This is a genomic window from Pseudomonas sp. DR208 (assembly GCF_019823005.1).
GTDB classification, from domain to species: Bacteria; Pseudomonadota; Gammaproteobacteria; order Pseudomonadales; family Pseudomonadaceae; genus Aquipseudomonas; species Aquipseudomonas extremorientalis.
In genome coordinates this window covers 2626517-2683093 of sequence record NZ_CP081944.1, presented here as the reverse complement: position 1 = coordinate 2683093, position 56577 = coordinate 2626517, and the positions used below count along the sequence as shown (strand labels likewise).

Below are 56577 nucleotides of genomic sequence, written 5' to 3'. Positions count from 1 at the left end.
TTCGACCGCATCGAAGCGCGGATCCGCGAAGTGATCCCCGCCGAAGAGTTGGACACCATCGTCGACAACATCGGCATTCCGCTCAGCGGCATCGACATGGCCTACAGCAGCAGCGGCACCATCGGTCCGCAGGATGGCGATATACAGGTCACCCTGAAAAAGGACCATGCGCCCACCGCCGATTACGTGAAAAAACTGCGTGAAGCCCTGCCGCAAAGTTTCCCCGGCAGCCACTTTGCGTTCCTGCCGGCGGACATCAGCAGCCAGATTCTCAACTTTGGCGCCCCGGCTCCGCTGGACGTGAAGATCTCCGGGCGCAGTGATGAAGAAAACCGCGCCTATGCAGTGGAGCTTGAGCGACGCCTGCGAAACGTACCGGGCATCGCCGACCTGCGTATCCAGCAATCCACCGGCTACCCGTCGCTGCAAGTGAACGTCGACCGCCTGCGCGCCAATGGCCTGGGTATCACCGAGCGCGACGTGACCAACAGCATGGTGGCGTCCCTCGCCGGCAGTTCCCAGGTGGCGCCGACCTTCTGGCTCAACCCGGCCAACGGTGTGTCCTACTCCATCGTCGCGGCCACCCCGCAATACCGCCTCGACAGCCTGCCCTCGCTGGAAGCCCTGCCGGTGACCGGTGCTAACGGCCAGTCGCAGATCCTCGGCGGTGTAGCCACCATCTCCCGCGTGCAGAGCCCGGCGGTGGTGACCCACTACAACATCGAGCCGACCCTGGACCTGTATGCCAACGTGCAAGGCCGCGACCTCGGCGGCGTGGCCCGTGACGTTCAGAAAGTGCTGGATGACACCGCCTCCATGCGCCCCAAAGGCGCGGTGATCAGCCTGCATGGGCAGATCGATGCACTGCATGAAGCGTTCAGCGGCTTGAGTTTTGGCCTGCTCGGTGCGGTGGTGCTGATCTACCTGCTGATCGTAGTCAACTTCCAATCATGGGTCGACCCGTTCGTGATCATCACCGCCTTGCCGGCGGCGCTGGCGGGGATCGTGTGGATGCTGTTCCTCAGCGGCACGTCCTTGTCGGTGCCGGCACTGACCGGCGCGATCCTGTGCATGGGCGTCGCCACCGCCAACTCGATCCTGGTGGTGAGTTTCTGCCGCGAACGCCTGGCCGAACATGGCGATGCATTGAAGGCGGCGCTGGAAGCCGGCTACACGCGTTTTCGCCCGGTGTGCATGACCGCCCTGGCGATGATCATCGGCATGTTGCCCCTGGCGATGTCCGAAGAACAGAACGCCCCGCTCGGCCGCGCGGTGATCGGTGGCCTGATCCTCGCCACCACCGCCACCCTGTTGTTTGTACCCGTGGTCTTCAGCCTGGTCCACGGTCGTCACCCTAATCGTGCTACAGCTGGAGAAACGTCTCATGTCGTCTGATCACAAACCCTCGCGCAAGCGTCTGATGCTCATGGGTGTCGGCGGCCTGACCCTGGCCGCCCTGTTGGTCGCCAACGGCCTGCACGCCCGTACCTTGCACGAACAGTCGGTCACGGCCTGGACCGAGACCGCCGCCATCCCGCAGGTGATGGTGTTCCAACCGCAGCAGAATGCGGCCGGCGATACCCTGCGCCTGCCCGCGCACCTGGAAGCCTGGAGCAAGGCACCGATCCATGCGCGGGTCAGCGGCTACCTCAAGGACTGGAAAGCCGACATCGGGACGCGGGTCGAAGCCGGGCAAATCCTTGCCGAGATCGACAGCCCCGACCTCGACCAACAACTGGCGCAGGCCCACGCACGCCTGGTGCAGGAACAGGCCAACGCACGCCTGGCCGCCACCACCGCCACGCGCTGGCAGAACTTGCTGGCGAGCCACTCGGTGTCGCGCCAGGAAGCCGATGAGAAAACTTCCAATGCCGCCGCCGCCAAAGCCAACGCCGAGGCCGCTGCTGCCGACTACGCCAGGCTGACCGCACTGGAAAGCTACAAGACTATCCGCGCGCCGTTCGCCGGCACCATCACCGCACGTAACACCGATATCGGCCAGTTGATCAAGGCCGACACCGACAGCGACCCGGAGCTGTTCAACATCGCCGACACCCACCAACTGCGCCTGTATGTACCGGTGCCGCAGAACTACGCCGCGGTCATCCACCCCGGCCTTGAAGCCGAGCTGACGGTACCCGAGCATCCTGGCGAGCACTTCAAGGCGCGCCTGATCGGCGACTCCACTGCCATCGACCGGCGCTCCGGCACCCTGCTCGCGCAGTTCGTGGCCGACAACCCCAACGGCGAGCTGCTGCCCGGCGATTACGCCGAAGCGACCCTGCCGATCCCGGCGGACACCCATGGCGTGAGCATCCCGGCCAGCGCGTTGATCTTCCGCGCCCAGGGCACGCAAGTGGCGGTGCTGGATGCGCAGAATCATGTGCACTTGCAAGACATCCATATCGGCCTCGACCTCGGTGAACGCCTGGTCATCGACCAGGGCCTGAAACCCGCCGACCGCGTGGTCGACAATCCGCCCGACGCCCTGCGCGAAGGCGACCCGGTGCAACTGGCCGACGCCGCTGGAGGTACGCATGCGCCCAAGGCTTAAGCCCCTCGTTGCACTGATGCTGCTGGCGTTACAGGGTTGCTCGATGGCGCCCACCTACAAGGTGCCGCCGATTGACCTGCCTGCGCACTACCGCGAACAGACCAGCGACGGTCCCTGGCACAGCGCGCAACCGTCCGACCAATTGGCGCCCGAATGGTGGAAGCTCTACCACGATCCGCGCCTGAACGACCTGCAACAGCAACTGCTCAAGGCCAACCCGGACCTGGCGGCGGCACTGGCGCACTTCGATGCGTCCCAGGCGTACGCCAGCCAACTGCATGCCGGGCTGTTCCCGCAGATCACCGCCAGCGCACAGCCGTTGCGCCAGCGCCAATCGGATTCACGGCCGCTACGCGGGACCACGCAGCCGTCGGTGTACAACAGCAATAGCGCAGGGTTTTCGTTGAGTTACGACCTGGACCTGTGGGGCAAAATCCGCAACCAGGTGGCGGCGGGTGACGCCCAGGCGCAAGCGTCGGGTGACGACCTGGCGGTGGCGCGCCTGAGCTTGCAGCATCAACTGGCGAGCCTGTATGTGCAGCTCAATGGGCTGGATGCACAGGCGCGGATTCTCAAGCGTTCGCTGGATGATTTCAGCCAGGCCCTGCAACTGACCCGCAGCCGGTATGAGGGCCAGATCGCCTCGGAGCTGGACCTGACGCGTGCACAGAACCAACTGGCCGAAGCCAAGGCGCAGCTGGATGAAGTCCGCGGGCAACGCAACCTGACCGAGCATGCCATCGGTGAACTGGTGGGCGTGGCGGCCAGCGAGTTCTCCGTGCCGCCGAGCCCGCAATTGATTGCACTGCCGGGCATTCCATCGCAGCTGCCAAGCCATCTCCTGCAACGTCGGCCGGATATTGCAGCGGCGGAACGGCGGGTGTTTGCCGCCAACGCCAACATCGGCGTAGCGAAGGCAGCGTGGTATCCGGATTTCAGCCTGACCGGGTTGATTGGCGGGCAGACGCAGGGCGTCGGCAACCTGCTGTCCGCCGGTAATCGCTACTGGGCGCTGGGGCCGCTGGTGAACCTGCCGATCTTTGACGGGGGCCGCCTGAGCGCCAACGAGCGCCAGGCCAAAGCCGAATTCGAAGAGGCATCGGCGCACTACCGCAGCCAGGTGTTGAAGGCCGTGCGCGAGGTGGAAGATAACCTGGGGCAATTGCGAGATCTGCAGCAGGAAGCCTTGGATGAGCAGGCAGCAGCGGATGCGGCGCAGCACACCCAGGCGCTGGCGATGAACAGCTACGAGGCGGGGGCCGTGAGTTATCTGGATGTGGTGACGGCGCAGACGGCAGCGTTACAGGCGCAGCGCACCTTGCAGGCGGTGCAGACGCGGCAGTTGCAGGCGAGTGTGGGGTTGGTGACAGCGCTTGGCGGTGGCTGGCAGCCGGGCGCCTGATACGGTGGGTCAGTCACATAACTGTCAACTGAACTACCGCAATCGGGGGCAAGCCCCCTCCCACACTTGTCCTGTGCCAGACACACAATGTATGAACGCCGCAGAACCAATGTGGGAGGGGGCTTACCCCTTCCACCCTGCTCCTGTGCCAGACACACAATGTATGAACGACGCAGAACCAATGTGGGAGGGGGCTTGTCCCCTTCCACCCTGCTCCTGTGCCAGACACACAATGTATGAACGCCGCAGAACCAATGTGGGAGGGGGCTTGCCCCCGATGGCGTTCTTCCAGACACATCCTGCCAAAGGCCGGCCAATCAGCCTTTTACACACCGATCTAGCCTCTCTGAACACACCTTGAGAGGGCCAGGGAATGGCAGATTTACCCGCTTCACATCGGCTGCGCATCGGACGCTTCAGCGAACCCAACCGCATCTACCTGATCACCACCAACACCCACGAACGCCTACCGATATTCAGAGACTTCCACCTCGGTCGACTGGTGGTCTGGCAGTTTCGCCTGGCTCAGTACCGAGGGCTCGCAAACTCGCTGGCGTGGGTGATCATGCCTGACCACTTTCATTGGCTTATTGAGTTGAAAAAAGGCTCGTTGGCGGACCTGATGCGGCAGGTAAAATCCAAGAGCACGCGGTCCGTCAACGGCCTAAGCGGACGCAAGGGAAGACTCTGGCAGGAAAGCTTCCACGACCGGGCACTGCGCAAGGAAGATGACCTGGTGAAAATGGCCAGGTATGTGGTGGCTAACCCATTGAGGGCAGGGTTGGTAGAGAAGATTGGCGACTACCCGCTGTGGGATGCAATCTGGATATAAAGCTGAACACACACTCATTGTGGGAGGGGGCTTGCTGAACTGGCCTAATGATTTTGGACACTTCAATCGGGCGCTATGATAGCGCCCAAATCTGAGGTGTTTGGATATGCGTAAATCTTATTCGAGTGAGTTCAAGCTCAAGGCTGCCAGCATGGTGCTGGATGAAGGTCAGCCGGTTACCGAGGTCTGTGCCAGCCTGGATATTGGTCCTACTGCTCTGCGCCGTTGGGTCGATCAAGTGCAAAAAGAACGCTTGGGCTCGACTCCGGTGGGAGCCAAGGCAATTACCGCTGATCAACGAGAGATCCAGAGACTCAAAGCCCTGCTCAGGGAGAAAGACCTGGACATTGAAATCTTAAAAAAGGCCAGTGCTCTCCTGCTTTTGGACGCCAAAGATCATTCACGCTGATCGATGAGCTGGACGAGCAGTACGGCGTTAAAAGGTGTTGCCGGGCGTTCGGGGTTAACCGCAGCAGCTTCTATGCCTGGCGCCAGCGCCAGGGCAGAGCAAATCCTGAGCGGGAAAAGCTCAAAGCCGCGCTGGTCAGGCACCACAAGGCGTCGAGAGAGTCGGCGGGCGCACGTACCTTGTCCAAGGAGCTGCAAGCCAAAGGACATCGTGTCGGACGTTACATGGCTCGCAATTTGATGCGCGAGGCTGGCATCGCTAGTCGTCAGCGCAGGCGCCATAAGTACAAGTCGCCGGGCGTGGAGGCCTTGGTGGCGCCGCATGTGCTCAAGCGGAAATTTGATGTGACGGCGGTTAATCAGGTGTGGTGTGGCGACGTAACGTACATCAAGGTCGGCAAGCGTTGGATGTACTTCGCCGCCGTTCTGGATCTGTACGCTCGCAGGATCGTAGGCTGGTCGTTCTCGATGATTTCGGATGCCAACCTGACCTGCGAGGCACTACGCATGGCAGTTGAGCTACGCGGCCATCCCGAGGATGTGTTGTTTCACTCTGACCAAGGTTGCCAGTACACCAGCCATAAATTCCGAAACGCGCTTGTGAAGCATGGGTTTAGGCAAAGTATGAGCCGTAAAGGCGAGTGCTGGGACAACGCCCCGATGGAGCGTTTCTTTGGTAGTTTGAAATCCGAGTGGGTTCCTGAAACGGGCTACAAACTGGAGCATGAGGCCCGGGCAGATGTGCAGCGCTATGTCTCGCGCTACAACATCAGCAGGCCTCACAGCTACAACGACTACCGGTCGCCGGTCGCGAAGGAAAGGTTGGCGGCATGAACCTTAATCGGTGTCCAAGATTACTTGACCAGTTCAGCTTGCCCCCGATAACGGCGGGTCAGTCAATGATGCGGTGACTGCCCGACTGCTATCGGGGGCAAGCCCCCTCCCACAAGGGTTCTACAGCGGTTCAGGGAGTGCGTTTCACGCCGCTTGGCTTTCCTTTTTCAAGCTGTCCATATCGATCACGAACCGATACTTCACATCGCCCTTGAGCATCCGCTCATACGCCTCGTTGATACCCTGGATGTCGATCATCTCGATGTCCGAGACAATCCCGTGCCTGGCGCAGAAGTCGAGCATGTCCTGGGTCTCCTGGATGCCGCCGATCAACGAACCGGCCAGGCTGCGGCGCTTGAAGATCAGGTTGAATACCGTGGGCGACGGATGCGGGCTGTCGGGCGCGCCGACCAGGGTCATGGTGCCGTCACGCTTGAGCAAGTTAAGGAACGCATCGAGATTGTGCGGCGCGGCAACCGTGTTGAGGATGAAGTCCAGGCTGTTGGCAACCTTGGCCATTTCGTCCGGGTTCTTCGACACCACCACCTGGTCGGCGCCCAGGCGCAGGCCGTCTTCGCGCTTGTTCGGTGAGGTGGTGAACAGCGTCACATGGGCGCCCATGGCATGGGCGATTTTCACTGCCATATGGCCCAGACCACCCAGGCCGACCACGCCGACTTTCTTGCCGGGGCCGACCTTCCAATGATGCAGCGGCGAATAGGTCGTGATGCCGGCGCACAGCAACGGCGCCACGGCAGCCAGGTTGGCGTCATCGTGGGAGATGCGCAGGACGAACTTTTCCTTGACCACGATACTGTCCGAGTAGCCGCCGAAGGTATTTTCACCGCCGAACACCGGGCCGTTGTAAGTGCCGGTAAAGCCGTTCTCGCAGTACTGCTCCTCGCCCTCGGTACAGGACGCGCAGTGCTGGCAACTGTCGACCATGCAGCCGACACCGGCCAGGTCACCCACCTTGAACTGCTGCACATTGGCGCCGACCGCCGTGACACGGCCGACGATTTCGTGGCCAGGCACGGAAGGGTAAAGGGTGTTGTTCCACTCGTTGCGCACGGTGTGCAGGTCGGAGTGGCAGACCCCGCAATAGAGAATGTCGATCTGCACGTCATCCGCCCCCGGCGCACGGCGCTCAAAGGTGTAGGGCTTGAGGGAATCCTTGGCGTTCTGGGCGGCGTAGCTGTAAGTCTTGGCCATTTCGTTCACCTGTGTGATCGGATGCTGGGAGTCAGATGACCAGCATAGACGCTGAATCGTTCAACCGAGCACGTCCGTACAATCCGCCGGTCGGCCCCGTCCCTAAGATCGAGACTTTCTCAAAACGCGGGAGAGTGGGTATGTGTAGAAAAGTCAGGACGGTATCGCTGGCAGTCACCTTGCTGGCCGGGGCCATGATGAACAGCGCCTTCGCCGCTACACCGGCGGTCGCCGTGGCCCCGCAATACGACACCAGCCACGTCTATGTGGCACCGGCCGATGTGGAGCGTTTTACCCAGAGCTTCCTGGCCACATTCGGCGGCAAAAGCACGCCCCAAGTGGTGGTGAACGTGTTGCCGGTGCCCAGCAGCACCACGTCGCAACTGCTGCAGACCCCGGCAGGCACAGTGTCGCTGTTCGGTTTCACCACGCCGATCCCGCACCCGTTCGGCCAGGAGCGCAACGGTTACCTGGTCAAGGACATGGACGTCGCCCTCAAGGCCGCCCGGGAGAACGGCGCGGCGGTGATCGTCAGCGACTTTCCCGACCCGATCGGGCGTGACGCGGTGGTGCAGTGGCCGGGCGGTGTGAACATGCAGCTTTACTGGCACACCAAGACCCCGGATTACGCCGCGTTCCAGACCGTGCCGGAAAACCGCGTGTACCTCAGTGCCGAGCGTGCCGACACCTTTATCAAATCGTTTATCGGCTTCTCCCACGGCAAAGTCCTGGCCGATGACAAACACGCCCCTGGCGTGGATATCGGCCAAGCCAACGGCAACTACCGTCGCGTCGACATCGAATCGCCATTCGGGCGCATGGCGGTGCTGGTCACCAACGGCCAACTGCCCTACCCGTTCGGCCACGAGACCACCGGCTATCAAGTGGCTGACCTGACGGCCACCCTGGGCAAGGCCACCGGCTCCGGCGCGAAAGTGTTAGTGCCTGCGTTCGACAGCAAAGGCCGTCGCAGTGCGTTGGTGGAATTTCCGGGCGGCTACGTCGCGGAGATCCATCAACTCAACGCCGCAAAATGACGCGCCGCACAGGCTGGGGCCTGGCCGTGCTGTGGCCGCTGCTCGTTGGCAGCGTCCACGCCGACGAGCAAGCGACACGCCCGGCCATCAAGGCCAACCGCTGGCAGGAAGACTGGTCGGTTTTGCAGGACCCGGCGCTGCGCACGCAGCCGCTGGACAGCTTGAAGTACATCCCGCTGTCCAGCGCGAACCCCTACACCTACCTGTCCCTGGGCGCGACGTTGCGCGAGCGTTTCGAGATGAACGATGCCAGTGGCTTCGGCGTGCGGGATGTGAAGCGTGATCGCTACCTGATCCAACGCTTCCAGCTCCACGCCGACCTGCATCTGAACGAGCACTGGCGGGTGTTCACCCAATTGGAAGATGTGCGGGCGTACGACAAGACCACGATCGGCGGCGCCGACCAGAATCGCGTCGATCTGCGCTTGGCCTTCGCCGAGTACGTGAATACCTTCAGCAGTGGGACTCTCAAGGCCCGTGTCGGGCGCCAGGATTTTGCCTTCGACCTGCAGCGCTTCATCTCATCGCGGGACGGCCCGAATGTGCGGCAGTCCTTCGATGCGCTGTGGGCCGACTGGGAGACCTCCAACTGGCGTTTTATCGGGATCGCCAGCCAGCCGGTGCAGTATCAGGACGGGCGTCACTTCGACGACAAATCCAACAGCGATGCGCGCTTCCACATGGTCCGTGTGGAGCGACTGGTGGGCGGCAAGAACGAGTTGTCCGCCTACTACGGCGTGTATGAGCGCACCGCCGCCCACTACCTGGACGCCGACGGCGACGAGACCCGCCACCTGTTCGACGCACGCCTGGGCGGCGCGGCCATGGGCTTTGACTGGGACATCGAAGCGATGCTGCAAAGCGGCTCGGTCGGCAACAAGGACATTCGCGCCTGGGCCGGTGGCAGCCGTACCGGCTACACCTTCGACAGCCTGGCCTGGAAGCCGCGCATCGGCCTGCAACTGGACATCGCCTCGGGCGACCGCAAAACCGGGGATGGCAACGTCGGCACCTTCAACCCGCTGTTCCCCAACGGCTACTATTTTTCCCTGGCGGGCTACACCGGCTACAGCAACCTGATTCACGTCAAGCCGTCGATCACGCTCAAGCCGATCGACAGGCTCAGCGTGCAAACCGCCATCGGCCTGCTGTGGCGCCAAACCACCAGCGACGCGGTCTACACCCAGCCCAACCTGCCGGTGGCCGGCACCGCAGGCCAGGGCGATCGCTGGACCGGCGCCTATGCGCAAGTGCGCACCGATTATGTGTTCAGCCCCAACCTCACCGGCGCCGTCGAGGCCGTGCACTACGACGTGGGCCAGACCCTGCGCGATGCCGGCGGTGACGACAGCAATTACCTGGGGGTCGAGCTCAAGTTCAGCTGGTAACCCCAAGCAAGCACACCCGTACAAGCCCTCGAGCCGGTTAACGGCAATAGTGATCCTGCGTTTTATCCCCCCTCGATAAGGAGATGTTCATGAGCACATTCGTCGCCAAAGACGGTACCCAGATCTATTTCAAAGACTGGGGCAGCGGTAAACCCGTGCTGTTCAGCCACGGCTGGCCGCTGGACGCCGACATGTGGGAATACCAGATGGAATACCTGAGCAGCCGCGGCTTTCGCACCATCGCGTTTGACCGCCGTGGGTTCGGCCGCTCGGATCAACCCTGGACCGGCAACGACTACAACACCTTCGCCGACGATATCGCCCAGCTGATCGAACACCTTGACCTCAAGGACGTGACCCTGGTGGGCTTCTCCATGGGCGGTGGCGACGTCGCCCGCTACATCGCACGCCACGGCAGCGCACGCGTGGCCGGCCTGGTACTGCTGGGCGCGGTCACACCGCTGTTCGGCCAGAAACCGGACTACCCGCAGGGCGTGCCGACTGAAGTGTTCGATGGCATCAAGGCCGGCCTGTTGAAAGACCGTGCGCAATTTATCAGCGACTTCAACACGCCGTTCTTCGGCATCAACCAGGGCCAGAAGGTCTCTGAAGGCGTGCTGACCCAGACCCTGCAGGTGGCGATGCTGGCATCCCTCAAGTCGACGGTGGATTGCGTCACCGCGTTCTCCGAAACCGACTTCCGCCCGGACATGACCAAAATCGACGTGCCGACCCTGGTGATCCACGGCGATGGCGACCAGATCGTGCCGTTCGAAACCACCGGCAAAGTGGCGGCCGCCTCGATCAAGGGCGCCGAACTTAAAGTCTACAAGGACGCGCCACACGGCTTCGCCGTGACCCACGCGCAGCAGTTGAACGAAGACCTGCTGACGTTCCTGCAACGCTGAAACGCCTGCACCACCCTCTCCTTATTTTGGCCGGGCTTGCCCGGCCTTTTTTTGCTCAGGAGAAACGCTGGCTCAGGACCAGGCGACCAGGCCCGCTGATCAGCAAGGTGGTGAAGATGATCAACAGCAGCCAACCGAACTGCGCTTCGAACAACGTCCACTCCGGGTGCACCACCAACAAAGCGATCAACAGCACCGCCAGGATCGGCAGGCACGCCAGGCGCACCAGCACCCCGGCGATGATCAGCAGCGGGCACAGCACTTCAGCGAAAATCGCCAGCAACAACGTGATGTTCGCCCCCAGGTGAAACGGGTCTTCGATCAGCTGCAATTGCTCGCTGTAGTTGAGCAACTTGGGCAAGCCATGCACCCACAGCAGGAACAGCGCCCCGCTGATCCGCAGAAACAATAGTCCCAGGTCCTGACGCGTCGATTCGTTCATACGTGCTCTCGGTTGATTGCCACAAACATCGATTGTGTCGACCGAGCCAACTAAGCGCTTGCAAGCCTGTGCTGACCTCACTCCCCCGTGCCGGCAAACGCCGCGACGATCTCCTCGATTACCGCGCGCACCCGTGCGGTGTGGCGCAGATCGGCGTGGGTCACCAGCCACACGTCATACGGCAAGGGCCGCGTGCGCTCCGGCCACAGGCGCACCAGCCCGTCGCGTTCACCGGTGCACACCGGGATTTCACCGATGCCGATGCCGGCAGCGATCGAGCGGCGCACCAGCAGGCTGGAACTCAAGGCAGCAACGATGCGCCCGCGGCCGAGGGGCTCGGAGACCAGGGTCATGTCCTTCTGGCTTTGCAGGTGAGGTTGGTAGACCACCAGGTCATGGCCTTCGAACAGGCTGCCCGGCTCAGGTACGCCGTGACGCTCGAGGTAACCCTGGGACGCAAACAACCCCAGCGGCCAGCGCGCAATACGCCGGGCGATCAGGTCGGGGTTATCCGGGCGCTGGTTGCGCACGGCGATATCGGCTTCGCGCTTGGCCAGGCTGAGGATCTGCGTGGAGGCGTCCAGTTGCACGCGCACGTCGGGGTGTTTGTCGTGCAGGCAGGCGATGGCCGGGATCAGGAAGTCGATGGCCAGGGAGTCGGTGGTACTGACCCGCACAGTGCCGGTCAGGCGGTCATCCAGGCCCTGGATCTGGCGCTCCAGGTCGAGGGCCGAGCGCTCCATTTTCTCCACCGAAAGCAACGCCGCTTCGCCGACCGCCGTGAGCGCGTAGCCTTCGGAGGTGCGCAGGAACAAGGTTGCGTTCAAGGACTTTTCCAAGGCGTTGACGCGGCGCCCCACGGTGGCCTGGTCCACGCCCAGCACCCGTGCGGCGCCGCGCAATGTGGATTCGCGGCACACCGCCAGGAATACCCGTGCATCGTCCCAATTCATGCGGTCTCCCATTGATGCAGATATGCATCATCATTAAGCTAATTCGCTGCATTATTGCATCGAAAAATCCCGATATGCTGACCGCCGCAGAAAAAACTTCAGGACAGCCATCATGCTCGACTCCCACGCACCATCCCGCAGCGCGGTCTGGCTGCCGATCTTTGCCGGCCTGTGTGCCAGCCTGGTCAGTATCGGCCTGGCACGCTTTGCCTACACACCGCTGATCCCCAGCCTGATCCAGGCCCAGTGGTTTTCCGCCAATGACGTGGTCTACCTCGGCGCCGCCAACCTGGTGGGTTACCTGATCGGTGCGCTGATCGGCCGGCCCATCGCCCAGCGCACCTCCAATACGACCGCCCTGCGCATCATGATGGTGGCGGTAACCCTGGCCTTCTTCGCCTGTGCCTTCCCGCTGTCGGTGGTGTGGTTCTTCGCCTGGCGCCTGCTGTCGGGGATTGCCGGCGGCGCGATCATGGTGCTGGTGGCCGCGACCGTATTGCCCCACGTACCGGCCGCACGCCGGGGCCTGGCCAGTGGCGCGATCTTCCTCGGCGTCGGCCTGGGCATTGCCGGCTCCGGCACACTGGTGCCGCCGCTGTTGAGCCTGGGCTTGCAGCAGACGTGGCTGGGCCTGGGCCTGCTGGCGTCGCTGTTGACGGCGGCCAGCTGGTTCGCCTGGCCCGGCGTTACGCTGCATGAAGCAGCGGCCCCAATGGCCACTTCAGCGCGGATGCCGTCCGGCGTGTACCTGCTGTTCGCCCAGTACGCCTTCATGGCCGCAGGCCTGGTGCCGGCGATGGTGTTCCTGGTGGATTACGTGGCCCGTGGCCTGGGTGAGGGTGCGCACATCGGCGCGATGGTCTGGGTGATGTACGGCCTGGGCGCGATTGTGGGGCCGGTAAGCTACGGGTTTCTCGCCGATAAACTCGGAGCACGCCTGAGTATCCGTGTGGTGCTGGTGGTGCAGGCGATTGCCGTCGGTCTGTTGCCGCTGGCCAGTTCTTTCACTGCCCTTGCCGTACTGGCGGTGATCCTCGGTTCGTTCCCGCCAGGCATCGTGCCATTGGCCTTGGCGCGGGTGCATGAATTGCTGCCCAACCATCATCAGCAGCAGGTAGCGTGGAGCCGCGCCACCGTCTCCTTTGCTACCTTCCAGGCACTGTCCGGGTTTGCCTACTCGGCACTGTTCAACAGCAGCGGTGGCCAGCATGCGCTGTTGTTCGTGATTGCCGCTGGCGCCATCGTGGTCGCCCTGGCCCTGGAACTGGGCATGATTGTGCTGAACCGTCGACCGCTCGACACGGTCCCAACCCATACGCTCCCCCTTACAGGATTTGCCAAATGACCCTGCCTACCGACATGACCCTGATTGAAATCACCACGCCCGGCGGCCCCGAGGTGCTCAAGCCGCGCCAGGAACCGGTGCCCTCCCCGGCCCCCGGCGAAATCCTGATCCGCGTGCACGCCGCCGGTGTCAACCGCCCCGACGCCTTGCAACGTGCCGGCAAGTACCCGATGAAACCCGGCTTCAGCCCGATCCCCGGCCTGGAAGTGGCCGGCGAAGTGGTCGCGCTGGGCGAAGGGGTCAGCGAATACGCGATTGGCGACAGGGTCTGTGCCCTGACCAATGGCGGCGGCTACGCCCAATACTGCACGGTGCCCGCCAGCCAGGCGTTGCCGGTTCCCGAAGGCATGGAGTGGATTCAAGCCGCCGCCATCCCGGAAACCTTTTTCACCGTGTGGGCCAACCTGTTCGGCATCGGCGGCGCGCACAAGGGCCAGCGCGTGCTGATCCACGGCGGCACCAGCGGGATCGGCACCACCGCCCTGATGCTGTGCCGCGAGTTCGGTATCCAGGCGTTCGCCACCGCTGGCAGCGAAGAGAAATGTGCGGCCATCCGTGCCCTGGGCGCTGAAGCCATCAATTATCGCGAGCAGGATTTTGCCGAGGTGATCGGGGCTCGAGGTGTCGATGTGATCCTCGACATCATGGGCGGCTCCTACCTCAACAACAACCTCAAGGCCCTGGCCATGGACGGGCGCCTGGTGATGCTGGGCTTCCTCGGCGGCGCCAAGGCCAATGACGTGGACCTGCTGACCATCCTCGGCAAACGCGCCGTCGTCACCGGCTCCTTGCTGCGCGCCCGTACCAAGGACGAGAAAGCCGCCATCGCCGACCAACTGCGCGAGCACGTATGGCCGGTGCTGGCAGCCGGGCGCTGCCTGCCGATGATCGACCAGGTGTTCGATTACACCCAGGCCGATCAGGCGCATGCGCGGATGGAAGGTGGCGATCACATTGGCAAGATTGTGTTGCGGGTGGTTTGATTACCCGGCGAACACCGGGTAGTCGACATAACCCGCTTCGCCTCCCCCATACATCCCTTCCGCCCGCAGCGGGTTCAACGGCCAATCGTTGAAAATCCGCTGCGGCAAGTCCGGATTGGCGATAAACGGCCGCCCGAACGCGATCAGATCCGCCAGCCCCGCTTCAACCAGTGCTGCACCGCGTTCAGCGGTGTAGCGACCGGCATAGATGATCCGCCCGCTGAAGGTGTCGCGTACCGCTCGGCGGAATGATTCGGGCAATACCGGGGCGTTATCCCAGTCGGCTTCGGCAATGGACACATAGGCGATGCCCGACGCTTCCAATACCTTGATCGCTTCAATGTAGGTGTGGTGCGGGTCGTCTTCCACCAGGCCGATGTACACCCGGTCCTGGTCGGTGCCGCTGAACAATGGTGAGAAGCGCACGCCCAGGCGCTCGGGCCCGACCACGGCGGTCACTGCTTCGACGATCTCGCGCAGGAAGCGCAGGCGGTTGTGCAGCGAGCCACCGTACTCGTCGTCACGCTGGTTGGCGTGGGCCGAGATGAACTGGTTGACCAGGTAGCCATTGGCTGAATGGATTTCCACCCCATCAAACCCCGCATCCAGTGCATTGCGCGCTGCCTGGGCGTAGTGCCCGACCAGGTCCTTGACCTCCTGCGTGGTCAACCCACGCGGTACAGGCGGTTGCATCAATTGCCCCTCGCCCGGCGCCGTTTCGATAAAGGCCTTGGCCTGAATTGCCTGGATAGCAGAAGGTGCGACCGGTGCGGCACCCTCAGGCTGCAACGCGCTGTGGGACACCCGACCGACATGCCACAGCTGGGCGAAGATCACCCCGCCTTCGGCATGCACCGCCTCGGTGACCTTGCGCCAGCCGTCGATCTGCGCCGGCGTATAAATGCCCGGCGTCCACGCGTAACCCTGGCCACGCGGTTCAATCTGCGTGCCCTCACTGACCATGAAGCCGGCACTGGCGCGCTGGCGGTAATACTCGGCCATCAAGTCAGTGGCGATATCGCCCGGCTGGGCGCTGCGCTGGCGCGTCAACGGTGGCAGCACAATACGGTTGTTCAGTGTGTGGTGACCCAGTTTCACCGGGGTACTTAAAACGGTCATCTCATTCTTCCAGATTACGAGCGCGCGAAAGCATTGGCGACTTATTCAAGTCGCCAATGCATCAAGCGGTTTATTGAGTCAGGCAGTGAGTTTCAGCAGGGCCTTGGCGACATCGCTGGAACTGCCGGGGTTTTGCCCGGTGACGAGCAAGCCATCGGTAATGACAAAGGACTGCCAGTCAGCGCCTTTCTCATACAGGCCACCCAGCTTCTTGAACTCGTCTTCCACCAGGAACGGCACTACATCGGTCAATTCAACGGCGGCTTCTTCCGAGTTGGAGAAACCGGTGACACGCCGGCCCTTGACCAACGGCTCGCCGTTGACCGCCTTGACATGACGCAAGGCACCCGGTGCATGGCAGACAAAGCCGATCGGCTTGCCGGCACGCTCGAAGGACTCGATCAACGCGATGGAAACCGGCGATTCCGCCAGGTCCCACAGCGGGCCGTGGCCGCCTGGGTAGAACACGGTGTCGAAGGCATCGGCGTTGACCGAATCCAGCTTCAGCGTGGTCGCCAGGGCCTGTTGCGCGGCCGGGTCGGCGGCGAAGCGGCGGGTCTGGTCGGTCTGGAAGTCCGGCTGATCGCTCACCGGATCCAACGGCGGCTGGCCGCCGGCCGGGGATGCCAGCACCACCTCGGCGCCGGCGTCCTTGAACGCGTAATAAGGTGCGGCAAATTCTTCGAGCCAGAAGCCGGTCTTGCGGCCGGTGTTGCCCAACTGATCGTGAGAGGTCAATACCATCAATACTTTCATTGTCGAGTGCCTCGGGATGACTGTGGGTTGAAGCTTAGGAGCCTGGGCGTTGCCTCACAACGTCATATCCGCAAGGTTTTCGGACATTGCTCGACGGCAGTTGCCGTTTCTCGCCCAGCCGCCGACAATCGCGTCTCCCCTGCCCCCTGGAGAAACACGATGCACAGCGTTGCGCTGCTGGTCTACCCGAATTTCGAATGCCTGAGCCTCAGCGTGGGCTCGGTGTTCGAGTGCGCGAACCTGTTGCGCGGCGAGCCGGCCTATGCGTTTCACCTGGTCTCGGAGACCGGCGGCGCGGTGATGACATCCCAGGGCTTTTCGGTGAACACCACGCCCATTCGAGCCGAGGGCTATGACACCTTGATCGTCGGCGGCTACATGGAGTTTCGCCTGCCGGAAGCCAACCTGCTGGAACAGGTCAAGGCCGCCTCTGCCCAGTCGCGGCGCGTCGCCTCATTGTGCATGGGCATCTTCGTGCTGGCCGAAGCCGGCCTGCTGGAAGGCAAGCGCACCACCACCCACTGGATTCACGCGCCGGCCTTTCGCAAGCGCTACCCGCACATCCAGCTGGAAGAAGACAAGTTGTTCGTGGTGGACGGCCAAGTGTGGACCGGTGCCGGCATGAGCGCCGGGGTGGACCTGGCATTGGCCATGGTGGAAAACGACCTGGGCAGCGACCTCGCCCGGCGCATTGCGCGCAAACTGGTGATTGCCCAACGTCGCGGCAGTGAACAATCGCAACTGTCGGCGCTGTTGGAGCTGGACCCCAAGTCAGACCGCGTGCAACTGGCCCTGGCCTACGCCCGTGAGAACCTGACCCACGACCTCACGGTGGAGACCTTGGCCGATGTCGCCCGGCTGAGCCCGCGCCAGTTCAGCCGGGTGTTCCGTGAGGAAACCGGGCAGACACCGGCCAAAGCCATCGAAGCCCTGCGCGTGGAAGCCGCCCGGGCACTGATGGAAACCAGCCGTCACCCGGTGGAGGTGGTGGCCCGCGAAACCGGCTTTGGCGACCGCGAGCGCATGCGCCAGGCGTTCCTGAGGGCGTTCGGGCAGCCGCCGGCGGTGATGCAACAGGCCTTTAATGCAGGGCCGCCCGCGTAATCAGGTAACTGACCAACTGCGGGTCATCCTCCAGCTCTATCGTCTGTACCGGGCGCGGCAGGTTATCCAGCACCGTGCGCCAGAACGCCTGGGACACTTCGTCCTGGTCATAGAACCGCACCAGCCAATTGGCCTGGCCGCTGCACAGCACCTGGTTGGCGATGGCGCGGCCGATGCCTTTGCGGCGATAGCGCTTGAGGATGAACAGATCGGCCAGCTCCAGGGCATCGAAGCCTGGCAATTCGCTGCCTTCGATCAGCAGGAAGCCGGCAATGTAGCCATCCACCAGCAGCAGGTTGGCGCTCCATTGCGGGTCTTGCCAGTAGCGGGCCAGGTGTTCGTCATGGATGTAGAAACGGCCGTCCGCCTCCACATCTTCCTGTTCCCAGTCGGACGACTCATAGGCGTAGTACTGGTAGAGATTACGGATCAGCTCGGCGGCTTCGGGGCCGGTCTGGATCAATTCGACGGTGACTTCGGGCATGGGGCTCTCGGTGAAAAAACGCAGGGCGCCATTGTTCACAAAACGCGAGGAGAGGCCAACCTTTCTACTTGCTGAACCGATTGCAAATAGGTGTTGCCTCGCCCGAAACCTTGAAACATTTCGAATAAACTTCGTGAAATTTGCCTCTGCTCTTCAAGGACACCTATTTTGACCAACATGTGTACCGCCGGCCTGGATGTGGGTTTTGCCTCCCTCGATTACCTACAGATCTTCATCCTTGGCGTGATCCAGGGCATTACCGAACTGCTGCCGGTGTCGTCCACCGCCCACATGCGCGTGGTGCCCGCCCTGCTCGGCTGGCAAGACCCCGGCTCGGCGTTTTCCGCGGCCATGCAACTGGCGGCGCTGGCAGCGGTGGTCAGTTACTTCTGGCGCGATGTGCGCCAGGTCACCACCGGCAGCATCGGCGCGGTGCGTCGGGGTGACTACAACGACCGTTGGTTCAAGCTGGCGGTGGCGATTGTGCTGGCGACCCTTCCCATCGGGATTGCCGGCCTGGCGTTGTCGTCGACCTTGAATGCCTGCAACTCACCGCTGCGTGGGCTGATGGTGATCGGCATTTCCTGCGTGGTGATGGCGGTGCTGCTGGCTGTGGCGGAAGTACGCGCACGCCACACCCGTGAAGTGAGCGAAATGCGCCTGCGCGATGCGTTGATCGTCGGGATCGCGCAAATTGGCGCGTTGATTCCGGGGGTATCGCGGTCCGGCTCTACGCTGACCGCTGCGTTGTTTCTCAATTTCAAGCGTGAGGAAGCTGCACGCTTCTCCTTCCTGCTGGGCCTGCCGGCCATCGCCCTCGCCGGGCTGAAGGAGTTGTGGGTGTTGCTGCACGCCGACATGCCGGCCCATGCCTGGCCGCATCTGCTGTTTGGTCTGGTGGTGGCGAGCGTCTCGGCGTTCTTTGCGATCTGGGGCCTGATGAAGTTCCTGGAGCGGTTCTCCACCTGGCCGTTCGTGATCTACCGCGCGCTGTTGGGGGTGTTCCTGATTGTAGCGGTCAGCACTGGGTGGCTGAGCTGATCTGACATTAATCTGAAACCAGCATTAATCCAATGTGGGAGGGGGCAAGCCCTCTCCCACCTTTGTACCGTATTGCCTTACAGACTGCCGGTTCGGTCGGCCAGTTCTTCCAGCAGGTCGGCCGAGGGCACGAAAAACAGGCCGCCGGTGACCGCCGTGCTGAAATCCAGCAGACGGTCATAATTGCCCACCGGACGGCCGACGAACATGTTTTCCAGCATCAATTCCAGGGGATGCGGCGAGCGTGCATAGCCGATGAAGTAGGTGCCGAACTCCCCGGCACCTGGCCGGCCAAAGGGCATGTTATCGCGCAGGATCTTCACTTCTTCACCGTGTTCGTCGGTGATGACGGTCAAGGCGCTGTGGGAGTTGCTCGGCTTGGCTTCTTCGTCCAACTCGATATCCGACAACTTGGTGCGCCCGATCACTTTCTCCTGGGCCTCCACCGTCAAGCCATTCCACGCCGTCATGTTGTGCAGGTACTTCTGCACCAGCACGTAGCTGCCGCCACGGAATTCGCTGTCTTCGTCGCCGACGATGGTGAAGCCCTCGGCCTTGCGCCCTACCGGGTTCTCGGTACCGTCGACAAAGCCGATGATGCTGCGCATGTCGAAATAGCGGAAACCCTGGACCTCATCCACCACCTTCACGCTGTCGCCCAGGGCCGCCATGAGATGGGTGGCCAGTTCGAAGCACAGGTCCATCTGTTCGGCGCGGATATGCAGCAGGATATCCCCCGGTGTCGACACGGCCATGCGCCCCTCCACGCCGAACTCGCGGAACGGGTGCAGCGCCGCCGGGCGTGGCGCGCCGAACAGGCGGTCCCAGGCATCCGAGCCAAACCCGCAGACGCAGGTCAGGTTGCCGGCCGGCACGCGCTTGCCCACCGAGCGCACCAGCCCGGCAATGTCGGCGCACCAGGCGCGTACCGTGTCCTCGCTGCCGGGGGTGACAGCGGCGACCATGAAAATCGCGCTGCTGGTGATCGGGTGGCACACGGACTGCGGTTCCAGGGGCGGCTGAACGGAGGATGGGGTCATGGTGAAAGTCCAGGCTAAAGGGCGAGATTGAACCCGCGCAGATTAGCAGATCACTTCTGACAACTGCGCCACACCTCACGAATGAGCGCCTGCATCTTCAGCGCTTCGGACCAGCGATCGCTGATTTCGCACCCGTCCGCGCCGGTGATCGCATAAGGCGGCGGGCCGAGTTCGCAGGTAAAGGACAGGCTCTGCGGCGTCTGCGGACGCGCCAGCCAGTCTTCGATCCCGTAGCGCCACCACTCGGTAAAGCGCCGGACCCAGGCTTGGTGCTGGGGAAACGCCAACGAGACTTGCACCTGCTCGCTGCTGGCTACCCGACCGTGGAAACCCCAGCTGTGGCGCAGGATGCTGCGTATCTGCGCATCGTCCTCGGCGGCGCCCGGCTCCGGCAGTTCGCGCCCGACCACGTAGTGGGACAGGTCGGCCAGCAGCTTCAAGTCGGGCATCTGTGCCAGCAGGTCAAGGGTGAACAGCAGATCATTGGTGAGGCGATAACGGTGGGTTTCCAGCAGCACCGGAAACTCCACCTGTTCGGCCAAGCGCTGCCAGCCTTCGACCAATCGCGCCGCTTCGCTTTGCGTGCGTGGGCGCACGTCGGCTTGCAGGGTGAGGTGGTGGCAGCCATAGCCACTGATCACCTCCAGCGCGGCGGCCAGGTCATCCACCGACTGCGGGAACAGCTGGCCTTCGATCTGCAAGCCTTGCGACGTGGCGGCGGCGTGCAGGCGGGCGACATCGGCGGGCTTGAAGTAATGATCGGTAATGCCGTCGAACCCGGCGGCCTTGATGCGCTCGAGTTGAGCCTCGAGTGGGCCGGGTTCGGTCTGCATGGCCCACAGGGATTGGAACACCAGGAATTGGCGCATATCAGCCTCGCAGCAGGTGTTTGAGGGACAGCTCGGGGTTGGCCAGGCTGGCAGGATCGAGTGAGCGTCGCGCGCTGATCAGGCGTTCGCAGAGCTTGATGTCCTTGGCCATGCTGTTGCCTGGCGCCCATCCGCACGCGCCTTGCAACTGGTGATCGGCATCGAGATGGAACAGCAATATGCCGCCGCCCGGCAATGGGCGGCTGACCGTCGAGGGCGTGAGCACGCCGACGGTCTGCAAGCCCCAGTCGTACTGGTCGGACCAGAACCCGGGAAGCGCCTCGAACGGCACATCGCGGCCCAGCAGGTTCAATGCCGCATGCCGGCCCTGGACCTCGGCGTTGCGCCAGGTTTCCTGGCGCTGATAGAGGCCATCCAGGCGAAACTCACACACGTCACCGGCGGCATAAATATCCGGCGCGCTGGTGCGCAGGTGCGTATCCACGCGTATGCCCTGCCCCACGTCCAACCCCGCTGCGGCGGCCAATTCGATATTGGGTTGCATGCCGATGCCGACCACCACCAGGTCGCAGGGCAAGCGTTGCCCGTCCACCAGCAGCACGGCGTCGGCCTGGATCGATTCCAAGGCCACATTCAGGCGAACGTCGACCCCGTGCTGGCGATGCAGGGCCAGCAGCGCCTCAGAGATAACGGCCGGCAACACCCGGCCCGCCAATCGCGGCCCGGCTTCGAGCAGGGTGACCTCACAGCCAAGGCCACGTGCCGTGGCCGCCACTTCCAGGCCAATAAAGCCGCCACCGACCACCACCAACCGCGTGCCGGGCTTCAGCGCATCGCGCAGGGCCAGCGCTTCATCGTGGGTACGCAGGTAGAGCACGTTGGCCTGCTCCTGAGGCAACCGGCGCGCCCGCCCCCCGATGGCCAGCAGCAGGCCGGCGTACCGCAGCCATTGGCCATCGGCCAGTTGCAGGCGATGCTGTTGCGGCTGCAACTGCGTCACCGGGTTAGCGGCGATATGCTCAATGCCCAACTCGGCCAGTCGCGCGCTGTCGCACAGGCTGCAGCCGGCCAGGTCCGCCGTGCCCTGCAACACGCCTTTGGACAGCGGCGGCCGCTCGTAGGGCAAGTGCGGCTCATCGCCAATCAGGATCAGCCGCCCGGTGTAGCCTTCTTCACGCAAGGTCAGCGCCGCACGGCCGCCGGCATGGCCGGCGCCGACGATGATCAAGGGATCGTGCATGATCAGGCCGTGACAGCGAGCAACACCCGCCCCGCTTCGACCCGCACCGGGTAGGTCTTGAGGTTGACGCACACCGGCGCGCCGAGGGCCTTGCCGGTGCGGTAATCGAAGCGCCCATTGTGCTTGGGGCACTCGATCACGTGGTCCATCACCAGGCCATCGGCCAGGTGGATTTTCTCGTGGGTGCACAGCCCGGCGGTGGCGAAGAATTCATTCTCGGCCGAGCGATACACCGCATAGGTGTGCGGCCCATGGTCGAAGCGCAGCACGTCTTCTTCGTCTATTTCGCCCACGGCGCAGACGTCGATCCATTGATCGTTCATGGCGTTTTTCTCTTGTTCTTGGGTGGGGTTCAACCGGCAGCGGTTTCTGCATGCACCGGCGCATGGGCAGCCGGAGGCGTATTCGGGTGAATCGGGCGCTGGACGAAATAGGTGGGGTCGCTGCGCTGCTTGCAGATGGTCGGCAGGATCTCCTTGAATGCCTCGAACAGGTTGGCGTACGGCGGCGGGCAGTCGCTGCGGATTTCGTCGTGCAGTTGCGCGAGGGCGTGGTACGGCACCATCGGGTACATGTGGTGTTCGAGGTGGTAGTTCATGTCCATGTAGATAAAGCGCAGCACGCGGTTCATGTAAATGGTGCGGCAGTTGCTGCGGTGGTCGAGTACATCTTCGGCCAGGCCGACATGCTGCGTGAGGCCAAACAGATAGCCGAGCCACGCGCCATAAATACTCGGCAGGCCCACCAGCATCAGCGGCAACCAGCTATGCAGGTACAACGCGGTGCCGATCACCACGGCATAAATGCCGACCCAGATACGCGCGGCACGGAACACCTTGGGCCATTCGGATTCGGGGATGAAGTCCGCTTCCTGGGCACTCATCTTGCCCATGGCATGGCGCGCCACGCCGCTGAAGGTTTTCCAGGCCAGGGGCAGGTTGAACAGGCTCAGGCACATCATCCAGAAGCTCGGCGGACGCGGTTCGACGATCTCCGGGTCACGGCCGACCACGATGGTGTCGGTATGGTGCCGGGCATGGCTCCAGCGCCACACGTGGGGTTCGAAGATGCACATGAAGCTGGCGACCTGATACAGCACATCGTTCATCCAGCGGGTCTTGAAGGCGGTGCCGTGGCCGGTTTCGTGCCAGCGCGGGTTGGACGCAGTGCCATACAGCACGCCATAGGCCAGGAAGAACGGCACGCAGGCCCAGGTGCCCCAGAACCAGTAGCCGCCAAAACCGCTGGCAAACAGTGCGATCACCCAGATCGCGGTGTCGAGCAGTGCCGGGCCGTCACGGCGTTGCATCAGTTCTTTCATGCGTTTACGCGAGATCGGCGATTGGTACCAACTGGCCGAGACCAGGCCTTTTTCAGCGGCGCGGGCGGCTTCGGGGCCGGTGAGGCTGTAGTCGCGGCGGCCGATAGGAGCGGTGTGTTCAGGCATTGTTATTGTTCTCCACAAGCGGGTGGTTTCTGGTGCTGTGTGAAACCCACCTTAGAGAACGGGTTATTCACCCTCAAGGCCTTGAATCCATTCCCTATCAAGCTATCATCCAGGCCCAGCCGGGCTTGATAGTTTTCTATCAAGACGCTCAAGGGGCCAGTCATGAACAACAACAAACGCCCAACCATCGCCAGCGTGGCCGCCCATGCCGGGCTGAGTGTGGCCACGGTCGACCGCGTATTGAATGCGCGGGCACCGGTCAATCCCGAGACTGCCGAGCAGGTATTCCAGGCGGCCGAAGCCGTGGGGTATTTTGCGGCGCGGCTGATCGGCCAGCGCATTCGCGAGCGTCGGCCGACCTATCGCTTCGGCATCCTGTTGCTGGCCACCGCCCAGGCGTTCTATGCCAGCCTGGCGCAGGCCATCAGTACCGCCGCGGAGCAGCATGCCAACGCCAACCTGACGTGCCAGTTCGAGTACATCGTGGACCGCTCGCCCAACGCCATCGTCGCGCAGATCGAACAGTTGGCCGTGCAGTGCGATGGCCTGGCGGTGGTCAGTTTTGCCCATCCGTCGATCAACGCCTGCCTGGCGCAAATCCGCGCAGCCGGCGTGCCCGTGGTCGCCCTGCTCTCGGATATCCACGAACAGGCGGAGGAACCCTACGTAGGCCAGGACAATCATGTGGTCGGCCGCACCATGGGCTGGCTGCTCGCCCGCACCTGCGGCACGCGCAAAGGCAGCGTGGGTATCCTGCTCGGCGGCCACCGTTTCCTCGGCCACCAGGCACGGGTCGAAGGCCTGCACAGCTACCTGGCCGAGCATGCGCCGGGGCTCAAACCGCTGGAGCCGTTGATCAATCTGGACAACTGCGACATTACCGAAGAAGCCACCCTCGACCTGATCAGCCGCCACAGCGACCTGCGCGGCCTATGCGTGGTGGGCGGCGGCGGCGATGGCATCATCAGCGCCCTGGCGCAGTTGCCCAGGCGGCCGGCGTTGTGCTGCATCCTGCAGGAGTCCACCGAGCTGTCGCGCCAGGCGCTGCGCCAGGGTTTGATCGATGTGGTGATGGACTCGCAGCCGGGGCAGACGGCGACGGCGTTGGTGCAGTTGATGGTGGAGTTGCAGACTGCCGAAGGGTTCGATCCGGTGCGGCAGCGGGTGTATATACCGCCGCAGATTGTGACGTCGGAGAACCTCTAGCGGGCGCATCGACGAGGAAGCCAAGGCTGAACGCCTACGCCAAACTTGGGAGGCGCTGGCTTTCTGTGGCGAGCGGGCTTGCCACAGGGGTTCTCGTTTGCCGTGCGTCAGCGCTGCTTAAATCTCAGGCGCGACGAAAATCGCTGGCACTCAGCCCGAACCGGCTCATTTTGTTGTACAGCCCGCCCCGCGACACGTTCAGTTGCCGGGCGGCCAGGCGGATGTTGCCGCCGGTGTTCTTGAGTGCGGCGACGATGGCGTGCATTTCGTGGCTGCTCAGGTCCTGGGCGGGTTGCGGCTCATAGGCGCGCAGCGGAGTGTGCTGCCTGGTTTCCATCGGCAGATCGGCAGGCTGAATCAGCTCGCCCATCGCCAGGTTGGTCGCCCGCTCAATACTGTTTTCCAACTCCCGCACATTGCCCGGCCAGCCATAGGCCGACAGCAATGCCATCGCCTCCGGCGAAAAGCCCTGCACCGACTTGCGCAACGAGCGTGCACAGCGGGCCAGGAAGTGCCGCGCCAGCAGCGGAATGTCTTCGCGGCGCATGCGCAGGGGCGGCACGGTGAGGTTCAGGACGTTGAGACGGTAGTAGAGGTCTTCGCGAAACGCGCCTTGCGCCACGGCCTGGCTGAGGTTGCGGTGGGTGGCGGCAATGATGCGCACGTCCACTTGTCGCGAGTTCTTCGCGCCCACCCGGGTGATTTCACCCTCCTGCAACACCCGCAACAGGCTGACCTGGGCATCGAAGGACATGTCGCCGATCTCATCCAGAAAGATGGTGCCGCCATCCGCCAGTTCGAACTTGCCCGCCGAACCGCCACGGGTGGCGCCGGTGAACGCGCCCTCGACATGGCCGAACAGTTCGCTTTGCACCAGGTCACGGGGGATCGCCCCGCAGTTGACCGCCACGAAGGGGCCTTTGTGGCGGTCGCTGCCGTTGTGGATGGCCTGGGCGAACAGCTCTTTGCCGGTGCCACTTTCGCCGAGGATCAGCGTGGTGGAGTCGCTGCGACTGGCGATACGCCCCAGGTGCAGGGCGTCCTGGATGGCTCGGGAGTTGCCCTGGATGGTTTCAAATGTGTAGCTGGCCCGGGTGCCGATCAGGCGCCGGGTGATTTCGCGGATGCGGCGGTTTTCACGCAGCGACACGATCACCCCGCCCTGCTCCAGCGGGCACACCGACACCAGGCAGGCGAGTTGGCCTCGGTTAGCCAAGTGGAAGGTGCAATCGAGGTCGCGCACGGGCTCGCCAAGGACGTCGCTCAACTCGCTACGGCCCAGCTGCTGGAACGGCCGCCCGATCAGCTCCAGCCCTACGCCGAACAACTGCCGGGCATAACGGTTGAGCGCCTTGATGCAACCGCGCTCGTCCAGTACCACCAGGCCTTCGTTGAGGACTTCGAGCACCGCTTGCTGCTCCTCCAGCAACACCTGCAGCGCCATTTGCCGCGACACCGCCTCGGCGGCCGCCTGCACCGTACCGAGGGTATGGAAGTGAAACCAGCCAGGCTCGGCGGTGAGGGTCAGCATCGCCACAGTGTGGCCCTGGGCATTCCTGATCGGCGCGGCGGCGCAGTGCATGCGGCGCTGGCGCAGGCCGATGCCGAAGTTTTCCTCGGCCAGCACGTACACCAGGCGGTCTTCGGCCAGGGCCAGGCCGGTGCAGTTGGTGCCTTGCACCGACTCGAGCAGGCGGCTGCCGACCGGAGTGATGTCCAGGCCACAGAAATACAGGGTAGTGCCATCGGCATCGGTGAGGTTGATATGGCCGCGCGGGTTGTAGGCCAGCAAGCCGTGCATGACTTGCGCGGCAGCGGCGATCAGCACGCGGTGGGTGGTCAGGGTGGCGGTCAGCGTGTCGGCTGCGACAAAGCGGTACGCGTTGTCGGCTGGATCGATGCCCGCCTCGACGCTGCGCCGCCACGAATCCCAGATCACTTGGCGCACGGACGCCGGCCGGTCGACCTGGCCGGCCAGGCAATCGCGCCAGGCCTGCTCCAGCGCGGCCACCGGGCCGTCATTCAGCGCGGCAGGCCCCAGGGTCGTCAGGTAGTCGAGGTCTTGCACACTGAAGGCCATGCTCATTGGGTGATATCCATGTTCATGTTTTTGACATGTCAGTATAGGCATGTCATCAGAATGAACACTTATTGTTTGTAGATATTAATTAACCCTTATTAATCAATAAGTTGAAAACTGGCACACGCCTTGCTCCCCCCCCCTTGCCCATCAGGACTGTCCTGAGGCCAATAACAACAAGGGGTCATTGCATGAGTACACAAAACATCCGCCTGGGTTTGATCGGTGCCGGTCGCATGGGCAGCTTCCACGGCCTGACCGCCGCGCGGCACATCCCGGGTGCCAGCCTGGCAGCGATTGCCGACCCGACGCCAGGCCAGGCCGCCCGCCTCGCCGCCGAACTGGGGGTGAGCAAGGTCTACACCGACCCTCAGCAGTTGCTCGACGACCCGGCTATCGACGGCGTGATCATCGCCGCCCCGGCCCGCAGCCATGCCGAACTGGTGATCAGCGCCGCCCGCGCCGGCAAGGGCATCTTCTGCGAAAAACCCATGGCCATCACCCTCGATGAGGCCGACCGCGCCATCGCCGCTGCCGCCGATGCGCGAGTGCCGTTGCAGGTGGGCTTCAACCGGCGTTTCGCCAAGAGCTTTCGCACCGCGCACCTCGACGTCGCCGCCGGCCGCATCGGCACGCCGCAGTTGCTGCGCTCGCTGACCCGCGACCCGGCGCTGAACAACCCGGCCAACTCGCCGCAATGGGTGATTTTCCTCGAAACCCTTATCCACGACTTCGACACCCTGCGCTACCTCAACCCCGGTGCCGAGGCCGAGCAGGTGTATGTGATGGCCGACGCACTGATCGCTCCGCAATTCAAAAGCAAAGGCTTCCTCGACACCGCCGTGGTCGCGATCCGCTTCGACAACGGCGCCATCGCCACCGCCGAAGCCAACTTCCAGGCCGTGTACGGCTACGATGTGCGCGGCGAAGTGTTCGGCAGCGCCGGTATGCTGAGCATGGGCAGTCTCAACGACAGCGACCTGGTGCGCTACCTGGCCCAGGGCATCCAGGCCGACACCCAGCGCCTGGACACCGACCTGTTGCGCGACGCCTACATTGCCGAGCTCAACCACTTTGTCGACTGCCTGCGCAGCGGTGCCAAGCCGATGGCCAGCGGCGAGGATGCGCGCGCGGCCCTGGCGATTGCCCGTGCGTGCATCGAGTCGTTCGAAACCGGCAAGGCGGTGGCGGTATGAGCCCGTTCAAGCTGGCGGTCAGCGCCGAGATGGTGTTTCTCGACCTGCCGTTTGTCGAGCGTGTAAAGCGCATTCACGCACTGGGGTTCAGCGCCGAAATCTGGAACTGGACAGACAAGGACATCACCGCCCTGGCCGCCACCGGCGCCGATTTCACCTCCATGACCGGCTACATCAGCGGCACCCTCACCGACCCCGATGGCATCCGCCAGTTACTCGACAGCGCCCGCGAATCCTTAGGGGTAGCCGCACACCTGAATTGCCCCAGCCTCAACCTGCACGGCACCGGCCTGGGTGAAGGCGGCCTGCCCGTTCAACCGGTGAGCCTGGCCACCGGGCGCATGTGGCTGAGCGCCTGCAAGACCCTGGAAAAAATCGCCCGCCTGGGGGAAGACGCCGGCCGTGTGTTCCTGCTGGAAAACCTCAACACCGAAGTCGACCACCCCGGTACGCCATTCGCCCGCGCCGACGATACCCTGGCGCTGATCGAGGCCGTGGGCAGCCCGTACCTGAAGATGAATTTGGACCTGTACCACGCGCAGATCGGCGAAGGAAATTTGATCGAACTGATCCAGCGCGCTGGCAGCGCCATCGGTGAAATCCAAGTGGCCGATGTACCAGGTCGCAAGGAGCCTGGCACCGGTGAAATCCACTACCCGGCCATTGCCAAAGCCTTGCACGCCATAGGCTACAGCGGCGTGGTCGGCCTGGAAGGCTGGGCCAGCGGCGACAGCAAGATGGCCCTGGAGCGTTTCCGCCAGGCGTTCACCCTATAACAATAAAAGGATCACCCTTATGAATCGCTATTCGTTGTTTGCTGCCACCTTGTTGCTGCTGTTCAGCCAATGGACCTACGCGGCTTATCGCATCGGCGTGAGCATTGCCCGGGTCGACGACAACTTCATGACGTACGTGCGCACCGGCCTGGAAGCGGCCGCCAAGCAGCAGGATGTGCAGATCCAGTTCGAAGACGCCCAGGGCGACGTGGTGCGTCAGCTTAATCAGGTCGAGGGCTTCCTCAACCAGAAGGTCGACGCGGTGATCGTACTGCCGGTGGACACCGCCGCCACCGCCAACATGACCCGCGCCGCCGTCTCCGCCAAGACACCGCTGGTGTACGTCAACCGCCACCCGGACGAGCGTACCCTGCCCAAAGGCGTGGTCACCGTGGCCTCCAACGACATCGAGGCCGGCCAGTTGCAGATGCGCTACCTGGCGGAAAAACTCGGTGGCAAGGGCAACGTGGTGATCATCATGGGCGACCTCGCACAGAACGCTACCCACGACCGCACCGAGGGCGTCAAACAGGTGCTCAAGGAGTTTCCCGGTATCAAGGTGGTCGAGCAGCAAAGCGCCGAATGGCAACGCAGTAAAGGCATGGACCTGACCAGCAACTGGCTGCTGGCGGGCACGCCGTTCGATGCCATCGTGGCCAACAACGATGAAATGGCGATTGGCGCGGCCATGGCTTTGCAGCAGGCGGGAAAAACCAAGGGTGAAGTGGCGATTGTGGGTATCGATGGCTTGCCCGATGGGCTGGCAGCGATCAAGCGGGGGTTGCTGACGGCGTCGGTATTCCAGGACCCGAAGGCCCAGGCGACCCAGGCCGTGCAGGCGGCGGTGCGAATGATCAAGGGCGAGGCGATTGAGCCGCAGGTCTGGGTGCCGTTCGAACTGATCAAGCCCGAGCAGGTGGCGGTGTTCGAGCAGCGCTACAAATAACTGGAGTGTGGTGATCCAAATATGGGAGGGAGCAAGCTCCCTCCCATATTTTTAGTCCAAGTCGCGAGCGCTATGGCGTTCGGCCAACTGCTCATGGGGCTCGCCGGACACCCGGTTGACCCGCCGCCCACGCTGCACCGCCGGCCGCGCTTCAATCGCGTCCGCCCAGCGCAGCACATGCTGGTACTCATGCACCGAGAGGAACTCCGCCGCGCCATACAAACGGCCTTTGACCAGCCCGCCATACCAGGGCCAGATGGCGATATCGGCGATGGTGTACTCATCACCCGCGATGTATTCGCTCACTGCCAGGCGCTGGTCGAGCACATCGAGCTGACGCTTGGTCTCCATGGCAAAGCGGTTGATCGCATATTCCATCTTGCTCGGCGCATACGCATAGAAGTGGCCGAAACCACCGCCCAGGTAGGGCGCGCTGCCCATCTGCCAGAACAACCACGACAGGCATTCGGCGCGGGCGGCGGGTTCGGTGGGCAAGAACGCGCCGAACTTCTCTGCCAGGTATTGCAGGATCGCTCCCGACTCGAACACCCGAATCGGCGTGGCGCCGCTGCGGTCCAGCAGTGCCGGGATCTTGGAGTTGGGGTTCACCCCCACGAAGCCGCTGCCGAACTGGTCGCCGTCACCGATCTTGATCAGCCAGGCATCGTACTCCGCACCGCTGTGCCCGAGGGCCAACAGCTCTTCCAGCAGGATCGTGACCTTCTGCCCGTTGGGCGTGGCCAGGGAGTACAACTGCAGTGGATGCTTGCCCACCGGCAATTCTTTTTCATGGGTCGCGCCGGCCACCGGGCGGTTGATGCTGGCGAAAGTGCCGCCATTCTCGGTGTCCCAGGTCCACACTTTCGGGGGTACGTAATCGGTCATGCTTACTGCTCCAAATGTGCTTGCGTTCAACGAAGCGCTCCAGACTAAACCAAAGGTCGATGGCTCGTCACACCGTGAATGCGGCCAATCTCCAGGCTGACGTCAAAGATGCAGCGGTGCACCCACGGCGTCATTGCCCGGCACCGTTACCCGCAGCGCAATCAACAAGGCGGCCAATAGCATCAACACACCGGCGCCGAGAAACACCCCGCTGATGCCACTGAGACTGAACATCGCGCCCCCACCGGCCGCGCCCGCCGCAATAGCCGACTGCACGGACGCCACCACCATGCCGCCGGCACTTTCAGCTTGATCCGGCACGCTGCGCGCCACCCAGTTCGACCACGCCACCGGCACCCCGCCAAACGCCATGCCCCACAGCGCCAGCAGCAACGCCTGGCCTGGCAGCGAGGCCGGCAGCAACACCAGGGCCAGCGCCGCGACGCCCACCAACACCGGCATCAGCACCAAGGTGCCGCGGGGATAACGCACCAGCATCCAACCGGCCAACAGCGTGCCGACGAAGTTGGCCGCACCGAAGCCCAGCAGCATCAAGGCCAGCCCTTCAGTGCCCACGCCCGTGGTGCTTTCGAGGAACGGCCGGATGTAGGTGAACAGCGCAAAGTGCCCGGTGTGCACGAGCACGCAGCCCAACATGCCGATGGCGATGCCCGGGCGCAGCAGCACATCCAGCACCGTGCGCAAGCGTGCGCTGCCCGTGGGGGCCAACGGTGGCAACGTGAACAGCTGGAACGCCAGCGTCACCCCGCCGACCGCTGCCGCCGCCACAAATGCACTGCGCCAGCCATACAGGCCGCCCAGGTAGCTGCCCAACGGCACGGCAACCACCGTGCCCACGGCAATGCCACTGAAGATGATCGACAGCGCACGGGGCAGCAGCGCCGCCGGCACCAGCCGCATTGCTACCGCCGCCGCCATGCTCCAGAAGCCGCCCAGGGCAACACCCAGCAGGATGCGCATCAACAGCAGCACCGCCAGGCTGGAAGAAAACGCCACCAACAGGTTGGACGCAATCATCAGCAGGGAAAAACCCAGCAGCACCACGCGCCGGTCGATCCCACGCGTGAGGCCCGGTACCAGCAACCCGGCGAACAACGCCACCACGGCGGTCACGGTCACGGCTTGGCCGGCCAGCGCTTCAGACACGCCAAGGTCCAGCGCCATCGGCGTCAGCAGGCTGGCCGGCAGGTATTCGGCCGTCAACAAGCCGAACACCCCCATGGCCAGGGAAAACACCGCCATCCAGGCGGGCGCATCGGGCGCCACCTGGGCAGGGCGAGCGGTTTGGGCTACATAATCATTCATCACACGACATCCTCGGTCATTAGCACGACGGCCAGTCTAGGTTTGCCAATTCGGATGATCTATGATGCAAACCCTTGAGTTTTTGACCGAAACCCCGAAGATGACCGCAGCGGCGCCCTTCAACCTGTCCTCCGACCTTATCGACGAACTGCTGCGCGGCATGCGCCTGAGCGGGGTGCAGTACCGACGCATCCAGGCCGGACCGAGCTTCGGCATGGGCTTTGAGGCCAAACCCGGACACGCCTACTTCCACTTCCTGGCCGCAGGGACGGCCACCCTGCGAACCGACGACGGGGGCCTGTTTGAGTTATCGGCGGGCAATGCGGTGTTCATCTCCCACGGCGGCGCCCATGCGCTGTCCTCCGATGCGGACAGGGCTGTGCAGGACATCGATGGCTTTGGCGCGACTGCGTTGGGCGATACCGTCTGCGCCGTGGATGCGTCCCCCGATACGCCCCCCTGCACCTTGCTGTTCAGCGCCTGCATGGCGTTCGAGCTTGGCAGTATCCAGGGGCTCGGCAGCCTGATGCCGGCCTTGATGCTGATCGATGCCCAGGGCCAGCGTTACCCTGGCTTGATGCCGATTTTGGCGGTGATGGAACGTGAAGTCAGCGCGGCTCGTGTCGGCTATTCCGGCATCCTCGCGCGCCTGGCCGATGTGGTCGCCGCCATGATCGTGCGGGGCTGGGTGGAATGTGCCTGCGGTAATGCATCAGGATTGGTGGCGGCGCTACGCGACACGCGACTGGCCGGTGCCCTGCTCGTCCTGCATCAGGACCCGGGCCGCGATTGGAGCGTGGCCGAATTGGCGGCGCATTGTCATGCTTCCCGTTCGGTGTTCGCCGAGCGCTTCCAGGCCACCCTGGGCATCCCGCCCCTGCGCTACGTGACGGAGTTGCGAATGCGCCTGGCCAGCCAATGGCTGACCCTGGAGCGATTGCCTATCGAAGAAGTGGCGCTGCGCCTGGGCTATACCTCCCAGGCGGCGTTCAGCCGTGCATTCAAGCGCATTACCGGCCAGCCACCGGGGGCCAGCCGGCAGAACATCAGGCGTCCTGCCTGAATGACCGCAGCCTGACCTTTGCAGGCAACATTCAGTCATTGCGCATGCCGATCCTGTGCCCTTACTCTCTGGAGCCATCACCTTGAGAGCAACGGAGGCTTCATGAAACTGATCGGCATGCTGGACTCGCCCTACGTACGCCGCGTGGCCATTTCCCTGGACCTTTACGGCGTCGATTTTGTGCATGAACCGCTGTCGGTGTTCAGCACGTTCACCGAGTTTTCCCAGATCAACCCGGTGGTCAAGGCGCCGACCCTGGTGCTGGATGACGGCACGGTGCTGATGGATTCCAGCCTGATCCTCGACTATCTGGAAACCCTGGCCCCGGCCGATAAAAAGCTGCTGCCCCCCTCCCCCGCAGGTCGTGCCCATGACCTGCATATCCTTGGCCTGGCCCTGGCGGCCTGCGAGAAAAGCGTGCAGATCGTTTACGAACACAACCTGCGCCCGGCCGAAAAGCTGCATGCGCCCTGGCTGGATCGCGTCAGCGGGCAATTGCTGGCGGCCTACTCGCTGCTGGAAAAACAACTGCCTGACAGTCAGGAGTTGACCCAGGCTTCCCTGACAGCGGCAGTCGCCTGGTCGTTCAGCCAGTTCACCGTGGCGTCGGTGGTCAAGGCCGATGCGTTCCCCAACCTCAAACGCCACGCCGAGCGGCTGGAACAGCACTCGGCTTTCAAGCGTTATCCAATCGAGTAGGCAAGCCAGTTCTAATGTGGGGGGAGGCGTGACGATTCGAATTGCTGCCGATGACTATGTTTCAGCAACAGGTGTGTAGACTGACACGCCGCGATCTCGTAGCGTCAGTGATTAAGGCCGAAGCGTTTCCCAATGGGCGACGCTATTGCGAATGAATAGAACCGCCTCCGGCGTCCAAACGTCATGCCATCGAATACACGCCCTGGAGTTCAAGCGCCCTGATCCTGAGGTAATCGGCGGCAATCACTTCAGGGTCAGCATGTACCAGATACACCGTGCCTGGCTGGCTGAACACATCCTGAGTCACACTTAGTGCGTGCCCATCGTCAACGTAAAACACCGCATCAAAGAAGGACTCAAGCTTAAGCAATTCATTCAGAAAAAAGCCCTGTTTGAAACGTCCCTTCGCACGGTTGATCAAGCAAACGTTGTAGGTGTGTTGCATCAGCCTATAATCGGTGTTTCCTGCCACTAATCGGGCAAACAGTTCAGGTGCAGTGATCGATAAAACAGTTGCTTCGATTTGGCCGAGACCTGTCGTTTGCCTGGACACGTCGGGCCGTAAAATACCATCGGTTCGTGCAGCGATCTCCACCAGTTTCGGGCCATCGTCAGTGAACATAACTTCAGCGTGGCTGGGGCCGTTACGGATGCCGAGCGTGCGCACCACTGCCCGAGTGTAATCCACCAAGCTCGAATACTCCGGTGAATCGGCGTCAATCAACTCATCAATGTCATAGAGGACCCCACCGCTTTCAGTACGCTGTTTCTGATAGCGAACTACTTCAGTGACAAGCTGCTGGCCGTTGAGCGAAACCATATTCACCACATATTCCACCCCTGCCAAATACTCCTGGATCAGCACCTGGTGATTGGGAATGCTCAATTTGTTAGTCGCGCCCAATAGCTTGCCGACTGCAACCTCACAAGCACGCAAGTCCTCACAAATGAATACGCCATCAGCGCCAGCGCTTTCGAGGGGTTTGACCACCACGGGAAAACGACCATGATCATTAATCCAGGTCTCAGCACGCTGCCACGTGTCCGCGATGAACTGCTGCGCTGCCAATAGCTGCGCTTGGGTAATGCGATGAATCATGTCGTATTTATTTCTGCGGGCGGTGCTCTTCTCGATGTCATTGCGATAAGGCAGTTGAAGGTGCTCATTCAATTCATCCGCCAGCCGTACACCGGTTTCGGCGCCGGCAATAATGAATTGTGGCTTGAACTGCTCGACACTCGCCAACGTGGTGGCAAACCCCGTATTCACGATGACGTTGTCATAAATGGAATAATCGAAGCCTCGATAGTAATAACTGTCCAAGGTGTTGGATGAGGCCACATGCATCAGTACACACCCTGCTTCAGCAAGGCGCTTTGATATAAATTTTCCGGATGAGAAACCATCGACGACAATCACCCTGCTCATGTTGTTTCCCTCCGCAGTGCATATAACGCCCTTCCCAACAGCAAAAACACAATGAGGCTGACCGCAGTAACACTCGCGATAGAGAATTCGACTCTGTCGTCGAGGTACTGCAACAACAAGACAAATACCGGAAGCGTCAACAACACCAAAGAAACATGGATGGGCGTGAGATAGAAGATTGTTTTCTGGATCAAGTAGATGGGCAACAGATGCCCTATCACAACCAGCAGTACCATTGGCAGAATCAACTCGGCATTCAGCCTGAAACTCTCCCCCAAAGCAGTCATTGCAAGGACGCATGCACCGACCATTACCACGCTCCTGACCGCCAGAATTTCATAGACGGACCATTGCCGCCGGTAAAGCTCCTTGGAAAACACCGTGTACATAACCGTACCCAGTGCACACACCACCACGCTGGCGATTCCCATCAGCCGCTCTTCCAGCGTTGTAGTGGCTATACCACTGTCTCCTGCGAAGGAGTTCAACAGCATGATTCCCACGGAAACAAGCACCAGACACGACACCACCGCATCTACGAAAGCGACTTTGGCATTACGCTTGTTGGCCATTAAGATAACTAACGTGAGCGCCGGGCCACAGGCGACCGAAGCGACTCCGACCACCGCAGGCTCCAGGTATTTCAAGGCGTAAAACAGGCCACCCCAATTAAGCAATACTGAAACATTCACGACAACAACTATTACCCAGTGCATCCTTATCTTTGAAAGTAACGAGCCAGCGTTATGAAGCAGGGCACACACGACAAAAAAAATGGCAGACGTTGTAAAACAATAAAAAACAACAAGCAGCGTATTGATCGTTTGCGTGACGAATGCTACGTACACATCGAACGCAGCGCTGATCAGGCAAAAAATCAAACCTACAACTACGCCATAACGCACCATGGATACACCTGTCAAGTTGAGCCAGCAAAGCAATTCAAACCACGCTCACTCCGCTTTCGTTTACCTTGATTTTCAAGACGGACTTAACAGAAAGGCCTGTCATCTTTCGAACCTTTTCGAAACCACCATTTCCAACTTTTTCAACCGCACAGACCACATCGAGCAACTCCCCTCCCGCCGACCTTATCGCTTCAGTTAAAGCAACAATTGCCCCCCGGTACTCAATGTATCGTCAATAATTGCCACACGATCGCCTGCCTCAATCCCGTTGAGATACATTTCGCCTTGAAAATATTCAGAGTCGATGGAAACTACTACCGCCATTAATAGACAGACTTGCCAACTCTATGAGCGGTGTTCTACCAATATCAGTCAGCTTCATGATAAATAATCTCAATACCTGATAGCCACTTCAAGACATTATCAGATCATTCTCATGGCAAACAACTAGCCGAACGGCTAGGTATTAAAGCCCTCGAAGAGCGCTATACCCCCGCCTCATTACTTGAAAAACGCTTCGAAAAAACCAGCGATGGCGACACATGCCAACCACCGTAAAATGCAACAAATGTCATAACAGCGGTGGTATGGGCAATGAATCTATCGCCTGTGCCACCGCCATCGGCGCTTGAGTTGGGTGACGCTCTACACCCACCCGCCATCCACAATAAAGTTCTGCGCCGAACACATCGCCGAGGCATCGGAGGCGAGAAACAACGCCATGTTGGCGATGTGTTCCGGCAAAACGCTCCCCGGCAAACACTGACTGCGGCTGATCAGTTCCTTGGCGGCATCGTCGACCCACATCGCCAATTGTTTTTCCGTCATCACCCATCCCGGCACCAGCGTGTTCACGCGGATGCGGCTCGGCCCCAGTTCCCGGGCCAGGGCGCGGGTCATGCCGTGGGCGGCGGCCTTGCTGGCGGCGTACACCGGGTAGCCGGCGGAAGCCATCATCCAGCCGACGGAGCCGAGGTTGATGATCGCCCCGCCGCCCGCGTTTTTCATCATCGGCACCACGGCCTTGGCGGCGAAGAAGGCGTGCTTGAGGTTGACGGAGATGAGCCGGTCGAACATTTCCGAGTCGACTTCTTCCAAGCTGTGGCGTACGTCATTAGCGGCATTGTTCACCAGCACGGTGATCGGCCCCAGCGAGTGTTCGAAACGAGTGATGGCGGCTTTATAGGCTATCTCGTCGGTGATGTCGCAATTGACGAATTCCACCGTGTGCCCTCGCGAACTCAGCAAAGCCGCCAGGCGTTCGCCCTGGCTTTGCGCGCGGTCGACAAAGCCGACCTTGGCGCCTTGGGCCGCGAAGGCGCGCACCATGAATTCGCCAATGCCTGAGGCGCCTCCAGAGATCAGGACAGTCTTGCCTTCAAGGTCGGGATAAACGGGGTGATGAGTGGTCATAAAGGTTGCCTCGCTTAATTAGTCTTATTTTATTTTGCAAAAACGCGGTTTAAGGCTATAAATTCGCTGTCATATCGACAAAATATCGCACATTAGTAGAACTATTCCACTCAAAACAACAAAAGGAAGTTCGACCATGAAGCACCCTCGTTACCTGCTTTCGGGCCTCGCCCTGTCCATGCTGGTCGCCAGCGGCGGCGCCCAGGCGGCGGGCCTTACCAGCGAACACAAACCGTTCGGTAAAACCAATGACGGCACCGCCGTCGAGCAGTACATCCTGCGTAACAGCCATGGCATGCAAGCCACGGTGATCACCTACGGCGGCGTGTTGCAGTCGCTGAAAGTACCGGACAAACACGGCAAGCTCGACGACGTGGTGCTGGGCTTTGACGACGTGCAAGGCTATCAGAGCGGTACGGCGTTCTTCGGCGCAACCATCGGCCGTTTCGGCAACCGCCTGGCCGGCGGCGCCTTCGAACTCGACGGCAAGCGCTACCAGGTGCCACTCAACGACGGCCCCAACTCGCTGCATGGCGGCGCCCAGGGCTTCGACAAGCGGGTGTGGAAAGCCACGCCGGTCAAGGCCAAGGACTCGGTCGGCGTGACCCTCACCTACCTGTCCAAGGACGGCGAGATGGGCTTCCCCGGCAACCTGAAGACCGAAGTCACCTACCGCCTCAACGACCACAACGAACTGCACATCGACTACAGCGCCACCACCGACAAACCGACGGTGCTCAACCTCACCAACCACAGCTACTTCAACCTGGCCGGCGCGGGCAATGGCGATATCCTCAAGCAGGTCGCCACCTTGCATGCCAGCCATTACACGCCGGTGAATGCGACGCTGATTCCCACCGGCGAACTGGCGCCGGTCAAGGGCACACCGATGGACTTCCTCACGCCGACGCCGATCGGCCAACACATCAAGGACGATCACCCACAGCTCAAATTTGCCGAGCCGAAACAGGGTGGGTTCGACTTCAACTGGGCGCTGGATACCCAGGGTGACGTGAAGCAGGTGGCGGCCGAGGTGCATGATCCTGCGTCCGGGCGGCGCTTGCAGCTGTTTACCACCGAGCCTGGGGTGCAGTTCTATACCAGCAACTTCCTCGATGGGTCGGTGAAGGGCAAGGCAGGCAAGACCTATCAGCACTGGAGTGGGTTTACGTTGGAGACCCAGCATTTTCCGGATGCGCCTAATCAGCCTGAGTTTGCGTCGACCCGCCTGAACCCAGGGCAGACCTACACCCAGAACACTGTCTTCAAATTCTCCGCGGACTAAACTTGTGTGAGGGGGCTTGCCCCGATAGCAGAGTGTCAAAGACAGCGATGCACACTGACACACCGCTATCGGGGGCAAGCCCCCTCCCGCATTTGGAACTACATTTGGCTTGGGATCAGCGTTGTTTCATGCGGTCGATGACCACCGCCAGCAGCAGGATCGAGCCGCGGATCACGTACTGGTAGAAGGTGTCGATGTTCTTCAGGTTCATCGCATTCTCGATGATCGCCAAAATCAACACGCCGGCAATCACATGACGGATCATCCCCACCCCGCCGCTCAGCGACACCCCGCCCAGCACACAGGCCGAGATCACCGTCAGCTCGAAGCCCTGGCCGATCATCGGCTGGCCGGAGGTCATGCGCGAGGCGAGGATCACCCCGGCCAACGCGCCGATCAGGCCGTGCACGGCAAAGATCAGGATCTTGGTGCGGTCCACATTGACGCCCGCCAGCAACGCCGCTTCCGGGTTGCCGCCGATGGCCATGGTGTTGCGCCCATAGGTGGTGTAGTTGAGCAGCCAGCCGAAGAACAGGAAGCACAGGATCGTGATCAGGATCGGCACCGGCACCCCCAGCAACTGGCCGTTGCCGAAAATGAAGAACTGCTCCTGGGACACCCCCACCGCCTTGCCGTTGGCGAAGATGTACGCCAGGCCGCGCACGATCTGCATGGTCGCCAGGGTGGTGATCAGCGCGTTGACCCGCAGCTTGGCGATCACGATGCCGTTGATCAGCCCCACCATCAGGCCCATCAGCAAGGCGGCGCCAATGCCCAACAGGACGCTGTCGGTGTCGCGCATCACAATCGCCGCCACCACCCCGGCGCAGGCGATCACCGAGCCCACTGACAGGTCGAAATGCCCCGACGCCAGGCAGAACAGCATGGTGCAGGCGGCGATGCCCACGGTGGAAATCGCCAGGCCCAGGCCACGCATGTTCAGCGGTGACAGGAAGTTGTCGATGAGCAAGGCGCACAGCAGGAAAATGCTCACCGCCGCCAGCAGCATCGCCCAGTTGTCCAGCAGTGCACGCAGGTCCAGAGGCTTGCGCGCCGTGGGCAGCACGTTGTGTTGAGTAGTCATAGTCGTCTCTCAGTTCGCCACGCTGCGCGGCAGGGCCAATTGCAGCAGGTTGGATTCGGTAGCGTCTTCGCGGGTTTGTTCGCCGCGCATCGCACCTTCGCACAGCACCAGGATGCGGTCGGAGATGCCCATCACTTCCATCAGGTCGCTGGACACCACAATCACCGCAATGCCCTGGGCCGCCAGGTTATGGATGATCTGGTAGATCTCGGCCTTGGCGCCGATATCGATGCCACGGGTCGGTTCGTCCAGCAGCAGCACCTTCATCGGCATCGACAGCCAGCGACCGAGAATGGCCTTCTGCTGGTTGCCGCCGGACAGGTACATGATCTTCTGCGCGGCGTTCGGCGTCTTGACCTTCATGGCCTGGATCTGCTGGTCGGCGTTGCCCTTTTCCCAGCCCTCGCGCAGCAGCCAGCCGAACGTGGAGTGGGCACCGCGTGCGCTGATATTGATGTTCTCGGCGACGCTGGATAGCGGGATGATGCCTTCCTTCTTGCGGTCCTCCGGGCACAGCAGCACGCCGGCGGCGATGGCATCCCTGGGCGAGCGCAGTTGCAGCGCCTGCCCGCACAAATGCAGGCTGCCGGCACTGGCGCGCTCCAGGCCGCTGAGCAGCCGGAACAGCTCGGTGCGCCCAGCCCCGACCAGCCCGAACAGGCCAAGGATCTCGCCCTTGCGCACACTGAAACTGATCGGCTCACGCAGGCCGGGACCGAGCAGGCCATCGGCCTTGAGCGCGACTTCGCCGTGCTCACGCGGGCGGTAGTCGTAAATGTCCTGGATATCGCGCCCCACCATGCACGTCACCAGTTGGTCATGGGTCAGCGCGCTCATGTCCTCGAAGGTGCGCACGTAGCGACCGTCCTTGAACACCGTGACGGCGTTGCAGATGCGGAACACTTCTTCCATGCGGTGCGACACGTAGAGCACCACTTTGCCCTCATCGCGCAGGCGCGTGATGATCGCCATCAGGCGGTCGATCTCCCGCGCCGACAGGCTGCTGGTCGGCTCGTCAAAGGCAATCACATGGGCGCCACGGGACAGCGCCTTGGCGATTTCCACCAGTTGGCGCTGGCCAAGGGACAAGCGCCCGAGTTTCTCGGCCGGGTCGATTTCATCCGCCAGCCCCTTGAGGCACGCGAGGGCCTGCTTGCGCAGGAGCCCCCGGTTGACCACGCCGAAACGCGACGGCAAGTGGCCAAGGAACAGGTTCTCGGCCACCGTCATTTCCGGCACCAGATGCAGTTCCTGGTGGATCACCGCCACGCCGCTGGCAATGCTGTCGGCGGCGCATTTGAAGGCCATGGTCTGCGCGCCGATGTGCAGCGAGCCGCTGTTGGGAATGTAGGCGCCGCCGAGGATCTTCAACAGCGTCGACTTGCCCGCACCGTTCTCGCCCATCAGGGCGTGCACCTGCCCGGGGTGGGCGGTAAAGCTGATGCCATCCAGCGCCTTGACCCCGGGAAAGGTCTTGCCGATGCCGTCAAAGCGCAGGGCCGCAGCGGTCATTGCCACAACCCGATCTTGGTCAGTTCTTCCTTGAAGTTGGCGCGGGTGATCAGCGTCACTTCGTCCATCGCCGTGTATTTCGCAGGCTCGGTGCCTTTAGTGACCCAATCGAACATCATCTTCGCAGTGTTGTAGCCCTCGATATGCGGGCTGGGCAGCATGGAGCCAAAGAAGCCGCTTTCAGGCTTTTTCAGTTCGCCAATGGCGTCGGTGCCATTGATGCCGATGCCGATCACGTTGGCCGCCTTGAAGCCGGCGCTTTCGGTGGCGCGTACGCCGCCGAGCACGGTGTTGTCGTTCATGCCGCCGATGATCAGGTTTTTCGCGCCACTGGGCAGCTTGACCAGCGCCGAGTTGGTGGCGTCCATGCTGCCGGGTACGTCGAGAGTCTTGGCGGCGGTGAACAGGATGTGGTCCTTGGGCATGCCGGCTTCTTCCAGGGATTTGACCGAGCCGTCGGTGCGTTTCTTGCCGGTGTCGAGTTCGTTGAAGGTGTTGATCACCGCGTAGGTGTCCTTCCAGTCCCAGCCGCGTTTTTTCGCTTCGGCCGCCATCGCGGCGCCCTGCTTCTGGCCCACTTCAAAGGCCGCCATGCCCAGGTACGGCACGTCTTCCATGAAGTTGCCCTTGGCGTCGACAAAGCGGTCATCCACGGCAATGACTTTCAAACCGTTGGCCTTGGCCTTGGCCACGATGGCCGGGCCGAGGGACACGTCCGGCGGGCAGATCACAAAGCCCTTGGCACCATTGGCGGCCAGGCTGTCGATGGCCGACAGGGTCTTCTCGCCATCGGGCACGGCGATCTTGATCACGGTGAAGCCATGCTCCTTGCCGGCTTTCTCGGCGAAGGCCCATTCGGTCTGGAACCACGGCTCCTCGGCCTGCTTGACCAGGAAGCCGATCTTCACTTCTTCAGCGGCCAGCAACAGCCCGCTCAAGCTCATGGCCGAGACCGCCACAGCGGCGCAGCACAGGGAACGCAAACCACGACGACGATTCATACGGGTGACTCCTTGTTGTTGTTTTTAAAGGGGGACTTATCCGGCAAAGCGATGACAGGGTTTTCCAGGCACATCGACCTCGATGGCCAATACCGCGCCATCCAAGGGGTGTTCCAACGGGCTGGCCGCGCTGGTGATGTACAGGGTGGTGAGGTTCGGGCCACCGAACACGCAACTGGTGGGGCGGCTGACGGGCAGCTCGATGATGCGGTCGACAGTGCCGTCGGGCGTGAGGCGCAGCAGGCAACTGCCATCCCAGCGGGCGTTCCAGATATAGCCTTGCACATCCATGGCCGAACCGTCCGGCCCGCCACGCTCGTGGGGACCGAACCACGCCTGCGCGGATTCGAGTTGGCCGTCTGGCTGGATAGCGTGGCGGTACAGCGTGCCGTCCAGGCTGTCGCCGAAATGCACCTGCCGACCGTCATCACTCCACAGCAAGGTGTTGGGAATGCCCAGGCCGCTGAGCAACGGTGTGACCTGCGCATCGGCATCGATACGAAACAGGCCGCCGGAGCGTCGCGTGATGGGCAGGTCTTCACCCTGCTCGCCAATATTGTTCTGCATGGTGCCCAGCCACAGCCGGCCCTGGGCATCGCAGCGTGCTTCATTGCCACGGTTGCCGGGTTGCGGGTCGGCCACGCACAGCAGGGTCAGGGCCTCGGTGGCCAGGTCGAGGCGGTACACGCCGCTGCTCAGGGTCACCAGGGCATCGCCGCCCTCACACGGGATGAACGCCGAGACATGCTCAGGCAACTGCCACACCCGCAACTGCCCGCCCATCAGGCGCAGTGCCTGTTTGCCGGCAATATTCACCCAGTACAGTGCCTGGGTGGGCGCGTCCCAGAACGGTCCCTCGCCCAATTGCGCACGGTGCGGGGTAACGGCGATACACGACATGATGCCTCCTGGATTGTTGTTGTTCTCAGGTGTGCGTTACAGCGGTTCGCGAGATGGTGTGCCATCCACCAGCCGCTGGATGCGCAACGGATTGGCGTTTTTCAACGCGTCGGGCAGCAGGCTATCAGGGTAATTCTGGAAGCACACGGGGCGCAGGAAACGCTCGATGGCCAAGGTGCCGACCGAGGTGCCACGGGCATCCGAGGTGGCCGGGTACGGTCCGCCATGCACCATCGAATCGCAGACTTCCACGCCGGTCGGGTAGCCGTTGAGCAGGATGCGCCCGACTTTCTGCTCCAGCAGCGGCGTGAGTTCGGCGAACTGTTGCAGGTCGGCGGGCTCGCCAATGATCGTCGCCGTAAGTTGACCGTGCAGACCGTGCAAGGCGGCGTTGAGTTGGGCCTGGTCGGCGACTTCGACGAACACGGTGGTGGGGCCGAAGACTTCTTCCTGCAGCACTTCATCGCCGTCGACCAACAGGCTCGCATCGGCCTTGAACAGCTGTGGTTGCGCCTGATTGCCGGCCTGCTGGTTGCCCGCCAGGTGCTGGATGCCCGGGTGCGCCAGGAGTTTTTCCAGGCCTTTGCCGTAGCTGCCCAGGGTGCCGGCGTTGAGCATGGTCTGGGCCGGTTGCTCGCCGATCAGTTGCGCGACTTGCTGGGTGAACGCGGTGAATGCAGGCGACGCGACACCGATGACCAGGCCAGGGTTGGTACAGAACTGGCCGCAGCCTTGTACCACCGAGGCGGTCAGGTCACGCGCGACGCTGTCGGCGCGCACGGTCAGGGCCTGGGGCAATACGATCACCGGGTTGATGCTCGACATCTCGGCAAACACCGGGATCGGCTGCGGGCGCGCCGCCGCCATGTCGCACAAGGCACGCCCGCCCTTGAGCGAGCCGGTAAAGCCCACCGCCTGGATCGCCGGGTGCTTGACCAGCGCCTCACCCACGCCACCGCCGAAGATCATGTTGAACACACCGGCCGGCATCTCGGTGGCCTCGGCCGCGCGGATGATCGCATCGGCCACGCGTTCGGCGGTCGCCATATGCCCGCTGTGGGCCTTGAACACTACTGGGCAGCCTGCCGCCAAAGCAGCCGCTGTATCACCGCCCGCCGTAGAAAATGCGAGGGGGAAGTTGCTCGCGCCAAACACCGCGACCGGCCCCAGGCCGATGCGGTATTGACGCAGGTCCGGGCGTGGCAGCGGTTGGCGGTCGGGCAGTGCCTTGTCGATGCGCGCACCGTAGAAATCGCCGCGACGCAGCACCGTGGCGAACAGGCGCATCTGGCCGCTGGTACGCCCGCGCTCGCCCTTGATGCGTGCAGCCGGCAGCGCGGTTTCGCGACAGACCAGTTCGACAAAATCATCCCCCAACGCGTCCAGCTCATCGGCCACCGCATCCAGGAACTGTGCACGGCGCGATGCGCTCAAGGCGCGGTACGCAGGGTAGGCCTGCGCGGCAGCCTTGGCGGCGGCGTCGACTTCCTGCGGCGTGGCCTGGAAAAAGGCCTGGGGCAAGGCTTCGCCGGTGGTGGCATCGACGCTGTGCAAGGTCACGCTGCCGTTGGCGCTGCGCTGGCCGCCGATGTAGTTGTGGCCGAGAAACTGAGTCATGGGGTTCTCCATTAAAGGGTGATGACATTGCCGGGTTCGAACGCCGCAGCGCTGCTGCCGACACGGTTGACCAGCGGCGCACCGAACTCGGCCTGGCTGATCTCGAATACATCGCCGACCTGGGTCCGTATACCGTCGGCGAATGACAGCGTGGCGGTGCCGAAAAAGTGGATGTGCACATCGCCCGGCTTGAGGAACTGACGGTATTTGAAGTGGTGGTATTCGAGGTTCTCCAGGCTGTGGCACATATTGGCCTCGCCGCTGAGGAACTCGTTCTGCCAGATCACTTCGCCGTTGCGCAGAATGCGGCTGGTGCCCGCCAGGTGCTGGGGCAACTCGCCCACGCGCAACTCCGGGCCGTAGCTGCAACTGCGCAGTTTGGAATGGGCCAGGTACAGGTAGTTCTTGCGCTCCATGATGTGGTCGGAGAATTCGTTGCCCACCGCAAAACCGACGCGATAGGGCTTGCTGTCCGGGCCGATCACATACAGGCCGCCGATCTCCGGCTCTTCACCGGCATCCTCGGCAAACGGTGGCACCGGGAAGGCTGCGCCGGGGCGCACCACGATGCTGCCGTCGCCCTTGTAGAACCACTCGGGTTGCACACCCGCCTGGCCAGCCGGTGGACGGCCGCCCTCCACGCCCCATTTGAAGATGCGCATGGTGTCGGTCAATGCGCTGTCGTCGCCGGCCTGGTGCATCTTGTCCCGCGCCGAGGCACTGCCCAGGTGAGTCAGGCCGGTGCCGCTGATCAGCATATGGGCCGGGTCCGGGTGGTCCAGCGGCGGCAGAATTTTCAAGTCGGCCAGCAGCGCGGCGTAGTCATAGCTGTCGCCCAGGCCCAGGCTGTCCACGTGTTGCGCCAGGCCTACGCCGGCGTCGATGGCAGCCAGGGCCAATTCGCGCACGCTGCGGGCTGTCTGTACTTCGCGCACCTTGGTGGCGTCGACCACGCCGACACGGCGGTCTCCGTTACGCAACTCGAACTGAACTAAACGCATGACTGTTCTCCTGGATTAAGGTCGGGTGGCGCCACGGGCACTGGCGGCAAATTGGTCGGCAGGCAGCACGTGCCTGCGCTCGAGCAGGCGGTAGACCACAACGGTCAGGACCAGCCCGAACAGCATCACCCCGGACAAGAAGTACAGGCCCGAAGCGAGGTTGCCGGTGTATTCCTTGAGCGCGCCGATCACGAACGGGCCGATATAGCCGCCGAGGTTGCCCACCGAGTTGATCAACGCAATGCCCGCCGCCGCACTGGCGCCCGCGAAGAAGCGCCCGGGCAAGGTCCAGAACACTGCCGTGCAGGAGAACATCGCGAATGCCGCCAGGCACAGCGCCGCCATTTGCAGCACCGGCACACTGAGCGCGGCACTGAAGAACAGGCCAATGGCGCCCAGCACGTAGAGCACCGCAAGGTGGCCGTAGCGGTCGTTCAAACGGTCGGAACTGCGCGGGATGATCAGCAGGCCGATGATGCCGAAGAGATACGGCACCGCAGAGATAAAGCCGGTGACCAGATCAGTGCCGCCGAACTGCTTGATCAGGGTCGGCAGCCACAGGCCCAGGCCGTAGATGCTCAGGGTCACCGGCAGGTAGAACAACGCCAGCAGCAACACGCGTTGGTCTTTCAAGGCATGCAGCGGGTTGCCGTGACGGGTCTGGCCGTAGGTTTGCAGGTCTTTGGCGAGTTCGCCGGTGAGCCAGGCCTTTTCGTCGTCGCTCATCCAACTGACCTGTTCAGGGCCATCTGGCAGGAAGCGCAGCACCGGCCAGGTCAGCAGGATCGCCGGGGTGCCAATCACGATGAACAGCCATTGCCAGCCGTGCAGGCCAAGGATGCCGTCCATGCCCAGCAAACCGCCGGACACCGGACCGGTGATCATCATCGCGATGGGTTGCGACAGGATGAACAGCCCGAGGATCTTGCCGCGATGGCGCACCGGGAACCACTGGGTAATGTAGTAGAGAACGCCGGGAAAGAACCCCGCCTCCGCCGCGCCGAGCAGAAAGCGCATCACATAGAAGCTGTGCGGGCCCTGCACAAAGGCCATGCCGATGGTGATGGCGCCCCAGGTGATCATGATCCGCGCAAACCAGCGGCGTGCGCCAAAGCGGTCGAGCATCAGGTTGCTGGGGATCTCGAACAAGAAGTAGCCAATGAAGAACAACCCCGCACCCAGGCCATAGGCAGCATCGCCAATGCCGACGTCGGCGCCCATGTGCAACTTGGCGAAGCCCACGGCGGAACGGTCCACGTAGGCGATCAGGTACAGCAGGATCAGGAAGGGAATCAGTTTCAGCGTGATGCGCCGAATAAGCCGCAGTTCCTGGCTCATGGGGGTCGATCTCCGATTGTTGTTTTTATAGAAGCTCGGGGGACGCCTCTCGCGAAAATCCGCCAGGGTCATACCTCAGTTGAGATCGACTATATAGTAGGACTATTTACAAAACAACTCTTCCAAAGCAGCGTTTTTGCGCTTATGTTTAAGCACGCATAGAACATATAGTCATACAATAAGAGAATCGATCATGCCTGATAAAAAGCCCGGCCTCCGCTCCGCCCAGTGGTTCGGTACCGCCGACAAGAACGGCTTCATGTACCGCAGCTGGATGAAGAACCAGGGCATTGCCGACCATCAGTTCCATGGCAAGCCGATCATCGGCATCTGCAACACCTGGTCGGAGCTGACCCCGTGCAATGCACATTTCCGTCAGATCGCCGAGCACGTCAAACGCGGCGTGATCGAGGCCGGTGGCTTCCCGGTGGAGTTCCCGGTGTTCTCCAATGGCGAGTCGAACCTGCGTCCCACCGCCATGCTCACCCGCAACCTGGCGAGCATGGACGTGGAAGAGGCGATTCGCGGCAACCCGATTGACGGCGTGGTGTTGCTGACCGGCTGCGACAAGACCACCCCGGCCCTGCTGATGGGCGCCGCCAGTTGCGACGTGCCGGCCATCGTGGTCACCGGCGGGCCGATGCTCAACGGCAAGCACAAAGGCCAGGACATTGGCTCGGGCACCGTGGTGTGGCAGCTCAGCGAACAAGTGAAAGCCGGCACCATCACCCTGGATGATTTCCTTGCAGCCGAAGGCGGCATGTCGCGCTCGGCGGGCACCTGCAACACCATGGGCACCGCGTCGACCATGGCCTGCATGGCCGAGGCACTCGGCACTTCCCTGCCCCATAACGCGGCGATTCCGGCGGTGGATGCGCGGCGTTATGTGCTGGCGCATATGTCGGGCATGCGTGCCGTGGAGATGGTGCGCGAAGACTTGAAGCTGTCGAAGATCCTCACCAAAGAGGCGTTTGAAAACGCGATCCGTGTGAACGCGGCCATCGGCGGCTCGACCAATGCGGTGATCCACCTCAAGGCCATCGCCGGGCGCATCGGCGTCGAACTCGACCTGGACGACTGGACCCGCATGGGCCGTGGCATGCCGACCATCGTCGACCTGCAACCTTCGGGGCGCTTCCTGATGGAAGAGTTCTACTACGCCGGCGGCCTGCCCGCCGTGCTGCGCCGCCTGGGTGAAGCCAACCTGATCCCGCACCCGAATGCCCTGACCGTCAACGGCAAGTCCCTGGGCGAGAACACCAAGGACTCGCCGATCTACGGCCAGGACGAGGTGATCCGCACCCTCGACAACCCGATCCGCGCCGACGGCGGCATCTGCGTGCTGCGCGGCAACCTGGCGCCGCTGGGCGCGGTGCTCAAGCCCTCCGCCGCCAGCCCGGAACTGATGCAGCACCGTGGCCGTGCGGTGGTGTTCGAAAACTTCGACATGTACAAGGCGCGCATCAATGACCCGGAGCTGGACGTGGACGCCAACTCGATCCTGGTCATGAAAAACTGCGGCCCCAAGGGCTACCCGGGCATGGCCGAGGTCGGCAACATGGGCCTGCCGGCCAAGCTGCTGGCCCAGGGCGTGACCGATATGGTGCGAATCTCCGATGCACGCATGAGCGGCACGGCGTACGGCACGGTGGTGTTGCACGTGGCGCCGGAAGCCGCTGCCGGCGGACCATTGGCCACGGTCAAGGAAGGCGACTGGATCGAACTGGACTGCGCCAACGGCCGCCTGCACCTGGACATCCCCGACGCAGAGCTGGCGGCACGCATGGCAGACCTGGCGCCTCCGCAGAACCTCATCGTCGGCGGCTACCGCCAACTGTACATCGACCATGTGCTGCAGGCCGACCAGGGCTGCGACTTTGACTTCCTGGTGGGTTGCCGTGGGGCGGAAGTCCCACGGCATTCCCACTAATTGGGATGCTATGATGCCGCGTCTTTAAGCCAGAGCCTCCCCGTCGTCATGGATCACCAGCCGCCCAAGCCGCGCAAGAGCCAGCATGCCCAGATCGTTCAGGACTTGGGCATGCACATCGTTTCCGGCCGCTTCAAGCCCGAAGAACGGCTGCCCATGGAGGCCACGCTCTGCGAGGAGTACCAAGTCAGCCGCTCGGTGTTGCGCGAAGCCACGCGGGTGCTCAGCGCCAAGGGCCTGGTGTATTCCAAGCCACGGGTGGGCGCGGTGGTGCGGCCGCGATTGAAGTGGCACCTGCTCGACCCGGACGTGTTGTCCTGGTTGATGCAGTCCACGCCCCACAGTGAGTTCTTCAACACCCTGGCCGGTGTGCGACGCATCCTCGAGCCGGAGATCGCCGCCATGGCCGCGACCACGGCTACCGATGAAGACATCGCCACCATCGAAAAAGCCTACCTGGGCATGGAAACCGCGCAGACCCACGAACAGCTATTGCAGGCCGACCTGGACTTCCACCGCGCCATCGCCGATGCCACCCGCAACGACCTGCTCGCCTACATGTGCAACATGCTGTCGCTGCCGTTGCGCGAGTCGATCAACATCACCAACCGCCGCCCGGACATCCAGGGCCTGAGCCTGCCCCGGCACAAGGCGATCCTCACCGCGATCCAGAACCGCGACGCCCTTGGCGCCCGGCATGCATCGCTGGTGCAGCTGGATGACACGCGGGTGGCGTTGGATACGGTGATGAACGTGCTTACGCCGCTCTGACTTCAAGGGGTACACAGAACCAAATGTGGGAGGGGGCTTGCCCTCTCCCACATTGAAACTGTGCTAGGCATTAGAGGGTGTAGGCGATGCCCACCTGCACCGTGCGTGGCGCGCCTGGGTAGGCGTAGAAGTTGCCGAACGCGCCCTCCTCGAAATCACGGTTGAACAGGTTCTTCACATCCAGGTTCAGGCGCACCTTGTCGTTGACCTTGTAGTAGCCGAGCAGGTCGACCACGGTGTAGGCGTCCATCGAAAAAGCGGTGTTGGAGGTCTGGCCAACCCGTTCATCGACGTATTTGGCGCCCGCGCCCAGCCCGAGCCCCTTGAGGCGACCGTCCTGGAATTCGTAGACATTGAGCAGGCTGAAGCTGTTGCGCGGGATGTTGGCCAGGGGTGAGCCGACGCGGATGGTGTTGTCTTTGGTGACTTCGGCGTCGACGTAGGCGTAGCCGCCGATCACGCGCCATTCAGGGGTGAGGTTGCCGGCGACGTTGAGGTCGAAGCCGCGGCTGCGCACCTGGCCGGCGGCGACACTGAAGGTCGAGTCCAGGGGGTCGGTGGTGAGCACGTTTTTCTTCTCGATCTGGTAAACCGCAGCATCGACGCTCAGTTGACGATCCAGCGCTTCCCATTTGATGCCCATTTCGTAGGACTTGCCCTTCTCCGGCTCAAACCCACCCCCCTGGCGGCTGGCACCTGTATTCGGCTTGAACGAGCGAGCGGCATCGGCGTACACCGCGACAGTGTCGGTGAGGTCGTAGGTCACGCCTACGCGCGGGGTGACTGCATTATCACTGGCCTCCCAGCTTTTACCGCCTGGCACATAGGTGTGGTAGTCGTGCTCGAAGCGCTCGAAGCGTGCGCCGGCGAGTACTTTCAGGCGCTCGGTCAGGGCCACTTGGTCCTGGACGAAGGCGGCGTTAGTCTTGAGGTTTTCCTTGTCGTGGGTCGGCGTGCGCGTGAGCGTCGGGCGTGGTTGGCCGTAGACCGGGTTGAAGATGTCGATGGGATAGGTACCCACCGCCCCGCTGGAGCGCTGGATGATCGACTTGTAGTCGTAGTCTTCGAACTCGACGCCGGTGAGCAGGGTGTGGTCAAAACCGCCCGTGGAGAAATGCCCGGTGAGGTTGAGCTGGGTGTCCTTGTCGGTCCACTCCAGCTTGCGGTAGTTGAAGTTGCGACCCAGGGTACGACCGTCAGCGGCCAGACCGTTGGCTTCGATGGCGTTGCCTTGCAGGGTGCCATCGAGCCATTGAAAACCACCGCCCAAGGTCCAGTTGTCATTGAGCAGGTGCTCGAAACGCAACTGGGCCATGCTGTTGTCGTTGTGCAACTTGCCGACGTCTTTATCGCCCCAGAAGGTGTCGCGCGAAGGCGTGCCTTTCTGATTGGCAAAGCGTGTCAGCCCGCGGTCCAGCGGGTGGTTGTTGCGCATGAAGTCGCCTTCGAAGATCACCTTGGTGTCGTCGCTGGCCTGCCAGGTGAGCACCGGGGTGACGCCGTAGCGCTCGGTCTCCACATGGTCGCGGAAGGTGTCGCCGCCCTCGCCCACCACGTTCAGGCGATAGGCCAGGCGGCCCTCCTCGTCCAGCGGGCCGGAGGCATCCAGGGTGCCGCGCTTCATGCCCTGGTCATTCAATTGGCTGCCGAGAGTGACCGTGCGTTCGGCCAACGGTTGCTTGGTCACCACGTTGAAGGTGCCGCCGGGATCGCCACGGCCATAGAGCATGGTCGCCGGGCCGCGCAGCACTTCCAGGCGTTCGATGGTATTGGCGTCCGGCATGTTCGGGTAGCCACGGTTGATCGGGAAACCGTTGCGGTAGAACTCGCCGGTGGTAAAGCCGCGCACGGTGAAGGTGGTGAGGCCCTGCCCGCCGAAGTTGTTGGCGCGGCCGACACCGCCAGCGTAATCCAGGGCGTCTTGCAGGCGGGTGGCGCCGATGTCTTCGACCACCGCCCTGGACACCACGCTGATGGACTGCGGGGTTTCATGGATCGAGGTGTCGGTGCGCGTCGCACTGGCTGAACGTGTGGCGTGGTAGCCCTGCACCGGCCCTTGGGCGGTCTCGTAGTCCGCCTCGCCGGTGACATTGGTCGCTTGCAACTCAAGGCTGGCTTTCTCGGTAGCAGCAACCTCTGCCCAGGTGAACGGGGAAAACGCCTGAAGCACGCAGAGGGAAATCAGGGTACGACGCATGGGTGTGGAACCTAGTGAATGAGCCAGATGGGACGGCAAACCTGCCAAGAATTCGCGAGGGATGGTATATCAAGTCATTCGCGTTTGACATCTATTCTCATTCGCTATTTTTTGCGCATCGACTGTGTATCAGCGCTGACACAGGCGAAAAAAAGCCACTCAATCGAGTGGCTCATCGTTGACGCGTGACCTCAGCGATAACGTTCCAACCAATGCGCGTAAGGCGCAGGCAAGGTCCACGAGGACTTCTCGACCCCCAGTTCCTTGGCCGCAAAATACGCCCAATGCGGGTCGGCCAGGTGCGCACGCCCCACCGACACCAGGTCCAGGTGCCCGGCCTGCAACGCGCCTTCGGCCAGTTGTGGGGTGCCGAAGCCCCAGGCCGAAGTCACCGGGATACCGGCTTCGCGACGCACGCGCTCGGCGATCGGCCCCATGAACGCAGGCCCCCACGGGATGTGGGTGTCGGGGATGGTGAAACCGACGCTGACGCTCAGCAGGTCCAGGCCACCGGCCTTGAAACGGCGGGCCAGTTCGATGGACTCGGTGAGGGTCTGCTCGTCGCGACCGTCGTACTCGATCACACCGAAACGTGCGGTGAGCGGCAGGTTTTCCGGCCAGACTTCGCGCACGGCAGCCAGGGTTTCCAGGAGGAAACGGCTGCGGTTGTCGAAGCTGCCGCCGTAGGCGTCGGTGCGCTGGTTGGAGTGCTCGGAGAAGAAGCTCTGGCCCAGGTAGCCGTGGGCGAAATGCAGCTCGATCCATTCAAAACCGGCGTCGCGGGCACGGCGGGCGGCGTCGACGAAGTCCTGGCGCACCCGGGCGATGTCGTCCAGGGTCATGGCGCGAGGCACCTGTGGCAGGTTGGCACCGAAGGCGATGGCCGAGGGTGCGATGGTTTCCCAACGGCGGACGTCGGAGGCGGCGATATGGTCGTCCCCTTCCCACGGACGGTTGGCGCTGGCCTTGCGGCCGGCGTGGCCAATCTGGATGCCCGGCACGGAACCGGCGGCCTTGATCGCCTGGACCATCGGCACGAACGCCTCGGCATGCGCATCACTCCAAAGCCCCGCGCAGCCTGGGGTGATACGACCTTCCGGCGCGACGGCAGTGGCTTCGACCACCACCAGGCCGGCACCGCCACGGGCCATGCTGGCCAGGTGCACGAGGTGCCAATCGTTGACGATGCCATCATCGGCCATGTACTGGCACATCGGCGGGATAGCGATGCGATTGCGCAGGGTGACATCTTTTAGTTGGAACGGTTCGAACAATGCGGCCATGGGGCAACTCCAATGAGCAGGTGGTTGATTCGATAGTTCGATGGTAATCGAACTATGGTATTCAACGATAGCCCCCTGTTATGATTCATTTCATGCGAGCCTTCAAACACCCTCCCCTGCAAGACCTCACCCTTGAGCGCGTGCTATACGCCCTGAGTGATCCGGTGCGCCTGGAAATCGTGCGCTGCCTGGCCGGCGTGCCAGAGGCTACCTGCGGCGAACTGGACGGTGGGCGACCGAAGTCGAGCATGTCCCATCACTTTCGGGTGTTGCGCGATGCCGGGTTGGTGCAGACCCGCAGCGTGGGCACCACTCATCTGAATGCGTTGCGTGCGGACGATCTTGAAGGCCGCTTTCCCGGCTTGCTTGCGAGCATTCTGGCCCAGCACTGAGGCCCGTCTGTCCGTTTCATCTGGAAGCGGTCACTGGCTCGCCATCCAGATACACACAGTCCTTGCCATTGTGCTTGGCGGCATACAGGTTGCGGTCGGCGCATTTGAGTACCACTGACATATCGGCACCCACCGAGAAATGCGTCATACCCGCGCTGCACGTGTAGTGATGGGGCGGCGGGACACTGCCACGGATCGCTTGCAGCAGCCGCACGGCAAAATCAGTGGCCGCCCCAGGGTCATCTCCCACCAGCAACACGCCGAACTCCTCTCCCCCGATCCTGCCGAAGCTGTCGCTGCCCGGCGTGGCTTTCAGGCAGTGCGCCATCGCACAGAGAATCTTGTCACCGACATCATGGCCAAACTGGTCGTTTTTCAACTTGAAGCTATCAATATCCAGCATCATGAAATAGCCGCACTGCCCCTCGGCGATCACCTTGGCGAAACGTTCGATAAAGGCCCTGCGGTTCAGGATGGAGGTCAAGTAATCCGTTTCTGCCAGTTCCCGGAACTCACTCTCGACCAGCAACACAGAGCGCAGGTTCTTCACGTAGGAATAATTCAGGATAAAGCCGATCGACACCGACGCCAGGCAGAACATCACCAGGTAAACCTCAACCCCGGCGTAGATCGACATATGAACAGCTGGCCACAGCATCGACCAGATCAATGCAGCGCCTATCAAGAAATCCTGGACTGCGATAAAGAGCAAGGCACTGCTCAGCACCAGAATCACCGCCAGCGGTAGAGCAAATACCTGCAACGTCTGATCGGTCTGCATCACCAACGCAAAGCCGCCGGCCAACACCGCCATATAGACCACACCGAACGCCCGCCAGGCCAGGAAATTGGTCAACCGCCGGTGAAATCGACACAACGCTGTCAAACAGACTGTAATGAGCACGGTGTACCACCCGAACTCCAGCACCGGATCCACCAAGAGCACCCACCACCAGGCAATCAGGCCTATCCATTCCGCCTGGGCAACAGCGGGCGACAATAACCTCTGCATCCTTGGCCTGAGCTTTAAGTCAGCCGGCATCTCAACACTCCCTGCGCATAAGTTGCCTATATTTTGCTGGCTTGGCCCAATTCGATACTTTGCAGGGTGATTGCAAATGAATACGCCATGAAACGGCGCACCAACTTTACAAAGGGCGGCAATACTTCCAACTGCGTCTTGGAATGCACTTTAAAGCAACCTTTTTCAACACCCTCCTGAACCAGACGAATCACATGGGTCTTGGACACTGAAAGTCGCGTCGCCAGTGAAAGATAAGAAGACGTCCTGAAACTTGCGCCCTGACAGTCCAAGGAACAGGCATCGTTATAAATCGCCAACATCAGCATATGTCCGGCATCGCGGTTAACCAGCCAGTCACATTCCGGCAGCAATACATCGATGGTCAGCTTATTTGAAAGAAGGGTGGCAAAACCTTTGAAATAAAGTGCCAGGAAGGCTCGGTCGTCCAACTCACTCATCCGCTGGACCTGCGCTTCACTGGGGCACATTGGTCCCAGCGGCTGCACCACGGAATTGAGCATCGACCTGACTTCATGGCAGGCCTGCGTCGATGGGCTGAACACTCGGAAACGGCTGTCGTCAGGGTGGCCGGCGACCTTCATGAACCCCAGTGCCCGGAACAGCAGGAAGATCGACTCCAGGCTGTTCCTGGAACAGAAGCCGCGAGCCACGCAGAACGCTTTCACGTCGGACAACAACGGCGCGGGCTTGGAGAAATATTCACTCAGCAGCGTGAAAGACACCATCAAACGGTTGAACTTCAGCGCTGTCTTGTAGAAAAACGGTCGTTTTGAATAGGGACCCAGCAGAATGGCGTAGTGCGCGCGAATACTGCATTCAAATTCCCCGTGACGTTCCAACACCTGCGCGGAATGATCCAACGCCCACTTCAACGAACTGACGCACATGAGAAAGAGCCCTGATCAACCTACTGGAATTCACTGATCGATGGCGCAGCACTTCTGCAACCAGGTCTCACAACAACTCACGTCGTAAACACCACCAGTGATGGCGTTTTGCCTCGAGCGCAATGTATCGCGATTAACCCGACAGACATCATCGCTACCAAAATTGTTCCAAAACGTATTGGCGTCCCTAAAACAACCCACTCATACACGCCCATGACAGCTGCGGTGCTTCGCTGCTTTTAAATATATCCAAGCGTTGTGATGAAACTGTTCAATCGACCTGTTCGCCGATGCCATTGAATCCTGGCGGCACTGGAAGAACTGCGACGACTCTCACGGGAACCGGTGAGCGCCACTTAAACGATTCAGGCCCTGGGGCGAACCTTTCACCGCGACCCGCGTCCGAGCTAAGGCACCGTTGCCTGCCACTCACCGCGAGGTCCCCCGTTTGAAAGCCGCCATCCTCAAAAAGTACCGCCTGATCATCAAGACCATGGGCTACGTTGGCTGGGCGCTGTTCTGGCTGCTGCTGTGGGACGTCGCCGTCACCGTGGACTTCATGTTGTTTCTCACCTACAAGATCAATCTGCCGCTGATGCCCCTGACCCTGCTGGGTTCGGCGCTGGTGGTGCTGATCAGTTTCCGTAACAGCAGCGCCTACAACCGCTGGTGGGAAGCCCGCACACTGTGGGGCGCGATGGTCAACAACTCGCGCAGTTTTGCCCGTCAGGTGCTGACCCTGCTGGACGACCCCGACGACGAAGTGAACCCGGTCAAGGCCACCCTGCTGCGTCGTCATGTGGCCTATGTGAATTGCCTGGCCGCGCACCTCAAGGGCCAGCCGTGCCCCGAAGAAGTCCGCGCGTTTATCCCTGGTGACGAGTTTGCGCGCAACGGCGCCACCAACAACTTTGCCAACGATATCCTTACCGGCTCGGCGGCGTTATTGGCCCGGGAGTACAAGGTCGGTCACCTCGACAGCATCCGTCTGGCGCGGCTGGAGTCGACCCTGGTGGACCTGTCCAACGCTCAGGGCGGCATGGAGCGG

The 56577-nt window shown here is 62.2% G+C and carries 52 protein-coding genes (2 of these 52 only partly in view); 24 read left to right on the top strand and 28 right to left on the bottom strand.

The window, feature by feature from the left end:
- The 6 genes from K5K89_RS12145 to K5K89_RS12125 all read left to right on the top strand — a co-directional run.
- Positions 1–1395, top strand: the final stretch of a protein-coding gene (locus K5K89_RS12145; protein ID WP_058426815.1) for an efflux RND transporter permease subunit. It extends 1827 nt beyond the left edge of the window; the window shows 1395 of its 3222 coding nt (coding positions 1828–3222); its start codon lies off the left edge, out of view; its stop codon occupies positions 1393–1395.
- Positions 1385–2554 (top strand): efflux RND transporter periplasmic adaptor subunit, encoded by a 1170-nt coding sequence (locus K5K89_RS12140; protein ID WP_222541491.1) that lies wholly within the window; start codon positions 1385–1387, stop codon positions 2552–2554. Before K5K89_RS12145 ends, K5K89_RS12140 begins: the two co-directional genes overlap by 11 nt.
- On the top strand, positions 2538–3956 hold the full coding sequence (locus tag K5K89_RS12135) for an efflux transporter outer membrane subunit (RefSeq protein ID WP_222541490.1): 1419 nt from the start codon (positions 2538–2540) through the stop codon (positions 3954–3956). The genes K5K89_RS12140 and K5K89_RS12135 overlap by 17 nt, the downstream gene beginning before the upstream one ends.
- Positions 3957–4329: 373 nt before the next feature.
- The gene (locus tag K5K89_RS12130; RefSeq protein ID WP_222541489.1) at positions 4330–4788 is read left to right on the top strand and encodes an REP-associated tyrosine transposase; all 459 of its coding nucleotides are present in this window, start codon (positions 4330–4332) and stop codon (positions 4786–4788) included.
- 106 nt (positions 4789–4894) lie between these two features.
- Positions 4895–5197, top strand: coding sequence for a transposase (locus K5K89_RS28975; protein ID WP_014717988.1), 303 nt, complete (start codon positions 4895–4897; stop codon positions 5195–5197).
- Positions 5194–6030 carry an IS3 family transposase gene (locus tag K5K89_RS12125; RefSeq protein WP_071489093.1) on the top strand — a complete coding sequence of 279 codons (837 nt, stop codon included), beginning with the start codon at positions 5194–5196 and terminating at the stop codon, positions 6028–6030. Before K5K89_RS28975 ends, K5K89_RS12125 begins: the two co-directional genes overlap by 4 nt.
- 144 nt (positions 6031–6174) lie before the next feature.
- On the opposite strand, the gene K5K89_RS12120 is transcribed toward K5K89_RS12125, so the two are convergent.
- The gene (locus K5K89_RS12120) at positions 6175–7242 is read right to left on the bottom strand and encodes an NAD(P)-dependent alcohol dehydrogenase (protein ID WP_222541488.1); all 1068 of its coding nucleotides are present in this window, start codon (positions 7240–7242) and stop codon (positions 6175–6177) included.
- Between the two features lie 140 nt (positions 7243–7382).
- Here K5K89_RS12120 and K5K89_RS12115 point away from each other — a divergent pair, with 140 nt between their 5' ends.
- From K5K89_RS12115 to K5K89_RS12105, 3 genes are all read left to right on the top strand, one after another.
- On the top strand, positions 7383–8279 hold the full coding sequence (locus K5K89_RS12115) for a VOC family protein (RefSeq protein ID WP_222541487.1): 897 nt from the start codon (positions 7383–7385) through the stop codon (positions 8277–8279).
- Positions 8276–9667: an alginate export family protein gene (locus K5K89_RS12110; RefSeq protein WP_222541486.1), complete on the top strand. Its 1392-nt coding sequence runs from the start codon at positions 8276–8278 to the stop codon at positions 9665–9667. Before K5K89_RS12115 ends, K5K89_RS12110 begins: the two co-directional genes overlap by 4 nt.
- An 89-nt stretch (positions 9668–9756) precedes the next feature.
- Positions 9757–10575, top strand: a complete 819-nt coding sequence (locus K5K89_RS12105) for an alpha/beta fold hydrolase (protein WP_071488264.1) — start codon at positions 9757–9759, stop codon at positions 10573–10575.
- A gap of 55 nt (positions 10576–10630) precedes the next feature.
- On the opposite strand, the gene K5K89_RS12100 is transcribed toward K5K89_RS12105, so the two are convergent.
- Positions 10631–11017, bottom strand: a complete 387-nt coding sequence (locus K5K89_RS12100) for a DoxX family protein (protein WP_222541485.1) — start codon at positions 11015–11017, stop codon at positions 10631–10633.
- Positions 11018–11094: 77 nt separating this feature from the next.
- Complete coding sequence (locus K5K89_RS12095; RefSeq protein WP_222541484.1) at positions 11095–11970, bottom strand: LysR family transcriptional regulator; 876 nt, start codon at positions 11968–11970, stop codon at positions 11095–11097.
- A 112-nt stretch (positions 11971–12082) separates the two neighbouring features.
- Here K5K89_RS12095 and K5K89_RS12090 point away from each other — a divergent pair, with 112 nt between their 5' ends.
- Together K5K89_RS12090 and K5K89_RS12085 are read left to right on the top strand one after the other, a co-directional pair.
- Positions 12083–13315, top strand: a complete 1233-nt coding sequence (locus K5K89_RS12090; protein ID WP_222541483.1) for a YbfB/YjiJ family MFS transporter — start codon at positions 12083–12085, stop codon at positions 13313–13315.
- Complete coding sequence (locus K5K89_RS12085) at positions 13312–14298, top strand: NAD(P)H-quinone oxidoreductase (RefSeq protein ID WP_071488260.1); 987 nt, start codon at positions 13312–13314, stop codon at positions 14296–14298. Before K5K89_RS12090 ends, K5K89_RS12085 begins: the two co-directional genes overlap by 4 nt.
- Here the strand turns inward: K5K89_RS12085 and K5K89_RS12080 are convergent, their stop codons facing one another.
- Positions 14299–15417 (bottom strand): alkene reductase, encoded by a 1119-nt coding sequence (locus K5K89_RS12080; RefSeq protein WP_222541482.1) that lies wholly within the window; start codon positions 15415–15417, stop codon positions 14299–14301. It abuts the gene before it with no gap.
- Between the two features lie 78 nt (positions 15418–15495).
- A complete protein-coding gene (locus K5K89_RS12075; RefSeq protein WP_071488258.1) occupies positions 15496–16173 on the bottom strand; it encodes a type 1 glutamine amidotransferase domain-containing protein in 678 nt (225 codons plus the stop codon).
- A gap of 159 nt (positions 16174–16332) precedes the next feature.
- Between K5K89_RS12075 and K5K89_RS12070 the strand changes: the two genes are divergently transcribed.
- Positions 16333–17277, top strand: a complete 945-nt coding sequence (locus K5K89_RS12070; protein ID WP_071488257.1) for a GlxA family transcriptional regulator — start codon at positions 16333–16335, stop codon at positions 17275–17277.
- Here the strand turns inward: K5K89_RS12070 and K5K89_RS12065 are convergent.
- Positions 17255–17761, bottom strand: a complete 507-nt coding sequence (locus K5K89_RS12065) for a GNAT family N-acetyltransferase (protein WP_222541481.1) — start codon at positions 17759–17761, stop codon at positions 17255–17257. The genes K5K89_RS12070 and K5K89_RS12065 overlap by 23 nt on opposite strands.
- A 168-nt stretch (positions 17762–17929) precedes the next feature.
- On the opposite strand from K5K89_RS12065, the gene K5K89_RS12060 reads away from it, so the two are divergent.
- Positions 17930–18802, top strand: a complete 873-nt coding sequence (locus K5K89_RS12060) for an undecaprenyl-diphosphate phosphatase (protein WP_092245958.1) — start codon at positions 17930–17932, stop codon at positions 18800–18802.
- A 77-nt stretch (positions 18803–18879) separates the two neighbouring features.
- On the opposite strand, the gene K5K89_RS12055 is transcribed toward K5K89_RS12060, so the two are convergent.
- Genes K5K89_RS12055 through K5K89_RS12035 form a run of 5 tightly spaced genes read right to left on the bottom strand, consistent with a single transcriptional unit; the run spans position 18880 to position 23359 of the window.
- The gene (locus tag K5K89_RS12055) at positions 18880–19842 is read right to left on the bottom strand and encodes a Dyp-type peroxidase (RefSeq protein ID WP_222541480.1); all 963 of its coding nucleotides are present in this window, start codon (positions 19840–19842) and stop codon (positions 18880–18882) included.
- 50 nt (positions 19843–19892) lie between these two features.
- Entirely contained in the window at positions 19893–20711 is an 819-nt protein-coding gene (locus K5K89_RS12050) for a sugar phosphate isomerase/epimerase family protein (protein WP_222541479.1), read from the bottom strand.
- A 1-nt stretch (position 20712) separates the two neighbouring features.
- Positions 20713–21912: an NAD(P)/FAD-dependent oxidoreductase gene (locus K5K89_RS12045; protein ID WP_222541478.1), complete on the bottom strand. Its 1200-nt coding sequence runs from the start codon at positions 21910–21912 to the stop codon at positions 20713–20715.
- Between the two features lie 2 nt (positions 21913–21914).
- A complete protein-coding gene (locus tag K5K89_RS12040; protein ID WP_058426960.1) occupies positions 21915–22235 on the bottom strand; it encodes a MocE family 2Fe-2S type ferredoxin in 321 nt (106 codons plus the stop codon).
- 29 nt (positions 22236–22264) lie between these two features.
- Positions 22265–23359 (bottom strand): fatty acid desaturase family protein, encoded by a 1095-nt coding sequence (locus tag K5K89_RS12035; RefSeq protein WP_222541477.1) that lies wholly within the window; start codon positions 23357–23359, stop codon positions 22265–22267.
- Between the two features lie 162 nt (positions 23360–23521).
- On the opposite strand from K5K89_RS12035, the gene K5K89_RS12030 reads away from it, so the two are divergent.
- Positions 23522–24565: a LacI family DNA-binding transcriptional regulator gene (locus K5K89_RS12030; RefSeq protein ID WP_222541476.1), complete on the top strand. Its 1044-nt coding sequence runs from the start codon at positions 23522–23524 to the stop codon at positions 24563–24565.
- Between the two features lie 124 nt (positions 24566–24689).
- On the opposite strand, the gene K5K89_RS12025 is transcribed toward K5K89_RS12030, so the two are convergent.
- Complete coding sequence (locus K5K89_RS12025) at positions 24690–26651, bottom strand: sigma-54 interaction domain-containing protein (protein WP_071489130.1); 1962 nt, start codon at positions 26649–26651, stop codon at positions 24690–24692.
- Positions 26652–26836: 185 nt separating this feature from the next.
- Here K5K89_RS12025 and K5K89_RS12020 point away from each other — a divergent pair, with 185 nt between their 5' ends.
- The 3 genes from K5K89_RS12020 to K5K89_RS12010 are packed head-to-tail and all read left to right on the top strand — an operon-like array spanning position 26837 to position 29563.
- On the top strand, positions 26837–27841 hold the full coding sequence (locus tag K5K89_RS12020) for a Gfo/Idh/MocA family oxidoreductase (RefSeq protein WP_071489129.1): 1005 nt from the start codon (positions 26837–26839) through the stop codon (positions 27839–27841).
- A complete protein-coding gene (locus tag K5K89_RS12015; RefSeq protein WP_222541475.1) occupies positions 27838–28617 on the top strand; it encodes a TIM barrel protein in 780 nt (259 codons plus the stop codon). The genes K5K89_RS12020 and K5K89_RS12015 overlap by 4 nt, the downstream gene beginning before the upstream one ends.
- A 19-nt stretch (positions 28618–28636) precedes the next feature.
- Entirely contained in the window at positions 28637–29563 is a 927-nt protein-coding gene (locus K5K89_RS12010) for a sugar ABC transporter substrate-binding protein (RefSeq protein WP_222541474.1), read from the top strand.
- A gap of 51 nt (positions 29564–29614) precedes the next feature.
- On the opposite strand, the gene yghU is transcribed toward K5K89_RS12010, so the two are convergent.
- Both yghU and K5K89_RS12000 read right to left on the bottom strand, forming a co-directional pair.
- Positions 29615–30448 (bottom strand): glutathione-dependent disulfide-bond oxidoreductase, encoded by an 834-nt coding sequence (gene yghU, locus K5K89_RS12005; protein ID WP_092245986.1) that lies wholly within the window; start codon positions 30446–30448, stop codon positions 29615–29617.
- Positions 30449–30550: 102 nt separating this feature from the next.
- Positions 30551–31774 (bottom strand): MFS transporter, encoded by a 1224-nt coding sequence (locus K5K89_RS12000; protein ID WP_222541473.1) that lies wholly within the window; start codon positions 31772–31774, stop codon positions 30551–30553.
- 64 nt (positions 31775–31838) lie between these two features.
- Here K5K89_RS12000 and K5K89_RS11995 point away from each other — a divergent pair, with 64 nt between their 5' ends.
- On the top strand, positions 31839–32837 hold the full coding sequence (locus K5K89_RS11995) for an AraC family transcriptional regulator (RefSeq protein WP_222541701.1): 999 nt from the start codon (positions 31839–31841) through the stop codon (positions 32835–32837).
- 102 nt (positions 32838–32939) lie between these two features.
- Entirely contained in the window at positions 32940–33536 is a 597-nt protein-coding gene (locus K5K89_RS11990) for a glutathione S-transferase family protein (RefSeq protein ID WP_092245992.1), read from the top strand.
- 181 nt (positions 33537–33717) lie between these two features.
- On the opposite strand, the gene K5K89_RS11985 is transcribed toward K5K89_RS11990, so the two are convergent.
- From K5K89_RS11985 to K5K89_RS11975, 3 genes are all read right to left on the bottom strand, one after another.
- Positions 33718–34965, bottom strand: a complete 1248-nt coding sequence (locus tag K5K89_RS11985; protein WP_222541472.1) for an ATP-grasp domain-containing protein — start codon at positions 34963–34965, stop codon at positions 33718–33720.
- On the bottom strand, positions 34962–35873 hold the full coding sequence (locus K5K89_RS11980; RefSeq protein ID WP_222541471.1) for an EamA family transporter: 912 nt from the start codon (positions 35871–35873) through the stop codon (positions 34962–34964). Before K5K89_RS11980 ends, K5K89_RS11985 begins: the two co-directional genes overlap by 4 nt.
- Before the next feature lie 645 nt (positions 35874–36518).
- Positions 36519–37286 (bottom strand): SDR family NAD(P)-dependent oxidoreductase, encoded by a 768-nt coding sequence (locus K5K89_RS11975; protein WP_071489113.1) that lies wholly within the window; start codon positions 37284–37286, stop codon positions 36519–36521.
- 136 nt (positions 37287–37422) lie between these two features.
- Between K5K89_RS11975 and K5K89_RS11970 the strand changes: the two genes are divergently transcribed.
- Positions 37423–38571: an aldose epimerase family protein gene (locus K5K89_RS11970; RefSeq protein WP_222541470.1), complete on the top strand. Its 1149-nt coding sequence runs from the start codon at positions 37423–37425 to the stop codon at positions 38569–38571.
- A 115-nt stretch (positions 38572–38686) separates the two neighbouring features.
- Here the strand turns inward: K5K89_RS11970 and araH are convergent, their stop codons facing one another.
- The 7 genes from araH to K5K89_RS11935 are packed head-to-tail and all read right to left on the bottom strand — an operon-like array spanning position 38687 to position 47024.
- The gene (gene araH, locus K5K89_RS11965; protein ID WP_071489111.1) at positions 38687–39655 is read right to left on the bottom strand and encodes an L-arabinose ABC transporter permease AraH; all 969 of its coding nucleotides are present in this window, start codon (positions 39653–39655) and stop codon (positions 38687–38689) included.
- Between the two features lie 9 nt (positions 39656–39664).
- Entirely contained in the window at positions 39665–41167 is a 1503-nt protein-coding gene (gene araG / locus K5K89_RS11960; protein ID WP_092246013.1) for an L-arabinose ABC transporter ATP-binding protein AraG, read from the bottom strand.
- Positions 41164–42168, bottom strand: coding sequence for a substrate-binding domain-containing protein (locus K5K89_RS11955; RefSeq protein ID WP_092246016.1), 1005 nt, complete (start codon positions 42166–42168; stop codon positions 41164–41166). The genes araG and K5K89_RS11955 overlap by 4 nt, the downstream gene beginning before the upstream one ends.
- 36 nt (positions 42169–42204) lie before the next feature.
- Positions 42205–43068 (bottom strand): SMP-30/gluconolactonase/LRE family protein, encoded by an 864-nt coding sequence (locus tag K5K89_RS11950; RefSeq protein ID WP_093513738.1) that lies wholly within the window; start codon positions 43066–43068, stop codon positions 42205–42207.
- A 36-nt stretch (positions 43069–43104) separates the two neighbouring features.
- Entirely contained in the window at positions 43105–44685 is a 1581-nt protein-coding gene (locus tag K5K89_RS11945; RefSeq protein WP_071491457.1) for an aldehyde dehydrogenase (NADP(+)), read from the bottom strand.
- Between the two features lie 11 nt (positions 44686–44696).
- Entirely contained in the window at positions 44697–45686 is a 990-nt protein-coding gene (araD1, locus tag K5K89_RS11940; protein ID WP_222541469.1) for an AraD1 family protein, read from the bottom strand.
- A gap of 15 nt (positions 45687–45701) precedes the next feature.
- The gene (locus tag K5K89_RS11935; protein WP_071491459.1) at positions 45702–47024 is read right to left on the bottom strand and encodes an MFS transporter; all 1323 of its coding nucleotides are present in this window, start codon (positions 47022–47024) and stop codon (positions 45702–45704) included.
- Positions 47025–47217: 193 nt separating this feature from the next.
- Here K5K89_RS11935 and K5K89_RS11930 point away from each other — a divergent pair, with 193 nt between their 5' ends.
- Both K5K89_RS11930 and K5K89_RS11925 read left to right on the top strand, forming a co-directional pair.
- Positions 47218–48954: an IlvD/Edd family dehydratase gene (locus K5K89_RS11930; protein WP_071491460.1), complete on the top strand. Its 1737-nt coding sequence runs from the start codon at positions 47218–47220 to the stop codon at positions 48952–48954.
- A gap of 48 nt (positions 48955–49002) precedes the next feature.
- Complete coding sequence (locus K5K89_RS11925; protein ID WP_071494877.1) at positions 49003–49725, top strand: FadR/GntR family transcriptional regulator; 723 nt, start codon at positions 49003–49005, stop codon at positions 49723–49725.
- Positions 49726–49795: 70 nt separating this feature from the next.
- Here the strand turns inward: K5K89_RS11925 and K5K89_RS11920 are convergent, their stop codons facing one another.
- A complete protein-coding gene (locus K5K89_RS11920) occupies positions 49796–51922 on the bottom strand; it encodes a TonB-dependent siderophore receptor (RefSeq protein WP_222541468.1) in 2127 nt (708 codons plus the stop codon).
- 191 nt (positions 51923–52113) lie between these two features.
- The gene (locus K5K89_RS11915; protein ID WP_222541467.1) at positions 52114–53205 is read right to left on the bottom strand and encodes an NADH:flavin oxidoreductase/NADH oxidase; all 1092 of its coding nucleotides are present in this window, start codon (positions 53203–53205) and stop codon (positions 52114–52116) included.
- Between the two features lie 92 nt (positions 53206–53297).
- Between K5K89_RS11915 and K5K89_RS11910 the strand changes: the two genes are divergently transcribed.
- Entirely contained in the window at positions 53298–53597 is a 300-nt protein-coding gene (locus K5K89_RS11910) for an ArsR/SmtB family transcription factor (protein ID WP_071491548.1), read from the top strand.
- Positions 53598–53613: 16 nt separating this feature from the next.
- Here K5K89_RS11910 and K5K89_RS11905 read toward each other — a convergent pair whose 3' ends face one another.
- Complete coding sequence (locus tag K5K89_RS11905; protein WP_222541466.1) at positions 53614–54639, bottom strand: GGDEF domain-containing protein; 1026 nt, start codon at positions 54637–54639, stop codon at positions 53614–53616.
- A 26-nt stretch (positions 54640–54665) separates the two neighbouring features.
- On the bottom strand, positions 54666–55529 hold the full coding sequence (locus K5K89_RS11900) for a hypothetical protein (RefSeq protein ID WP_222541465.1): 864 nt from the start codon (positions 55527–55529) through the stop codon (positions 54666–54668).
- 448 nt (positions 55530–55977) lie between these two features.
- Between K5K89_RS11900 and K5K89_RS11895 the strand changes: the two genes are divergently transcribed.
- On the top strand, positions 55978–56577 hold the 5' portion of the coding sequence (locus K5K89_RS11895; RefSeq protein ID WP_092246044.1) for a bestrophin family protein. The gene runs 291 nt beyond the window's last position; only the first 600 of its 891 coding nucleotides appear in the window; its start codon is at positions 55978–55980; the stop codon falls past the right edge of the window.

What these genes read in the sequence shown, in the direction of transcription:
- K5K89_RS12140 (WP_222541491.1), top strand. Translation starts at nt 1,385, where the DNA reads ATGTCGTCTGATCACAAACCCTCGCGCAAGCGTCTGATGCTCATGGGT.
- K5K89_RS12135 (WP_222541490.1), top strand. Translation starts at nt 2,538, where the DNA reads ATGCGCCCAAGGCTTAAGCCCCTCGTTGCACTGATGCTGCTGGCGTTA.
- K5K89_RS12130 (WP_222541489.1), top strand. Translation starts at nt 4,330, where the DNA reads ATGGCAGATTTACCCGCTTCACATCGGCTGCGCATCGGACGCTTCAGC.
- K5K89_RS28975 (WP_014717988.1), top strand. Translation starts at nt 4,895, where the DNA reads ATGCGTAAATCTTATTCGAGTGAGTTCAAGCTCAAGGCTGCCAGCATG.
- K5K89_RS12120 (WP_222541488.1), bottom strand. Translation starts at nt 7,242, where the DNA reads ATGGCCAAGACTTACAGCTACGCCGCCCAGAACGCCAAGGATTCCCTC.
- K5K89_RS12115 (WP_222541487.1), top strand. Translation starts at nt 7,383, where the DNA reads ATGTGTAGAAAAGTCAGGACGGTATCGCTGGCAGTCACCTTGCTGGCC.
- K5K89_RS12110 (WP_222541486.1), top strand. Translation starts at nt 8,276, where the DNA reads ATGACGCGCCGCACAGGCTGGGGCCTGGCCGTGCTGTGGCCGCTGCTC.
- K5K89_RS12105 (WP_071488264.1), top strand. Translation starts at nt 9,757, where the DNA reads ATGAGCACATTCGTCGCCAAAGACGGTACCCAGATCTATTTCAAAGAC.
- K5K89_RS12100 (WP_222541485.1), bottom strand. Translation starts at nt 11,017, where the DNA reads ATGAACGAATCGACGCGTCAGGACCTGGGACTATTGTTTCTGCGGATC.
- K5K89_RS12095 (WP_222541484.1), bottom strand. Translation starts at nt 11,970, where the DNA reads ATGAATTGGGACGATGCACGGGTATTCCTGGCGGTGTGCCGCGAATCC.
- K5K89_RS12090 (WP_222541483.1), top strand. Translation starts at nt 12,083, where the DNA reads ATGCTCGACTCCCACGCACCATCCCGCAGCGCGGTCTGGCTGCCGATC.
- K5K89_RS12085 (WP_071488260.1), top strand. Translation starts at nt 13,312, where the DNA reads ATGACCCTGCCTACCGACATGACCCTGATTGAAATCACCACGCCCGGC.
- K5K89_RS12080 (WP_222541482.1), bottom strand. Translation starts at nt 15,417, where the DNA reads ATGACCGTTTTAAGTACCCCGGTGAAACTGGGTCACCACACACTGAAC.
- K5K89_RS12075 (WP_071488258.1), bottom strand. Translation starts at nt 16,173, where the DNA reads ATGAAAGTATTGATGGTATTGACCTCTCACGATCAGTTGGGCAACACC.
- K5K89_RS12070 (WP_071488257.1), top strand. Translation starts at nt 16,333, where the DNA reads ATGCACAGCGTTGCGCTGCTGGTCTACCCGAATTTCGAATGCCTGAGC.
- K5K89_RS12065 (WP_222541481.1), bottom strand. Translation starts at nt 17,761, where the DNA reads ATGCCCGAAGTCACCGTCGAATTGATCCAGACCGGCCCCGAAGCCGCC.
- K5K89_RS12055 (WP_222541480.1), bottom strand. Translation starts at nt 19,842, where the DNA reads ATGACCCCATCCTCCGTTCAGCCGCCCCTGGAACCGCAGTCCGTGTGC.
- K5K89_RS12050 (WP_222541479.1), bottom strand. Translation starts at nt 20,711, where the DNA reads ATGCGCCAATTCCTGGTGTTCCAATCCCTGTGGGCCATGCAGACCGAA.
- K5K89_RS12045 (WP_222541478.1), bottom strand. Translation starts at nt 21,912, where the DNA reads ATGCACGATCCCTTGATCATCGTCGGCGCCGGCCATGCCGGCGGCCGT.
- K5K89_RS12040 (WP_058426960.1), bottom strand. Translation starts at nt 22,235, where the DNA reads ATGAACGATCAATGGATCGACGTCTGCGCCGTGGGCGAAATAGACGAA.
- K5K89_RS12035 (WP_222541477.1), bottom strand. Translation starts at nt 23,359, where the DNA reads ATGCCTGAACACACCGCTCCTATCGGCCGCCGCGACTACAGCCTCACC.
- K5K89_RS12030 (WP_222541476.1), top strand. Translation starts at nt 23,522, where the DNA reads ATGAACAACAACAAACGCCCAACCATCGCCAGCGTGGCCGCCCATGCC.
- K5K89_RS12025 (WP_071489130.1), bottom strand. Translation starts at nt 26,651, where the DNA reads ATGAGCATGGCCTTCAGTGTGCAAGACCTCGACTACCTGACGACCCTG.
- K5K89_RS12020 (WP_071489129.1), top strand. Translation starts at nt 26,837, where the DNA reads ATGAGTACACAAAACATCCGCCTGGGTTTGATCGGTGCCGGTCGCATG.
- K5K89_RS12015 (WP_222541475.1), top strand. Translation starts at nt 27,838, where the DNA reads ATGAGCCCGTTCAAGCTGGCGGTCAGCGCCGAGATGGTGTTTCTCGAC.
- K5K89_RS12010 (WP_222541474.1), top strand. Translation starts at nt 28,637, where the DNA reads ATGAATCGCTATTCGTTGTTTGCTGCCACCTTGTTGCTGCTGTTCAGC.
- yghU (WP_092245986.1), bottom strand. Translation starts at nt 30,448, where the DNA reads ATGACCGATTACGTACCCCCGAAAGTGTGGACCTGGGACACCGAGAAT.
- K5K89_RS12000 (WP_222541473.1), bottom strand. Translation starts at nt 31,774, where the DNA reads ATGAATGATTATGTAGCCCAAACCGCTCGCCCTGCCCAGGTGGCGCCC.
- K5K89_RS11995 (WP_222541701.1), top strand. Translation starts at nt 31,839, where the DNA reads ATGCAAACCCTTGAGTTTTTGACCGAAACCCCGAAGATGACCGCAGCG.
- K5K89_RS11990 (WP_092245992.1), top strand. Translation starts at nt 32,940, where the DNA reads ATGAAACTGATCGGCATGCTGGACTCGCCCTACGTACGCCGCGTGGCC.
- K5K89_RS11985 (WP_222541472.1), bottom strand. Translation starts at nt 34,965, where the DNA reads ATGAGCAGGGTGATTGTCGTCGATGGTTTCTCATCCGGAAAATTTATA.
- K5K89_RS11980 (WP_222541471.1), bottom strand. Translation starts at nt 35,873, where the DNA reads ATGGTGCGTTATGGCGTAGTTGTAGGTTTGATTTTTTGCCTGATCAGC.
- K5K89_RS11975 (WP_071489113.1), bottom strand. Translation starts at nt 37,286, where the DNA reads ATGACCACTCATCACCCCGTTTATCCCGACCTTGAAGGCAAGACTGTC.
- K5K89_RS11970 (WP_222541470.1), top strand. Translation starts at nt 37,423, where the DNA reads ATGAAGCACCCTCGTTACCTGCTTTCGGGCCTCGCCCTGTCCATGCTG.
- araH (WP_071489111.1), bottom strand. Translation starts at nt 39,655, where the DNA reads ATGACTACTCAACACAACGTGCTGCCCACGGCGCGCAAGCCTCTGGAC.
- araG (WP_092246013.1), bottom strand. Translation starts at nt 41,167, where the DNA reads ATGACCGCTGCGGCCCTGCGCTTTGACGGCATCGGCAAGACCTTTCCC.
- K5K89_RS11955 (WP_092246016.1), bottom strand. Translation starts at nt 42,168, where the DNA reads ATGAATCGTCGTCGTGGTTTGCGTTCCCTGTGCTGCGCCGCTGTGGCG.
- K5K89_RS11950 (WP_093513738.1), bottom strand. Translation starts at nt 43,068, where the DNA reads ATGTCGTGTATCGCCGTTACCCCGCACCGTGCGCAATTGGGCGAGGGA.
- K5K89_RS11945 (WP_071491457.1), bottom strand. Translation starts at nt 44,685, where the DNA reads ATGACTCAGTTTCTCGGCCACAACTACATCGGCGGCCAGCGCAGCGCC.
- araD1 (WP_222541469.1), bottom strand. Translation starts at nt 45,686, where the DNA reads ATGCGTTTAGTTCAGTTCGAGTTGCGTAACGGAGACCGCCGTGTCGGC.
- K5K89_RS11935 (WP_071491459.1), bottom strand. Translation starts at nt 47,024, where the DNA reads ATGAGCCAGGAACTGCGGCTTATTCGGCGCATCACGCTGAAACTGATT.
- K5K89_RS11930 (WP_071491460.1), top strand. Translation starts at nt 47,218, where the DNA reads ATGCCTGATAAAAAGCCCGGCCTCCGCTCCGCCCAGTGGTTCGGTACC.
- K5K89_RS11925 (WP_071494877.1), top strand. Translation starts at nt 49,003, where the DNA reads ATGGATCACCAGCCGCCCAAGCCGCGCAAGAGCCAGCATGCCCAGATC.
- K5K89_RS11920 (WP_222541468.1), bottom strand. Translation starts at nt 51,922, where the DNA reads ATGCGTCGTACCCTGATTTCCCTCTGCGTGCTTCAGGCGTTTTCCCCG.
- K5K89_RS11915 (WP_222541467.1), bottom strand. Translation starts at nt 53,205, where the DNA reads ATGGCCGCATTGTTCGAACCGTTCCAACTAAAAGATGTCACCCTGCGC.
- K5K89_RS11910 (WP_071491548.1), top strand. Translation starts at nt 53,298, where the DNA reads ATGCGAGCCTTCAAACACCCTCCCCTGCAAGACCTCACCCTTGAGCGC.
- K5K89_RS11905 (WP_222541466.1), bottom strand. Translation starts at nt 54,639, where the DNA reads ATGCCGGCTGACTTAAAGCTCAGGCCAAGGATGCAGAGGTTATTGTCG.
- K5K89_RS11900 (WP_222541465.1), bottom strand. Translation starts at nt 55,529, where the DNA reads ATGTGCGTCAGTTCGTTGAAGTGGGCGTTGGATCATTCCGCGCAGGTG.